The sequence below is a fragment of the Candidatus Pelagibacter communis genome (genome assembly GCF_001179945.1).
Lineage (GTDB): Bacteria > Pseudomonadota > Alphaproteobacteria > Pelagibacterales > Pelagibacteraceae > Pelagilacustribacter > Pelagilacustribacter ubique_A.
Genome location: NZ_CVSG01000068.1, coordinates 1 through 57,671, shown reverse-complemented (window position 1 = coordinate 57,671; position 57,671 = coordinate 1). Strand labels below are relative to the sequence as shown.

The 57,671-nt window shown below is 28.4% G+C and carries 63 protein-coding genes, 1 tRNA gene and 1 pseudogene (1 of these 65 running past the window's edge); 18 read left to right on the top strand and 47 right to left on the bottom strand.

Translation table 11 applies throughout. The features are described from left to right. From galE to AMN78_RS02335, 7 genes are all read right to left on the bottom strand, one after another. Nucleotides 1-86: the start of a UDP-glucose 4-epimerase GalE gene (galE, locus tag AMN78_RS02355; RefSeq protein WP_075533991.1), read on the bottom strand. Its footprint begins 886 nt before the window's first position; only the first 86 of its 972 coding nucleotides appear in the window; it begins with the start codon at nt 84-86; its stop codon lies beyond the left edge, outside the window. 12 nt (nt 87-98) lie between these two features. Further along, a tRNA-Arg gene (locus AMN78_RS02350) sits at nt 99-175 on the bottom strand. 17 nt (nt 176-192) lie between these two features. Beyond that, nucleotides 193-1,263: an ABC transporter ATP-binding protein gene (locus AMN78_RS02345; protein ID WP_075533990.1), complete on the bottom strand. Its 1,071-nt coding sequence runs from the start codon at nt 1,261-1,263 to the stop codon at nt 193-195. Nucleotides 1,264-1,275: 12 nt separating this feature from the next. Continuing rightward, nucleotides 1,276-2,892, bottom strand: a complete 1,617-nt coding sequence (locus AMN78_RS02340; RefSeq protein WP_075533989.1) for an ABC transporter permease — start codon at nt 2,890-2,892, stop codon at nt 1,276-1,278. Nucleotides 2,893-2,988: 96 nt separating this feature from the next. Then, complete coding sequence (locus tag AMN78_RS04200; RefSeq protein ID WP_179850603.1) at nt 2,989-3,162, bottom strand: hypothetical protein; 174 nt, start codon at nt 3,160-3,162, stop codon at nt 2,989-2,991. Nucleotides 3,163-3,176: 14 nt separating this feature from the next. Beyond that, nucleotides 3,177-3,368, bottom strand: a complete 192-nt coding sequence (locus tag AMN78_RS04250) for a hypothetical protein (protein WP_256997698.1) — start codon at nt 3,366-3,368, stop codon at nt 3,177-3,179. Nucleotides 3,369-3,375: 7 nt separating this feature from the next. Then, entirely contained in the window at nt 3,376-4,197 is an 822-nt protein-coding gene (locus AMN78_RS02335) for an extracellular solute-binding protein (RefSeq protein WP_256997697.1), read from the bottom strand. 126 nt (nt 4,198-4,323) lie between these two features. Here AMN78_RS02335 and AMN78_RS02330 point away from each other — a divergent pair, with 126 nt between their 5' ends. After that, nucleotides 4,324-4,539 (top strand): hypothetical protein, encoded by a 216-nt coding sequence (locus AMN78_RS02330; RefSeq protein ID WP_075533988.1) that lies wholly within the window; start codon nt 4,324-4,326, stop codon nt 4,537-4,539. On the opposite strand, the gene AMN78_RS02325 is transcribed toward AMN78_RS02330, so the two are convergent. Then, the gene (locus AMN78_RS02325) at nt 4,532-5,308 is read right to left on the bottom strand and encodes a fumarylacetoacetate hydrolase (protein WP_075533987.1); all 777 of its coding nucleotides are present in this window, start codon (nt 5,306-5,308) and stop codon (nt 4,532-4,534) included. The genes AMN78_RS02330 and AMN78_RS02325 overlap by 8 nt on opposite strands. Next, on the bottom strand, nt 5,308-6,396 hold the full coding sequence (locus AMN78_RS02320) for an ATP-dependent 6-phosphofructokinase (RefSeq protein ID WP_075533986.1): 1,089 nt from the start codon (nt 6,394-6,396) through the stop codon (nt 5,308-5,310). The genes AMN78_RS02325 and AMN78_RS02320 overlap by 1 nt, the downstream gene beginning before the upstream one ends. A gap of 64 nt (nt 6,397-6,460) precedes the next feature. On the opposite strand from AMN78_RS02320, the gene pyk reads away from it, so the two are divergent. After that, nucleotides 6,461-7,873 (top strand): pyruvate kinase, encoded by a 1,413-nt coding sequence (gene pyk, locus AMN78_RS02315; protein ID WP_075533985.1) that lies wholly within the window; start codon nt 6,461-6,463, stop codon nt 7,871-7,873. Then, nucleotides 7,873-8,043: a hypothetical protein gene (locus AMN78_RS04195; RefSeq protein ID WP_179850602.1), complete on the top strand. Its 171-nt coding sequence runs from the start codon at nt 7,873-7,875 to the stop codon at nt 8,041-8,043. The genes pyk and AMN78_RS04195 overlap by 1 nt, the downstream gene beginning before the upstream one ends. Here AMN78_RS04195 and gap read toward each other — a convergent pair. Genes gap through AMN78_RS02285 form a run of 6 tightly spaced genes read right to left on the bottom strand, consistent with a single transcriptional unit; the run spans nt 8,040 to nt 13,714 of the window. Then, nucleotides 8,040-9,044, bottom strand: coding sequence for a type I glyceraldehyde-3-phosphate dehydrogenase (gene gap, locus AMN78_RS02310; protein WP_075533984.1), 1,005 nt, complete (start codon nt 9,042-9,044; stop codon nt 8,040-8,042). The two genes, AMN78_RS04195 and gap, sit on opposite strands and share 4 nt — an antisense overlap. Nucleotides 9,045-9,103: 59 nt before the next feature. After that, on the bottom strand, nt 9,104-9,988 hold the full coding sequence (locus tag AMN78_RS02305; protein WP_143323159.1) for a hypothetical protein: 885 nt from the start codon (nt 9,986-9,988) through the stop codon (nt 9,104-9,106). Between the two features lie 35 nt (nt 9,989-10,023). After that, entirely contained in the window at nt 10,024-10,587 is a 564-nt protein-coding gene (locus AMN78_RS02300; protein WP_075533982.1) for a hypothetical protein, read from the bottom strand. Between the two features lies 1 nt (nt 10,588). Next, nucleotides 10,589-11,800 (bottom strand): aminotransferase class I/II-fold pyridoxal phosphate-dependent enzyme, encoded by a 1,212-nt coding sequence (locus AMN78_RS02295; protein WP_075533981.1) that lies wholly within the window; start codon nt 11,798-11,800, stop codon nt 10,589-10,591. 5 nt (nt 11,801-11,805) lie between these two features. Next, nucleotides 11,806-12,069 (bottom strand): hypothetical protein, encoded by a 264-nt coding sequence (locus AMN78_RS02290; RefSeq protein WP_075534052.1) that lies wholly within the window; start codon nt 12,067-12,069, stop codon nt 11,806-11,808. Between the two features lies 1 nt (nt 12,070). Then, the gene (locus AMN78_RS02285; protein WP_075533980.1) at nt 12,071-13,714 is read right to left on the bottom strand and encodes a glycosyltransferase family 39 protein; all 1,644 of its coding nucleotides are present in this window, start codon (nt 13,712-13,714) and stop codon (nt 12,071-12,073) included. Between the two features lie 46 nt (nt 13,715-13,760). Between AMN78_RS02285 and AMN78_RS02280 the strand changes: the two genes are divergently transcribed. Both AMN78_RS02280 and AMN78_RS02275 read left to right on the top strand, forming a co-directional pair. Further along, a complete protein-coding gene (locus AMN78_RS02280) occupies nt 13,761-14,471 on the top strand; it encodes a glycosyltransferase (protein ID WP_075533979.1) in 711 nt (236 codons plus the stop codon). Then, a complete protein-coding gene (locus tag AMN78_RS02275) occupies nt 14,455-15,225 on the top strand; it encodes a class I SAM-dependent methyltransferase (protein WP_075533978.1) in 771 nt (256 codons plus the stop codon). Before AMN78_RS02280 ends, AMN78_RS02275 begins: the two co-directional genes overlap by 17 nt. A gap of 1 nt (nt 15,226) precedes the next feature. Here the strand turns inward: AMN78_RS02275 and AMN78_RS02270 are convergent, their stop codons facing one another. From AMN78_RS02270 to AMN78_RS02215, 12 genes are all read right to left on the bottom strand, one after another. Continuing rightward, nucleotides 15,227-15,544: a DUF2160 domain-containing protein gene (locus AMN78_RS02270; RefSeq protein WP_075534051.1), complete on the bottom strand. Its 318-nt coding sequence runs from the start codon at nt 15,542-15,544 to the stop codon at nt 15,227-15,229. Nucleotides 15,545-15,582: 38 nt separating this feature from the next. Further along, nucleotides 15,583-16,383 carry a carbohydrate ABC transporter permease gene (locus AMN78_RS02265; protein ID WP_075533977.1) on the bottom strand — a complete coding sequence of 267 codons (801 nt, stop codon included), beginning with the start codon at nt 16,381-16,383 and terminating at the stop codon, nt 15,583-15,585. Further along, complete coding sequence (locus AMN78_RS02260) at nt 16,380-17,246, bottom strand: carbohydrate ABC transporter permease (protein ID WP_075533976.1); 867 nt, start codon at nt 17,244-17,246, stop codon at nt 16,380-16,382. The genes AMN78_RS02265 and AMN78_RS02260 overlap by 4 nt, the downstream gene beginning before the upstream one ends. Next, nucleotides 17,243-18,307 (bottom strand): ABC transporter ATP-binding protein, encoded by a 1,065-nt coding sequence (locus AMN78_RS02255; protein WP_075533975.1) that lies wholly within the window; start codon nt 18,305-18,307, stop codon nt 17,243-17,245. Before AMN78_RS02255 ends, AMN78_RS02260 begins: the two co-directional genes overlap by 4 nt. Further along, nucleotides 18,300-19,364, bottom strand: coding sequence for an ABC transporter ATP-binding protein (locus AMN78_RS02250; protein WP_075533974.1), 1,065 nt, complete (start codon nt 19,362-19,364; stop codon nt 18,300-18,302). Before AMN78_RS02250 ends, AMN78_RS02255 begins: the two co-directional genes overlap by 8 nt. 68 nt (nt 19,365-19,432) lie before the next feature. Then, the gene (locus tag AMN78_RS02245) at nt 19,433-21,166 is read right to left on the bottom strand and encodes an ABC transporter substrate-binding protein (RefSeq protein ID WP_179850601.1); all 1,734 of its coding nucleotides are present in this window, start codon (nt 21,164-21,166) and stop codon (nt 19,433-19,435) included. 105 nt (nt 21,167-21,271) lie between these two features. Continuing rightward, nucleotides 21,272-22,753 (bottom strand): glycerol kinase GlpK, encoded by a 1,482-nt coding sequence (glpK, locus tag AMN78_RS02240; protein WP_075533973.1) that lies wholly within the window; start codon nt 22,751-22,753, stop codon nt 21,272-21,274. Beyond that, nucleotides 22,750-23,796 (bottom strand): glycerol-3-phosphate dehydrogenase, encoded by a 1,047-nt coding sequence (locus AMN78_RS02235; RefSeq protein WP_075533972.1) that lies wholly within the window; start codon nt 23,794-23,796, stop codon nt 22,750-22,752. Before AMN78_RS02235 ends, glpK begins: the two co-directional genes overlap by 4 nt. Next, complete coding sequence (locus AMN78_RS02230) at nt 23,797-25,089, bottom strand: potassium transporter TrkG (protein WP_179850600.1); 1,293 nt, start codon at nt 25,087-25,089, stop codon at nt 23,797-23,799. Between the two features lie 125 nt (nt 25,090-25,214). Next, nucleotides 25,215-26,588: a Trk system potassium transporter TrkA gene (gene trkA / locus AMN78_RS02225; RefSeq protein ID WP_075533970.1), complete on the bottom strand. Its 1,374-nt coding sequence runs from the start codon at nt 26,586-26,588 to the stop codon at nt 25,215-25,217. A 1-nt stretch (nt 26,589) separates the two neighbouring features. Continuing rightward, on the bottom strand, nt 26,590-27,957 hold the full coding sequence (locus tag AMN78_RS02220) for a sigma-54-dependent transcriptional regulator (RefSeq protein WP_075533969.1): 1,368 nt from the start codon (nt 27,955-27,957) through the stop codon (nt 26,590-26,592). After that, nucleotides 27,950-29,731 (bottom strand): HAMP domain-containing histidine kinase, encoded by a 1,782-nt coding sequence (locus AMN78_RS02215; protein ID WP_075533968.1) that lies wholly within the window; start codon nt 29,729-29,731, stop codon nt 27,950-27,952. The genes AMN78_RS02220 and AMN78_RS02215 overlap by 8 nt, the downstream gene beginning before the upstream one ends. A gap of 48 nt (nt 29,732-29,779) precedes the next feature. Between AMN78_RS02215 and AMN78_RS02210 the strand changes: the two genes are divergently transcribed. Genes AMN78_RS02210 through AMN78_RS02200 form a run of 4 tightly spaced genes read left to right on the top strand, consistent with a single transcriptional unit; the run spans nt 29,780 to nt 31,898 of the window. Beyond that, a complete protein-coding gene (locus tag AMN78_RS02210) occupies nt 29,780-30,526 on the top strand; it encodes a 2-C-methyl-D-erythritol 4-phosphate cytidylyltransferase (protein ID WP_256997695.1) in 747 nt (248 codons plus the stop codon). Then, a complete protein-coding gene (ispF, locus tag AMN78_RS04245; RefSeq protein WP_306452609.1) occupies nt 30,522-30,926 on the top strand; it encodes a 2-C-methyl-D-erythritol 2,4-cyclodiphosphate synthase in 405 nt (134 codons plus the stop codon). Before AMN78_RS02210 ends, ispF begins: the two co-directional genes overlap by 5 nt. After that, on the top strand, nt 30,919-31,422 hold the full coding sequence (locus AMN78_RS02205; RefSeq protein WP_075533967.1) for a phosphatidylglycerophosphatase A family protein: 504 nt from the start codon (nt 30,919-30,921) through the stop codon (nt 31,420-31,422). The genes ispF and AMN78_RS02205 overlap by 8 nt, the downstream gene beginning before the upstream one ends. Continuing rightward, nucleotides 31,422-31,898, top strand: a complete 477-nt coding sequence (locus tag AMN78_RS02200; RefSeq protein ID WP_075533966.1) for a CinA family protein — start codon at nt 31,422-31,424, stop codon at nt 31,896-31,898. Before AMN78_RS02205 ends, AMN78_RS02200 begins: the two co-directional genes overlap by 1 nt. Nucleotides 31,899-31,900: 2 nt before the next feature. On the opposite strand, the gene AMN78_RS02195 is transcribed toward AMN78_RS02200, so the two are convergent. From AMN78_RS02195 to AMN78_RS02155, 9 genes are read right to left on the bottom strand one after another with little or no spacing between them, the layout of a single operon-like run. Beyond that, nucleotides 31,901-32,212 carry a hypothetical protein gene (locus tag AMN78_RS02195; RefSeq protein ID WP_075533965.1) on the bottom strand — a complete coding sequence of 104 codons (312 nt, stop codon included), beginning with the start codon at nt 32,210-32,212 and terminating at the stop codon, nt 31,901-31,903. After that, nucleotides 32,212-32,655 (bottom strand): type II toxin-antitoxin system RatA family toxin, encoded by a 444-nt coding sequence (locus AMN78_RS02190; protein WP_075533964.1) that lies wholly within the window; start codon nt 32,653-32,655, stop codon nt 32,212-32,214. Before AMN78_RS02190 ends, AMN78_RS02195 begins: the two co-directional genes overlap by 1 nt. Then, on the bottom strand, nt 32,637-33,581 hold the full coding sequence (gene lipA / locus AMN78_RS02185) for a lipoyl synthase (RefSeq protein WP_075533963.1): 945 nt from the start codon (nt 33,579-33,581) through the stop codon (nt 32,637-32,639). The genes AMN78_RS02190 and lipA overlap by 19 nt, the downstream gene beginning before the upstream one ends. Continuing rightward, nucleotides 33,578-33,871, bottom strand: coding sequence for an FtsB family cell division protein (locus tag AMN78_RS02180; protein ID WP_075533962.1), 294 nt, complete (start codon nt 33,869-33,871; stop codon nt 33,578-33,580). Before AMN78_RS02180 ends, lipA begins: the two co-directional genes overlap by 4 nt. Nucleotide 33,872: 1 nt before the next feature. After that, a complete protein-coding gene (gene eno / locus AMN78_RS02175; protein ID WP_075533961.1) occupies nt 33,873-35,129 on the bottom strand; it encodes a phosphopyruvate hydratase in 1,257 nt (418 codons plus the stop codon). A 1-nt stretch (nt 35,130) separates the two neighbouring features. Further along, on the bottom strand, nt 35,131-35,952 hold the full coding sequence (gene kdsA, locus AMN78_RS02170) for a 3-deoxy-8-phosphooctulonate synthase (protein ID WP_075533960.1): 822 nt from the start codon (nt 35,950-35,952) through the stop codon (nt 35,131-35,133). Next, on the bottom strand, nt 35,949-37,571 hold the full coding sequence (locus AMN78_RS02165; RefSeq protein WP_075533959.1) for a CTP synthase: 1,623 nt from the start codon (nt 37,569-37,571) through the stop codon (nt 35,949-35,951). The genes kdsA and AMN78_RS02165 overlap by 4 nt, the downstream gene beginning before the upstream one ends. A 44-nt stretch (nt 37,572-37,615) precedes the next feature. Next, on the bottom strand, nt 37,616-37,915 hold the full coding sequence (gene secG / locus AMN78_RS02160) for a preprotein translocase subunit SecG (RefSeq protein WP_075533958.1): 300 nt from the start codon (nt 37,913-37,915) through the stop codon (nt 37,616-37,618). A 5-nt stretch (nt 37,916-37,920) separates the two neighbouring features. Beyond that, nucleotides 37,921-38,664: a triose-phosphate isomerase gene (locus tag AMN78_RS02155; protein WP_075533957.1), complete on the bottom strand. Its 744-nt coding sequence runs from the start codon at nt 38,662-38,664 to the stop codon at nt 37,921-37,923. Between the two features lie 64 nt (nt 38,665-38,728). Here AMN78_RS02155 and AMN78_RS02150 point away from each other — a divergent pair, with 64 nt between their 5' ends. From AMN78_RS02150 to AMN78_RS02115, 8 genes are all read left to right on the top strand, one after another. Further along, on the top strand, nt 38,729-40,183 hold the full coding sequence (locus tag AMN78_RS02150) for a SurA N-terminal domain-containing protein (protein ID WP_075533956.1): 1,455 nt from the start codon (nt 38,729-38,731) through the stop codon (nt 40,181-40,183). Further along, nucleotides 40,183-41,640, top strand: coding sequence for an anthranilate synthase component I (trpE, locus tag AMN78_RS02145; protein WP_075533955.1), 1,458 nt, complete (start codon nt 40,183-40,185; stop codon nt 41,638-41,640). The genes AMN78_RS02150 and trpE overlap by 1 nt, the downstream gene beginning before the upstream one ends. Continuing rightward, a complete protein-coding gene (locus AMN78_RS02140; RefSeq protein ID WP_075533954.1) occupies nt 41,641-42,207 on the top strand; it encodes an anthranilate synthase component II in 567 nt (188 codons plus the stop codon). Further along, nucleotides 42,208-43,203, top strand: coding sequence for an anthranilate phosphoribosyltransferase (gene trpD, locus AMN78_RS02135; RefSeq protein ID WP_075533953.1), 996 nt, complete (start codon nt 42,208-42,210; stop codon nt 43,201-43,203). Next, nucleotides 43,203-43,994 carry an indole-3-glycerol phosphate synthase TrpC gene (gene trpC, locus AMN78_RS02130; protein WP_075533952.1) on the top strand — a complete coding sequence of 264 codons (792 nt, stop codon included), beginning with the start codon at nt 43,203-43,205 and terminating at the stop codon, nt 43,992-43,994. The genes trpD and trpC overlap by 1 nt, the downstream gene beginning before the upstream one ends. 70 nt (nt 43,995-44,064) lie before the next feature. Next, nucleotides 44,065-44,739 (top strand): transcriptional repressor LexA, encoded by a 675-nt coding sequence (lexA, locus tag AMN78_RS02125; protein ID WP_075533951.1) that lies wholly within the window; start codon nt 44,065-44,067, stop codon nt 44,737-44,739. A gap of 19 nt (nt 44,740-44,758) precedes the next feature. Further along, nucleotides 44,759-46,147, top strand: a complete 1,389-nt coding sequence (gltX, locus tag AMN78_RS02120) for a glutamate--tRNA ligase (RefSeq protein WP_075533950.1) — start codon at nt 44,759-44,761, stop codon at nt 46,145-46,147. Further along, nucleotides 46,148-46,915: a PD-(D/E)XK nuclease family protein gene (locus AMN78_RS02115; RefSeq protein WP_075533949.1), complete on the top strand. Its 768-nt coding sequence runs from the start codon at nt 46,148-46,150 to the stop codon at nt 46,913-46,915. A gap of 1 nt (nt 46,916) precedes the next feature. Here the strand turns inward: AMN78_RS02115 and AMN78_RS04190 are convergent, their stop codons facing one another. Together AMN78_RS04190 and AMN78_RS02105 are read right to left on the bottom strand one after the other, a co-directional pair. Beyond that, nucleotides 46,917-47,546: a hypothetical protein gene (locus tag AMN78_RS04190; RefSeq protein WP_075533948.1), complete on the bottom strand. Its 630-nt coding sequence runs from the start codon at nt 47,544-47,546 to the stop codon at nt 46,917-46,919. Nucleotides 47,547-47,786: 240 nt separating this feature from the next. After that, a complete protein-coding gene (locus AMN78_RS02105) occupies nt 47,787-48,716 on the bottom strand; it encodes a histone deacetylase family protein (RefSeq protein ID WP_075533947.1) in 930 nt (309 codons plus the stop codon). A gap of 82 nt (nt 48,717-48,798) precedes the next feature. On the opposite strand from AMN78_RS02105, the gene AMN78_RS02100 reads away from it, so the two are divergent. Continuing rightward, on the top strand, nt 48,799-49,203 hold the full coding sequence (locus AMN78_RS02100; protein ID WP_179850599.1) for a gamma-glutamylcyclotransferase family protein: 405 nt from the start codon (nt 48,799-48,801) through the stop codon (nt 49,201-49,203). Here the strand turns inward: AMN78_RS02100 and lpxB are convergent. The 9 genes and pseudogenes from lpxB to AMN78_RS02055 form a co-directional block, all read right to left on the bottom strand. Then, a complete protein-coding gene (lpxB, locus tag AMN78_RS02095; RefSeq protein WP_075533946.1) occupies nt 49,175-50,305 on the bottom strand; it encodes a lipid-A-disaccharide synthase in 1,131 nt (376 codons plus the stop codon). The genes AMN78_RS02100 and lpxB overlap by 29 nt on opposite strands. After that, nucleotides 50,302-51,357 (bottom strand): PQQ-dependent sugar dehydrogenase, encoded by a 1,056-nt coding sequence (locus tag AMN78_RS02090; protein WP_075533945.1) that lies wholly within the window; start codon nt 51,355-51,357, stop codon nt 50,302-50,304. Before AMN78_RS02090 ends, lpxB begins: the two co-directional genes overlap by 4 nt. After that, nucleotides 51,354-52,145 (bottom strand): LpxI family protein, encoded by a 792-nt coding sequence (locus AMN78_RS02085; protein WP_075534048.1) that lies wholly within the window; start codon nt 52,143-52,145, stop codon nt 51,354-51,356. Before AMN78_RS02085 ends, AMN78_RS02090 begins: the two co-directional genes overlap by 4 nt. 7 nt (nt 52,146-52,152) lie before the next feature. After that, complete coding sequence (gene lpxA / locus AMN78_RS02080; RefSeq protein ID WP_075533944.1) at nt 52,153-52,932, bottom strand: acyl-ACP--UDP-N-acetylglucosamine O-acyltransferase; 780 nt, start codon at nt 52,930-52,932, stop codon at nt 52,153-52,155. After that, nucleotides 52,932-53,384, bottom strand: a complete 453-nt coding sequence (gene fabZ / locus AMN78_RS02075; protein WP_075533943.1) for a 3-hydroxyacyl-ACP dehydratase FabZ — start codon at nt 53,382-53,384, stop codon at nt 52,932-52,934. The genes lpxA and fabZ overlap by 1 nt, the downstream gene beginning before the upstream one ends. Continuing rightward, nucleotides 53,381-54,343 carry a UDP-3-O-(3-hydroxymyristoyl)glucosamine N-acyltransferase gene (gene lpxD, locus AMN78_RS02070; protein ID WP_075533942.1) on the bottom strand — a complete coding sequence of 321 codons (963 nt, stop codon included), beginning with the start codon at nt 54,341-54,343 and terminating at the stop codon, nt 53,381-53,383. The genes fabZ and lpxD overlap by 4 nt, the downstream gene beginning before the upstream one ends. A gap of 6 nt (nt 54,344-54,349) precedes the next feature. Beyond that, nucleotides 54,350-54,871: an OmpH/Skp family outer membrane protein gene (locus AMN78_RS02065; protein WP_075533941.1), complete on the bottom strand. Its 522-nt coding sequence runs from the start codon at nt 54,869-54,871 to the stop codon at nt 54,350-54,352. Between the two features lie 2 nt (nt 54,872-54,873). Then, nucleotides 54,874-57,102, bottom strand: a complete 2,229-nt coding sequence (gene bamA, locus AMN78_RS02060) for an outer membrane protein assembly factor BamA (RefSeq protein WP_075533940.1) — start codon at nt 57,100-57,102, stop codon at nt 54,874-54,876. After that, nucleotides 57,095-57,671, bottom strand: a pseudogene (locus tag AMN78_RS02055) (1-deoxy-D-xylulose-5-phosphate reductoisomerase); the annotation flags it as partial. The gene bamA and the pseudogene AMN78_RS02055, both read right to left, overlap by 8 nt.

Sequence of the window (57,671 nt, the reverse complement as noted above, 5' to 3'; positions counted from 1 at the left end):
ATTTTTTTTTTATTCTTTACTAATATTTCAGAAATATGTGATCCTATATAACCTGCTCCACCAGTAATAAGAATATTTTTGATCATAGTTTAATTGATTGGCGCGCCCTGAAGGATTCGAACCTACGACCCTCGGTTTAGAAAACCGATGCTCTATCCAGCTGAGCTAAGGGCGCTAAATTAATATATTTACTTAAAAACATACTAAGTGGTCAATATAAATCGGAGATTTGACACCGAATTGTTCTGATTTTTCATGTTGGTGTATATGGTGAGAATGAACAAATACAGGTAAATGCTCACCTTTTTTTGTCTTTAATGTGTAAATGAAATTTGTGCCTCTAAACTTTCTATCTACTACTTCAAGTTTTAATTTACTTTGATCGTCATGGATTAGGTCTTCGGGTTGCAAAAGAAGTTTAACTTTAGATCCTGATGGAAAACTATTAGATAATTTTCCTCTTATCTCGCCTAGTTCCTCATGTCTTAATCTATGAACTGCACACTCACTGTCAACTACTTGAACGTCTATAAATATTCCTTTGTTCAAAAAATTGGCAACATCAATTGAATTTGGTTCGTGATGAACATTATATGGCACATCAAATTGTTTTAATTCCTGGTCTAATATTATTCCACATTTGTCCGCCATCGAGAATGCTTCGTAAGAGTCATGAGTGACAATAATCGTTGTCAGGTTTATTCTTTTTAATAATTTTTTTACAGAAACTTGAATTTCTTCCTTTAAGCTTTGATCAATATTAGAAAAAGGCTCATCTAATAATAATAAATCAGGTTTAGACATTAAAGATCTCGCTAAAGAGACTCTTTGTGCCTCTCCAGCACTTATTTGATGAGGAAATTTTTCTAATATTGGTTCAATTCTTAATAGTTTAATTATTTCTTTAACGTCTATTTTAGAGTTGTTACCGTTTAATCTTTTTTCTCCAAAATTAATGTTATCAATTACCTTATAGTTTGGGAATAATGAATTATCTTGGAATGAAAGAGCAATATTTCTATTTTCTGGTTCAATATTAATTTCATCTGAAGCTAAGATTGTATCTCTAAGTTTTATTTTTCCAGCACTGAGTTTTTGTAATCCAGCTATTGTTCTTAAAATTGTAGTTTTTCCTATTCCTGAAGGACCTAACAAAGAAACTATTTCACCTTGTTTTTTAATTGTAAAATTTACGTTATTAACTTTATTTGTTTCACTTGCAGTGAAATACCCGTTTTGAATTTCAAAAAAATTCTTACTCATTTTTAGATTATATTAATTTTTTTTTGAAAGTATATATCTAGATGACAATAGAATTAAAATAGTCGCCCAAAAAATTAGAAAAAGAGATGGCAAAGCAGCTGCTTCAAGCAAATCTTGAGATGCATAAATATATGCTTGAGTAGCGAAAGTTTCAAAATTAAAAGGTCTTAAAATCATCGTCATAGGCAATTCTTTAATCACCTCTAAAGAAATTAATAAAACGATCAATATAACATTTGTACTTAAGTATGGGACGTGTATCTTAAAAAAAGTATTAAATTTAGAGTAACCAAGAAGATATGCACTTTCATCTATCGAGTTATTTATTTTCTCATAGCTAGATCTAATTCCATTAAAAGATAAAGAAAAAAATCTTATAAAATAAGCTAAAATAAGTCCAAAGATAGACCCTATGAATAAACCTTTAATACTTTTAAAATTAAAAAAGTGAGATAAAAAATCGCTCAAATTAGAAAAAAAAGTAATAAAAGCAACTGCTAAAATTACTCCAGGTATTGCGTATCCTGAAATAGAAAAATTGGTTAAATAGTCCAGAATTTTACTTTTCGATATTCTGCTCCCATAATTAATAAATAATGAAATAATCACAATAAATGCACTGGCTATTCCAACTAAAATTAAAGTATTTAAATTAATTTTGATTATATCAATATCTTGGATATATTTTGGAAATTTAATGGTCCAATAAATCATTTGAGAAACTGGAAAAATAAAACTTAATAGAAAAATCAATGAGCAAATAAAAATTGGAATTATAGACTTTTTTCCAGTTAACTTAATTTTAGTAATTGGCTTAAATCCTCTACCTGGTTGATGATACCTTGCTTCTTTCCTTGAATAAATTTCTATCGAAAACAGTAAGAGAATAAAAATTAGTAAAATAAAAGATATCTGATTAGCGGTGTTTAAATCATCAAAAGAAAGCCATGAGTTATAAATTCCAGTAGTCAATGTATTAACACTAAAAAATGATACAGTGCCAAAATCTGACAAACATTCCATTGATACTAAAGCTAATCCCGCAATTATTGCTGGTCTTGCAGAAGGTAAAATTATTCTAAAAAAAGTTTCTCTAGATGAAAGACCTAGATTTTTTCCTACTTCAATATAATTATTCGATTGATAATAAAATGATGCTCTTGTCAAAACATAAACATATGGAAATAGGGAAAATGATATAGATAATATAGCTCCGATTAACCCATCTATTTTAGGTATAATTGGATTATAATTATTTTCACCAAGAAAAAATGTTAATAATGAAAAGGCTGTACCGTAATTTTCAAAAAAAGCTATTATTGAAAATGCATAAATATATCCAGGAACTGCGAAAGATAAGATTAACGCCCAACTAAAAAATTTAGATAGAGGAAAATCATAAAAAGATACAAAATATGCGGAAAAAATTCCGAGAATTAAAGTTAAAAGCACAACAAAAAATAAGACTGTTATAGAATTAAAAATATAATCAATTAAAAAAGTTTCTTTTAATATGAAAATATAACTGCTTGTTTCGGTAAAAAAACTTGAAAAAACGGTAATAATTGGCATAGCTACAACTGCGGCTACAATCAGTGATCCAAAAAACCATATATTATATTTTGTCATTAATAAGTTTTGTTATCACATAAAGTTTTCTGGCTAAAGCGGCTTGAGTGTGAAATTTAGCTAGCATTTAAAGCCAGAGATATTAACGTCAAACTCTTAATACTTTTTATCAAACATTGAGGAAATAATATTTTTAACCTCCTCAATTTTGATTTCAGAAACTTTCCTATGTGAAATTTTTTTTTCCATTTTTTTAGCTTCTGACATACAAGGCGAACAACCTGTATTTAACTTATTCAAGTTAATTTTTTTTTTTATTGTTCGCTCCATATATTTATTTATAACTATTTCCAACCCGCTGCTGTCATTACTGCTAAAGCATCTGCTTGTCTTTTTCCGTAATTAACAACTTTTGTTTTTAGATCTTGTTTAAAATCTAATCCCATATTTACAACAAGTGGATGTGGAGATACACCTTTTATCATTGGATACTCAAAAGTATTATTTACAATATGATTTTGAGCTTCCTCACTCAATAAAAACTCAACTAATTTTATTGCATTTTTTTTTGTTAGGTGCTCCTTTAACAAGACCTGCGCCACTAATGTTCATATGAGTTCCTCTTCCATCTTGATTTGGAAAGAAAGGTTTTACTTTTTTAGCAGCTGCTTGCTGTTCTGCACCTTTTTTTCCTGAAAGCATTAATGCTAAATAGTAAGTATTAGCTACTGCTATATCTGCTTCTCCTGCAGCTACAGCAAGGATTTGTGCCCTATCGTTACCTTTTGGAGATCTTGCCATATTAGCAACCATACCTTTTGACCAATCTGCTACTTTGCCTTTTCCGTTATTTTTGATAAGTGAAGCTACGAGTGATTGATTGTAGATATTATTAGAAGCTCTAATTACTAATCTGCCTTTCCATTTAGGGTCAGCTAAACTCTCATAAGTTAAGCCAGCTAATTCTGCACCACTCACTCTTTCTGGAGCAAAATATACAATTCTTGCTCTTTTTGCTATTCCAGTCCATTTCGATGTTCTGAAATTACTAGGTACAGCTGATTTAATAGCTGCACTTGTAAGACCACCTTGAAGATTGGCTTCGAAAGCGCCTAATCTTCCAGCATCTGCTGTGATGTAAAGATCCGCTTTGCTGTCTTCACCCTCTTCGATTATTCTTTTTTCTAAAGCACCAGATTTTCCAGAAACAACATTTACTTTAATTCCTGTTTTAGCAGTAAATTTTTCATAAAGCTGTACATCAGAGTCGTAATGCCTTGCACTAAATATATTTACTTCATTTGCAAATAAACTGCCTGCAAATGAAAGTAAAAATAAATAAGTAACTATTGTTATTATTCTCATTTTCCCCCTTTATTGATAATGATTATCATTTACAATAATTTGATAATGATTATCATTTGCAATATTGACGCACCTAGATGTTGTATAAACTGTTGATAACTTAATAAAAATGAAGTTAATAGAACTATGCTACAAATTAATCCTAAAAAATTTAAGAGTATACAAAACAAAACAATTCCCTCTCCTTTAAGACCAAAATTTAGAAATAAATCTGAAACAAATATTTATTTTTTATCGAAAAGAAAATTTCAAGGTGAGAAAAAAGCATCTTTAATAAAAAACCTAAAATTTTTTATTTCTATTTTAGTAATTGTTATTATCGGTTATTATTTATCTAACTAATTTTAGCCTTAACTGAACCTAATTTATCAATTTTACCCTTATAGGTTCCCTTTCCCAGGATCGGCACAACTCCAACTGAAGACCCAGTAAAAACATAAAAATCTTTATTATGTTTTATTTTGTCTTTTTGAAGTTTTTTTAAAACAAATAATAATGAATTCATAGGATTAATATAAACAGTATTTGTGTTTCCATTAACAGATTGCTTAATCTTAAAATTTGAAATATTTGTTTTCAAGTTTTTTACATTATTGTTTTTGAATTTCTTTCTTGGCCCTATGATGAATTTCACATTAGCTCCAAAATCAGAACATAAGTCTCCAAAGCTCTTTATCCCGTTTTTTCTCTGTCTATATCCAACTACTTCAATACATGGAGCAATTTTATCAATAAATTTTTTCATATTATTTTTTGAAATTTTTTGTTTAAAATCGAAAAAACTTTTTTTCAAAAAGTAACATACTTCTAATTCTATACCCAATGTATATTTATTTATTTTAATAGATTTATTATTTTTTAATACGTTGTGTTTGTACACAGAGGCATAGAAAGGTTCTTTTTCCTTTAGTTTTTTAATAACAGGAATACCAGTCCCTGCCGCCTTAAATCCTATAATTGGTTTTTTTATTTTACTTTCACACAATTTTCTAAGTTCTTGAGCATTTGAAAGCTTTTTTGTATATATGTTCGGAATTGGACTTATTATTTTATTTTTTAAAAAAGCATTTACAAGTCTATTTGCAATTAAATTTAGATTCTTGTTCCTCATTAAATATCATCTCCTAAATAAATCCCTAAAGATAGAGCTGTTTCAACTAATGAGTCTTTTCTTTCAACATTTTTATATGTTTTAATTCCTTCATCAATAGGTACATCTACTACTCTTCTGTCTCTCCAAGCAACCATTCGATCAAATTTTTTTTGATTTAATAAGTCAACAGCATAAACTCCAAATGCACTCGCTAATATTCTATCACTTGCTGTTGGAGGTGCACCTCTTTGAACATGGCCAAGCGATGTTACTCTACATTCAACATCTGTTTGTCTCATTAATTCTTGAGCTATGTAATCTCCAATACCGCCAAGTCTTTGTTCTCCGTCCATATACTTGTGAACTACTCTAGATCCATCCTCTTTTTTTACTGCCTCTGCAACTATAATTAATGAATGTTGAATATCATTTTTTTTCATAAGATTAAGTTTATTAATTATCCCTCTGATTGAATATTTTATTTCTGGTATTAAGATAATATCTGCGCCCCCTGCAATGCCAGCATTTAAAGCTATGTGTCCAGCATCTCGTCCCATCACTTCGAGTATCATAGACCTTCTGTGGCTAGCAGCAGTTGATTGTAGGTTATCTAATGCTTGAGTAGCAACATCTACTGCAGTATGAAAACCTATTGAACTTTCTGTAGCTCCAACATCATTGTCAATTGTTTTTGGAATAGCTACTATTTTCATATTGCCATCTTTTGCTAATTTTTTTAGTATTTGCATACTCCCGTCTCCACCTATTATTATTAAACCGTCAAGTTTCATTGAGTGATACCCTTCAATTATTTCTTTTGATTTATCAACATGTTTTCCATCTCCAGTTGGAATTTTAAAAGGATTTCCTTTGTTTGTAGATCCTAGGAAAGTTCCACCTTGCCTTAACAAGTACCCTCCAAAAGTCTTATGATTTAGTTGAATTGCATCCACTGGTCGTTTAATTAATCCCGCTGTACCATCTCTTATTCCGAATACCTGCATATCGTATTTATTTTTTGCTCTATAAAAAATTGATCTAATAGCAGCATTTAAACCACCGCAATCTCCTCCACTTGTTAAAATTCCAATCTTTTTATTACTCATTAAATTAATTCTTCTTTAATATTTTTTTTTAAGGGAAGAGGTGTTATAACATAAAAAACTCTTAATGGAAAAAAAAGCAAAAATTTTAGCTACTCTTGGTCCATCAATTTATAGTGAATCTAAGTTAAATAAGCTGGTAGAACTAGGAGTTGATGCATTTAGGATAAACTTTAGTCATGACACTAGTGGAATAAAGAAAATTATATCTAAAATAAGAAAAATTGAGAAAAGAAAAGGTAAAAAGATTTCTCTTATAGCTGATTTACAAGGAATAAAGTTAAGAATCGGAAAAGTAAAAAATGGAAATCAAAAAATAAAATATAATCAAAAATTTATTTTAGATAACCAAGTAAAAACAGGTAATGATTTTAGAGTTAGCTTTCCATATTCTAAAATACTTAAAAAATTAAGAAAAGGTAACAAAATTTTAATTGATGATGGGAAGTTTTTATTTTCTGTAATTGGAAAATCTAAAAATTCTGTAATTATAAAATGCAAAAGCCACAATTGTATTTTACGAAGCAATAAAGGTATTCATATACCTAATTTAAATATGTCATTTAATAATCTTACGGCAAAGGATAAAAAAGATATCAAAACTGCAACTAAACTTGGTTGTAATTGGATTGCATTATCTTTTTTACAAAATGAAAAACTTATTCTTGAAGCAAGAAAATTAATTAAAAAAGATATTGGAATTATTTCAAAAATTGAAAACAAATCTGCATTAAAAAATATCGATAAAATTATAAAAGCTACAGACGCTATCATGGTAGCAAGAGGTGATTTAGCAATTGACATTGGACATAGTGAAGTTCCAAAAGTTCAATTAAGTTTAATTAAAAAATGCTCTGAAAACTCTAAATCAGTTATTGTTGCAACTCAAATGCTTGAAAGTATGATTGAAAATAATACTGCAACTAGAGCAGAAATTAATGATATTGCTACAGCTATTTTTCAAGGTGCTGATACAGTTATGCTATCTGCTGAAGCAGCTGTTGGTAAATTTCCATTACAGGCTGTGTCTACAATGTCTAAAACAATTATATCTACTGAAAAATACAAAAGAGATCACATTGAAGATTTCAAAAATTCAATTATTACAAATAAGGATCCTGTTAAATCAATTCTTCTCTCTGTTAAGGACATAGCTTATAATCCAGATGTAAAGGCTATAATTGTTTTTTCTAACTCGGGTAAGTCAGCAAAGCTTGTTTCTTCAATGCGTCCAGCTGCGAAAATAGTAACTATTTCACCTAATATTAATGTGAGTAGACAAGTATCATTGCTTTGGGGTGTTCAATCAATAAATAGTAGAGATGCAAAAGGATGGAAAGATATGATGTCTATTTCTAAAGAAATTATTAAAAAACTTAAGTTTATAAAAAATAACGATTTTGTTGTTATAACTGCTGGTTTACCCTTCGGTAAAGCAGGCATGACTAATATGGTCAGGCTATATAAAGTTGGATCTTAATGGAAGAAAACTTTAGTATAGAAGAGATATTATCAGCTGTTAGTGACCTTCAAAATTTGAAAAAAAAGAAGGACAAATTTTCAAACGTTTCTAAATCTAAATTCGATAATTCAGATATCCCAAAAAATACTCTTAAGTTAATTGAAGAAGCCGAAAAATCTAAAAATTAAACTAAATCAGCAATCTGAATAGCTGTATCACACATTCTATTTGAGAAACCCCATTCATTATCATACCAAGAAAGTACTCTAATAAATTTTCCTTTAATTACTTGTGTTTGGGTGACATCAAATATTGAACTGTGTGGATTATGATTGAAATCTTTTGATACTAAGGGTTTTTGATTTACATCTAATATTCCCTTTAATTCACCATTTGCAGCCTCTGTCATGGCTTGATTAATTTCTTCAGGTGTTACATTTTTTTCAGTTACCAGAGTGAAATCAATTAAGGAAACATTTGGTGTTGGAACCCTTATAGCTGTACCGTCTAATTTACCTTTAAGACTAGGTAAAACTAAACTCATAGCTTTAGCTGCGCCAGTTGAGGTAGGTATCATTGCACCCTCTGTAGATCTAGCTCTCCTTAAATCTTTATGTAATGTATCTAAAAGTTTTTGATCACCTGTATAGCTGTGTATTGTGGTCATATAACCATAACTTATCCCAAAACTCTTTTCTAAAACCATAGCGACCGGAGCTAAACAATTCGTAGTGCAAGAACCATTAGAAATAATATTATGATTTTTTTTTAACTCTTTGCTATTGACACCTTGAACTATTGTAAAATCTACTTCTTTACCTGGAGCTGAGATTATTACTTTTTTTGCTCCCGCTTTAATATGTTTCTCTGCAGATGATTTATCCAAAAAAATACCTGTACATTCTAATACAACATCTGCACCTATTTTTCCCCAAGGTATATTGATTGGATCTCTCTCAGCAAATACTTTTATATTTTGTTCACCTACTTTAAAACCGTCTTTTAAAGTAGTAATTTCATCTTTCATAATGCCATGAGTACTGTCGTATTTAATTAAATGTGCATTAGTTTCTATAGAGCCTAAATCATTGATAGCAACTACATTTATTTTGTTTCTGTAGTTTTCCAGAATAGCTCTAAGAATTAGTCTGCCTATTCTTCCGAAACCGTTAATACCTATGTTTATCATTTAATTAAATTTTAATATCTAATATTCTATTTTATCGATATAAGCAAATAAAATCTATGTCAGCAGTTTGAACTAATATCAAAAATTAAATCTTGAATCACTGGACCTGGAACATATTTTTTTACTGTGCCAGTACAAAAAATATTAATTTTTTTTGATTTTTTAAAAATAAATTTTCTCACAGGTATATTATTAATTCTTAAATTCGCTATATGATTAGATAGAAAAAATCTAAGTCTATTATCATCCATTTTCATCAATTCTTTACATGAAATTTTTATGTTTTGAATTTTTGAGGAAAATTTTTGTAGTATTAAGCTTGATTTTATTAGTCTATAATTTTTAGATTTTTTCAAAAAAAGTTTTTCAAAAATATAAAAAAGAGGCATGGGTATATAAAAATTTTTTTTTTTATCTATTAAAAAATTTAAAACATATGTACAATCTCCATCCTCGAAAGAAATTATATCATTTGAATTTATAATTTCAGATTTATACAAAAGTTTTATCAAATTAAGATTTCCAATACAAAGGGTCAATTTATTAGTAGAATATTTTTTTTTATTAGATATAAGTTCTATCAATCTTTTTTTAATAATAATTTTGTTAATCTTGTTAAACAAAACTTTTTTTTTTAAATATTGCCTCTTAACTCTAAAAATATCTTTATTTTGATCAACGAGACTATAAGTGTTTGTAAAATAAGATTTTTCACTAAATATTTTTTTTGTTTGAAATAATTTTTTTTGAAATAATTCATTATAATTTTTATTTTTTAAAAATTTTTTATGTCTATCAAAATTTATGTAACCACCCCAAATGTTACTATTTCCACCAAAGGCTTGGTACTCATAGAAATTTTTACTTTTTAAAATTTTTTTTTCATCTCCAGTTATTACTTTTAATTTTTCATTTTTTAAATTGAAATACACTATAGAACTCATGCCAGAACCTAACAAAATATTCTTATAATATGTCATTAAAGATATCTCTTTTTTAGATATATAAAGTTTTTAATTTTATAAAAAAAATTAAATTTATTTCTTTTATAATAGCTTTGTGCTTTTTTATTTTTTTCGTCAAAACAAAGAAATAATACTTTTGAACTGTGTTTCTTAAGTATTTTTTTATAAAAATTGTTTAAAATACTATCTTTTCTTTTAATTGAAATATCAGTAAATTTTTTTTTTATTATTATTAAATGTAATAAATGAAGATAATCTTCATTAATTTTAATTAAAGATTTTTTTGACGTTGAGCCTAGTATTGAAATAAAATTAATCAAAATTTTTAATGGATGTTGAATAAAATATTTTATAATTTTTTTATTCATTGAAATATAATTTTTATAATCAATTACAGTAATTATAGCTGAAATATCATTGTTTTTTTCAATAGTATAGACATGAATTATTTTATTTGTAGTCATATAAATAAAAAAACTTAGTCCTAATTTTTTAAAAATACTATCTGGGAGTTTTTCTTCTATTATGCTGAAAATTTTAACTAAATTTTTATTATTTTTTTTTAACTTAAAAGACATTTTAAACAAAACTATTTATTATAGAAGAAATCTTATGAATATCTTTTTCACTAATATTATTATGCAATGGGAGACAAAATATTTTATTTTCAACTAAATAAGTGTCATTAAAGTTTTCATTTTTTTCGTTTTTTTCTTTTGAATAATTATTAATGTACCATGTATGCCTAATATCGTAACCTTCTTCCATAAGCTTTACATGTGCTTTTTGATTATCTATATTTTTTAAAATAATTGTATATTCTAATAAAGCATTATCATTTGAAAAACGATCGTATTTGATTGCTACTTGATTATTGATTAGTTTTGAATAAATCATTGCTTTATTTCGTCTTTCATGAAAATCTTTTTCAATTTTTTTTAAATTATAAATCCCTACATCATTCATTATCCAATTAAAATCATAAGAATAAGTTTTTGGAATTTCCTCCTCATAATTATGGAAAAGGATCGGATATATTTTTTTTAAGATAAAATTGATTTTTTTTTTATAAACTATTACTAAAAAATAATGAAATAATTGATAAATTGTATTATTAAAAAATAATTTTAAAATTATTATTGTAATAAGTAGGTTGATAGTATTTAGAGCGGGAAATTTATCGTGTTTTTTTTTAGTAACATATTCATGAAATGTTTGATTATCTTTTATGTATATTGCTCCCCCATTTAAAGTATTCAAATTTTTAACAATATTAAAGCTAAAAAAACCATAATCAGCCAAAGTTCCAAGATATTTATCATTAGATTTGGCTCCAAAATTAATTGCAGCATCCTCTATGATTGATATTTTATTTTTGAATCTCTCTAAAAATTTCTCTATGTGAATCGAGCTTGAATATAAATGAGTAATTATTACTCCTGCAGAGTTTTTGTCTATTTTTGTTTCTAATTTGTCTTCATCTATTAAGCCAGTAGATTTATCTAGATCAATATAAACAACTTCACCTCCTGCATATTTAATCGCATGTATTACAGCTGGAATAGTGTAAGGAGCTATAAAAAATATTCTTTTATTTTTTTTCTTAATTATGATTTTTATAATTTCATACAGGGCAGATCTTCCTTGGGATGTTAATGAAATATTATTAGTCCCTAAGTAATTTTGTAGTTCATTCTGAAAATTTTTTTTTCTTAAAAAAAAAGATTTAATAATGTGAAAAAAATTCAATAAATTAAAATTTGTGTATAGCCTTGTCCGTTTTGAAAACATAAAAATTATTTTTTTTTATTTAACTCTTTAGAAATTTTTTCTAAAAATTGATTAATTAGAAGAGTGTCTTCATCTGATAAAATTTGATCTTTTTCTATACCCGCTTTTATTTCAGATCTTATTTTTTCTTTGATAAAATTTATTTTATCTTTTGAAAAAGTATTGTATATCTTAGCTTCGTAACTTCTAGCTATGTAGCCAATAGTTAAGTGAAAAAGAATAAATATTAATAGACAAGTAAATAAAGATTTATAAACAAATAATTTCATATTATATTTTTTTATATATTGAATATATTCTTGTACCATCAATTATTAATGTTTTATATATGGAAAAATTTTTAGGTATTTTATATTTTTCGTTATAAGTGGTATTTACCTCATAATAAAAATTTGAATATATAAAGTCAGCTTTATCAAATTCTGTCCCCACAAAATTAAGCCTATTCCAATCATTTTTTGATATTAAAGAGCGAGCATCTTCTAGTGGTGTCCATGATGCTGTAGCGATATTAAGAATTCCGTCCTCTTTTAATAACTCTTGAACTGCATGAACTCGAGATAATGATTGCGTATCTACCTCAAAATTTTTTTTCATCTTGTTTGAAATTAAATTATTAAAATAAACACTTTGAAACGGATGGTATTTGTAAATATCATAAACAGTAGAACAGCTCATAATAAACAATATAATTATAAATATTATTTTATATTTTGTTTTTCTAAAGTTTAAAAAAATATTATTTACGCAATAACATGCATAATAAACTATAAAAAAGTTTAAAAAATAAAAATGTCGCCATCCACTTAATAATGCTGGATTTAACGCAAAATATGTAATGATAACTAATAGAAAATTTATAAATAAAAATAAATCAAAGTTTTCATTTTTAGAACTCCACATATCAGTAAAAAAATTTGAATTTTTTTCATTAATATTAATGAACCTATTAAATACTCTTTTAAAATGCTTAAAATAACCAATTAAAAAAAAAAGAAATATATAAACTGGTGTGCTTATCGCTATCCAAATAGGAAGATAAGAAGCAGGTAGGTATTTAGATTGATAAAACTCACCATTGAAATAAACTATTGGATTCATAACAGAGAAAAATGGATCAAAAAAGTTTATTATTTGACTTAAGTCTAAAGTCCACAAGTAAGGCCAATGAACAAATAATGCTATTAAATATGTGATTAAAAAAATAAAAATTTTTTTGAGAATTTCTTTTTTGCTTTTATTGGATAAAAATTCAAAAAAAATTAAAAATATAAAGGAAATAGGTATTAATAGTCCTATGATTCTTGATGAGGTTGAAAATGCACAAAAAATAGAAAAAAAAATTAAATTTAAATTGTTATCTTTTTTTAAATATTTGAAATAGAAAAACATATTTATAGTTATCATTGAAAGATAAAATATATCTTTATTATCAAAAAAAATATTCCCGTATATTCTTGGAGAGAAAATATAAATTAAAAATCCAAATAAGGCTAAAAACGTATTTTTATACCTAAGTTCGATAATTTTATAAAAACAATATGCGCTAGTTAAAAAAAAGAAAAAAATAGAAATATGCCTTAGTAAAAAATATTTTTTAGGTTCATTAATGTGAAAAAAAGTTTCTACAAATGCTAGTGGTAAATCAAACAAAACTCCATAATAGCCAAATTTTTCTATTGGAAATAATCTAGGAGTAAAAGTTTTTATTTCGTCTAATTTTAAATCTACAACTTTTTTTAAATTTTCAAATTCACCTAAACTTAAAATATAATTTAGCCAGTAAAATCCGGACTTTCTATGAAAGTGCTCCTCTATCCCTATCCCATAATGTTTATAAGTGAATAAACCTATTAATGAAATAAAAAATAATAATATGTATATATAATTGTTTTTTGAATAGAATTTTTTCATTAAATATATGATATAATATAATGAATTATTAAGTACTGCAAATTAAATGAAGTTTTCAATTGTAATTCCAATTTATAAAGAAAAAAAAAACTTATCTAAATTAATTTCGTCTTTAAAAAAAGCTCTTGTTGATTATAAAAATAAATATGAAATCATTTTTGTTGATGATGACTCAAATGATGGTTCTGATAAAATTTTTAAAAATATTAAAAGTAAAAAAATTAGATTATTGATCAGAAAAGAAAAACCAAGAGATTTATCAAAATCTGTTGTTTATGGTTTCAATAGATCTAAAAATGATAATTTGATAGTAATGGATGGGGATTTACAACACAATCCGAGAGATTTACGTAAGCTAATAGCTAAGTTTAAAAAGACGAACTGTGATATTGTGATTGGTTCAAGAAAGCTTATCAATTATAAGGAAGCTAATTTGAATCCTATAAGGTTTGTTTTTTCAAAACTTTTAAATCATTTATTTAATTTATTATTTAGAAAAGAAATTAAAGACCCTATGTCAGGATTTTTTCTAATTAAAAAAAAGGTGTTCAAATCTGTTGAAAAAAAACTAATACTCTTAGGATATAAAATTCTAATAGATATAGTATTAAGTTCTACTAAAAAATTAGACATAAAAGAAGTCTTCATTAATTTTAGAATTAGAGATAAAGGTTACAGTAAGATGAGGTTAAAAATTTTAATTCAACTAGTTTTGTTTTTAATAATTAAATATTTTAGATATGAAAAAAAATTATAATTTAAATATCAAAACAGAAAATACATTAATATTTCAAAAAAAAATTTTTTTAAAAAATGGTGGGATAGCTAAATGCATTGAATATGAAAATAGACTTTTTTTTAATTCTGTGAATCTAAACGGGAAAGATTTGATAGAATTTGGATGTGGTGTTTTCCCATCGTGTATAGGTTTAAATAATGAATTAATGCCAAAGAGTTATATAGCAACTGATACATCAAAAAAAATACTTAATGCAGCAAAAAAAAATGACAACAGACCAATTTATAAAATTATAGATTTAGAAAAAAAAATTGTAGGTAAAAAAAAATATGATATTATTGTTTTAAAAGGTGTTTTGCATCATACAAAAAACCCTGAAAAAATTCTTCTAAAATTAAAAGATATATTAAGACCAAACGGTATTATAATAATAAGTGAACCAAATTTATCGAGTTTAATTGGAAATTTTTTGAAATGGTTTTTAGAATTTTTTTTCAAAAAAAATTTAGAAGATTCGCCTTATGGACAATATAATTTTAGTAAAATTTCAAAGTCAGTTAAAAAAGCTAATTTAAAGATACATCGTAAATGGTATACTTCTTTAATTTTAATAATTTTTACAGGTGATTATGGTAGAGTGAAGTTTTTGCCTGATAGTCGATTATTATTTGGTATTCTAATATTATTTGAAAATATTTTTTACAAAATTTTTAGTTTTTTAAAAATTGATAAATTTTTAAATTTTAAACTTAATTTAATAATCAAACCTTAGTTTAAACATATCTGAAAACAAAAATTGCATAAAAAACACAAAAAATTGTAGCTAGCCATAGAACTGTTCCAATCAATGCTAACCAGAATAAGTGAATAAAAGCACTGCCAAGTAATGATATAAATAGTCTATCGCCTCTTGTAGTGTCTAGACCTAAAATTCCTTTTCTTGGGCCGCCACCAGGTGATTTTTTTTCCCAAATGATCATAGCTGTTAAACATAATACGATAAAAATAAAAAATGCTGCAGTTTGCCATGTCCATGCCATCCAAGTAATAAATTCAAAATCAAAGAAACCCTTTTCTTTTTTTTTAGCCATATCACCCCATGTGGCGGCGTTTAACATATTAAACATCATCATACCCTTCCTAAAGCAAATCCTTTCGCTATATAGTTTCTTACAAAGTAAATTACTATTGCACCAGGTATAATTGTCAAACTTCCTGCGGCTGCAAGTAGTCCTAATTCATATCCTGATGTACTGGCGGTTCTTGTCATTGTTGCGGCTATAGGTTTGGCTGCTACAGCTGTAAGTGTTTTAGCTAATAATAATTCTACCCAAGAGAACATAAAACAGAAAAACATAGTAATACCTATGCCTGCAGTAATAGTGGGTATGAATATTTTAAAGAAAAATCTCCAAAACGAATAACCGTCAACATAAGCTGTTTCATCTAACTCTTTTGGCACAGAAGACATAAATCCCTCTAAAATCCAAACTGCTAAAGGAATATTAAACAAACAATGTGATAAAGCTACAGCCACATGTGTATCAAACAAGTTTACTGATGAATAAAATTGAAAAAATGGCAAGGCAAATACTGCTGGAGGGGCCATTCTGTTAGTCAATAACCAAAAAAATAAATGTTTATCCCCTAAAAATTTATATCTAGAAAAAGCGTAAGCTGCAGGTAGTGCAGCTGCCACTGAGATCACGGTGTTCATCACTACGTAATAAATAGAATTAAGATACCCAGTATACCAAGTACTGTCGGTAAAAATTTTCTTATAATTATCTAATGTAAATTCTTGAGGCCATAATGTGTAAGTGTTTATAATTTCAGTTGTTGTTTTAAATGACATGTTAAGCAACCAATAAATTGGAAGCATCAAGAAGATAATATAAATTGTAGGAACTACCCACTTAGCTTTCTTCATGATTTCTCCTCATTTCTCATCATTAATGTGTAGAATACCCAACAAACTAAAAGTACTATAAAGAAATATATCAACGACATTGCTGCAGCTGGTCCTAAATCAAACTGTCCTAATGCCATTTTAACTAAGTCTATAGATAAAAATGCAGTAGCATTGCCTGGACCGCCTCCAGTTAAAACAAATGGCTCTGTATAAATCATGAAACTGTCCATAAATCTTAAAAGTATTGCTATCGTTAATACTTTTTTCATTTTAGGTAATTCAATTTTCGTAAAAATTGCCCAACGACTAGCCCCATCAATTTCTGCTGCTTGATAGTAAGCAGGTTGGATAGATCTTAACCCTGCATAAGACAGTAAAACCACTAACGATGTCCAATGCCATACATCCATTAGTATAGTTGTGAACCAAGCATCACCAATTTGTTGAGTAAAGTTATAATCAAATCCCAATGCATTAAGTGAATGACCTAAGAAACCAATATCTGGTAACGCAAAAATATTCCACATAGCTCCTACAACGTTCCATGGAATTAAAAGTGGCATGGACATTAAAACTAAACAAACGGGAACTCCTATTCCCTCTTTAGGCATAGTAAGAGCAATAGCTATTCCTAATGGAATTTGAATAAATAAAATAATAAATGTAAATAAAAATTGTCTGCCAAGTGATGCGTGAAATCTTTCAGATAACATGATTTGTTTAAACCATCTTGTGCCTTCCCACATAAAAACATTATTCCCAAAAGTTTCTTGGAAAGCATAGTTTACTACTGTCATAAGTGGGATAATGGCATTGAAAGCTACCAGTACAAATACTGGTATTACAAAGAACCATGCTTTTTGATTTACTGTTTTATTCATTCAATTATCCAACTATCTCCATATGTGTAAGTATATTCTTTTTTAAATTTTAAAAATGCAGATCCTGAAGGTATATCTTCATTAGATTTTGCAATAATTTTAATTTTTCCGGTTTCACTTTCAGTATCTACAATTTTATGCCTTCCAGTATTGCTTACCGATAAAACTTTAACTGGAATTCCTTCATTACTAAAAGATATAAATTCAGGTCTCACACCAACCTCTGTCTTGTTAAAATTACTTTTTTTAATTTGTTGGTGAGTTTCTATTTTTTTTCCATTAACGATCACATCATTTCCTTTAATTTGACAAGGTAAAACATTCATGCCTGGTGAACCAATAAAATATCCAACAAATGTATGCTTTGGTTTTTCAAACAAATCTACTGGTGTTCCTGTTTGAACAATTTGACCTTCATGCATTACAACTACCTGATCAGCAAATGTTAAAGCCTCTGTTTGATCGTGTGTAACATAAATCATTGTTCTATTAATCTTTTGATGAAGTTCTTTAAGTTTAGATCTTAAAATCCATTTCAAATGTGGATCGATTACTGTTAATGGTTCATCAAACATAATAGCATTTACATCTGATCTTACCAATCCACGCCCTAGTGAAATTTTTTGTTTACCATCTGCAGTAAGACCAGAAGCTCTATTATTTAATGTTGAAGATAATTCTAACATTTCAGCTATCTCATGAACTTTTACTTTGATTTCTTCCTCTGGAATTTTTCTATTTCTTAAAGGAAAAGCTAAATTATCATACACTGTCATCGTGTCATAAATAACCGGGAATTGAAAAATCTGTGCAATATTTCTCTCTACAGGATTCAGCCCTGAAATAACTTTATCATCAAATAATATATCGCCTTTGGTTGGTGTAATTAATCCAGAAATAATATTTAACAATGTTGTCTTTCCACAACCTGAAGGGCCTAATAAAGCGTAAGCGCCACCATCATTCCAATCAATGTCTACTCCTCTGATTGCCCAGTCAGCATCTGAAGACTGAGTTTTTAAATAACTATGGCTTAAACCTTTCAATGTAACTTTAGCCATTAGATACTAACCTCTCATTTTGATCAAAATAAACAAACTCATCTGTATTCATGTACAAATTCATCTCATCGCCAACGTTTTTTTGAAAAACTCCGTTAGATAAAGAAACCCAATTCAAATTTCCGTTTGTAAAGTGGATTAAGCTCTCAGAGCCACTAATTTCAGAAATTAAAACTTTACCTTTTATCTCAAGTGTATTCTTGCCCTCTTTATACGTGGTAATATTGTGGGGTCGAATACCTACTTTATACTCACCATCTTTGATATTTAATCTAGTTTTCCATTGAATGTCATTTTGTAAAAATGAGCACTGGTCTCCTGATTTTTTTATTTTAGCAATATTCATTGGTGGATCACTAAAGACCTGGGCTGAAACTAAAGAGTTAGGTTTATTATAAGTATCTAAAGTTTTTCCATATTGAATAATCTTACCTTCCTGTAACGTTGCAGTATTACCGCCTAAGAGTAGAGCTTCTGAGGGTTCTGTGGTTGCGTAAACTACAATACAATCTCTATTTTCAAATAATTTTGGTAATTCTTCTCTTAATTCTTCTCTTAATTTAAAATCTAAGTTTGCAAGTGGTTCATCTAAAAGAATTAAGTCTGAGTCTTTTACAAGTGCTCTTGCTAAAGCAGTTCTTTGTTGTTGTCCTCCGGAAAGCTCATTTGGTTTTTTATTCAACATTCCAGATAATTTTAATAATTCTGCAACTTTCCCAACTCTTTGTTTTATCTCATCTGAGCTTACTCCAGTAATTTTGAGAGGAGATGCAATGTTGTCATAAACCGTGAAATTGGGATAATTAATAAATTGCTGATAAACCATTGATACATTTCTTTTTTGTACTTTCATTCCAGTAACATTTTTATTATTAAACCAAATTTCGCCTGATGTTGGTTTATCTAAGCCTGCCATAATCTGCATCAAAGTGGTTTTTCCGGCTAAAGTAGAACCTAAAAGAATATTAATTGTATTTTTTTCTAATTTTAAATTTGTTGAATAAATATGAGTATCTAATCCTATTTTTTTTTCTACATTTTTTAATTCTAAGCTCATATTTTTTTGAATTCCGTTTTAAAAAAAGGGGGCCGTTAAGCCCCCTTTAAATTTAGATTAAACCTAAATTACTTCCAAGCTCTTTCGAATGGAACTGTTTTGCCTTTAGGTTTCTCATCACGTTTAGCTTTTGGTGATCCTGGTTGTTTCAACCAATAATCAGCGCCTTTCGGCTTAGCTAATCTTGGACCACATCCACCGTATGTATTGTTTGCTTTATCAGCAGCTTCCATACGAGACATAACTAAGTTCATCTCTTCTGCAAGACGATCCATAGCTTGTTGTGGAGTAAACGCACCCGAGTTTACATCTCCAATTTGTTGCCACCAGATTTGTGCAAGTTTCGGGTAGTCCGGAACATTGATACCTGTCGGTGACCACAATACTCTGTTTTTAGATCTGTAGAATTCTACAAGTCCACCGAGTTTTGGAGCTCTCTTAGTAAAGTGTTTGTGATTAATTGTACTATCTCTAATGATAGTTAAACCAACGTCACTTTTCTTAAGATCAACAGTTTTTGATACTACAAACTGAGCGTATAACCATGCAGCTTTTCTTCTATCAACTGGAGTAGACTTAAATAAAGTCCATGATCCAGCATCTTGATAACCAAGCTTCATACCTTCATCCCAGTAAGGACCTTTTGGTGATGGTCCCATTCTCCATAAAGGATTGCCGTTATCATCAACTGTTTTGTTTCCAGTACTCTTTGGAGCAACCATTGATGCCGTGAATGCTGTATACCAGAAAATTTGCTGTGCAACGTTTCCTGATGATAAAGCTGGCAGAGACTGATAGAAGTCCATCGCTGCAGCACCTGGAGGTGCATAAGCTCTTAACCACTCGTCCCATTTTCTGATTGCATATACGGCAGCAGGACCATTTGCAGCCCCACCTCTTGCTACGTCAGCACCAACTGGGTTACAAGAACCTTTTTCCATTCTTATTCCCCACTCATCTACTGGTACCCCGTTAGGTTTACCAACTGAACCTGCGCCAGCCATAGATAACCACGCATCAGTCATTCTCCATCCTAAGTCTGGAGCTCTCTTACCGTAGTCCATGTGACCGTATACTCTAACACCGTCAATATTCTTTACGTCTTTAGTAAAGTATTCAGCGATATCTTCGTAAGCAGACCAGTTTACTGGCACACCTAGATCGTATCCGTATTTAGCTTTGAAACCTTTTTTGATTTCAGGTCTGTCAAACCAATCTTTTCGAAACCAGTAAAGGTTAGCAAATTGTTGGTCAGGTAATTGATATAAATCACCATCTGGACCTGTAGTAAATGATTTACCGATGAAATCATCGATATCTAATGTTGGTAAAGTTACATCTTTACCTTCACCTTTCATCCACTTTGTTAAGTTTACTGCTAACTGAAGTCTTGAGTGCGTACCGATCAAATCTGAGTCATTGATGTATGCATCATACAAGTTTCTCCCAGTTTGCATTTGAGTTTGTACAGCTTGTACCACTTCTCCTTCTCCAAGTAACTGGTGATTAACTTTGATTCCAGTTATCTCTTCAAAAGCTTTTGTTAAAACTTTTGACTCATATTCGTGAGTTGGAATTGTTTCTGATAATACATTTATTTCCATTCCTTTGAATGGCTTTGCAGCATCATGGAACCAATTAAGTTCTTTCTCTCTTTCTTTTGCAGAAATTGTTGAAAGACTAAACTCACCATTTGACCATTTCTTAATTGCAGCTCCGTGTCCGTCAGCTACAGCGTTTGAAATAGTTAATAGAGAAATTGAAACAGCAACAGCTAAAATACTTTTCAATGTTTTAAACATAGATTATTTCCCTCGTTGTTGTTGTTTAAGTAGTTATATTGAACCAAAATAAGACTGGAAAGTACAGCCTAGAAAAATTTTAAAATTACAACTCTTAGGTGTGTATTAATTTATTAAGGCTCTCTTGACGGCCTTCTCCCAGCCGTTAATTAGAATTGTTCTAGATTTGCTTTTCATTTTTGGGGAAAATCTTTTATCTAAGTTCCAATTTTTAGAGATATCTTTTAATGATTTGTATATCCCTAAGTGTAAACCAGCCATGAAAGCTGCGCCTAGAGCAGTAGTTTCTTGAACTTTAGGTCTTAATACTTTTACATTCACTATGTCAGATAAAAATTGTGAAAACCAATTATTCATTACCATCCCACCATCAACTTTTACAATTTTAGGTCTTAAACCGTCATGTTTCATAGCTTCAAAAAGATCGTAAGTTTGATAAGCAACTGCTTCGATTGTAGCTCTGACTATTTCTTTAGGACTTGTATCTCTAGTAATGCCGCTTAAAACTCCTCTAGCGTTAGCGTCCCAGTACGGAGCTCCTAATCCAGTGAATGCTGGAACTAAATAAATATCATTGTTGTTTTGAAGTGATTTAACTATTCTTTCTGTTTCAGGTGCTTTCTTAAAAAATTTCATTCGATCTCTTAACCATTGAACACCGGCGCCAGCTATAAAAATAGATCCCTCCATTGCGTATGTTGTCTTTCCATTAATTCTGTAAGCAATAGTTGTTAATAGTCTATTTTTTGAGTAAATTTTTTTAGAACCTGTATTTAATAATACAAAAGCTCCAGTTCCGTAAGTGCTTTTTAATGAGCCAGGTTCAAAACAACATTGGCCAATGGTTGCTGATTGTTGATCACCTACTACTCCATTGATTGGAATTGGTTTGCCAGTTACAGAAGGATGGGTTTGGCCATAATCATCAGCACAATCTTTCACTTCTGGTAAAATATGCTTTTTAATTTTAAGGAGATTTAATATTGTATCATCCCATTTATTTGAAGAAATATTATATATCATTGTTCTACTTGCATTTGTTGCATCTGTTGCATGAACCTTTCCCTTTGTAAGTCTCCAAATTAAAAAGCTGTCAATTGTTCCAAATAACAACTCTTTCTTACTCATTAACTGCCGTGCATTAGGGACATTGTCTAAAATCCATTTAATTTTTGTTCCAGAAAAATAAGAGTCAATCAAAAGGCCAGTTTTATTAAAAATCATCGTATCCTTGTTTTGCTTTCTCAGCTTTTTACAAAATTCTTCGGTCCTTCTGTCTTGCCAAACAATAGCTTTATAAACAGGTTTTCCTGTTTTTTTATCCCATAGAACAGTAGTTTCTCTTTGGTTGGTGATTCCGATGCTTAAAATTTTACCTTTTAAGCGTTTAGCTTTTTGTATTACATCTTTTAAAGTTTTTATTGTCGTTTTCCAAATTTCATCTGGATTATGCTCAACCCATCCACTTTTTGGAAAATATTGTGTAAATTCTTTTTGCGAAGAAAAAATTGGTTTTCCTTTTAAATCAAATAAAATTGATCTATTGGACGTTGTCCCAGCATCAATTGAAATGATAAATTTTTTCATCTAAAAGCCTCCCAATTTAATTCAAGTTTTTTGTCTTCAACAATAGCATTAATCATACCCAGCATTAAAGGTAATTGTTTTTCATTAAAATCTTCATTTACTTTCTTTGCGATCTCTTTAGCTAAGTCAGCACCCTCAACAGTAACTTTTTCCATTTTTGTTTTTTTTGCTTCAGTAAATGTTAGTCCCTCTCCGATATAGGCTCCCATTTTTGCATTTCTTCCTCCACCTGAGCTCACGTACAAGTCACCTAACCCTGCAAGTCCTTTTACAGTCTCTTTTTTTCCTTTAAGATGTTCCACAAAAATCTCCATTTCAAAAATTGATTGTTTAATAAGTGCTGAGGCTGTATTTAAATAATTCTTTTCTCTAACTTCATCAGAAATATTTTTGCTACATAAACCTTTAGCCGCGCCTACAGCCATAGAAAAAATATTTTTTATCGCAGCTGATACCTCTACACCATTTAAATCATCTGAATATGAAGTGTGATAATAATTAGTATTTAGCATGTTAGCTATTTTTTTTGCGGTATTAATATCTTTGTTTGCTATAACAACGCTACTATGAACTCTATTAGCTAAGCCAGCTGCTAAACAAGGTCCACCTACTGCTGAGATATTAGTTTTTGTAATTCCCTTATCAACTAACAATCTTTCTAGTTTATCAACTAATAATTCATAGTTATTTTTATGAATACTTAAACCTTTAGTTAACATTAATAAATTTGGCAAATTTTTTCCCTTAAAAAGCCTACTTAATTGATCAGCAACCCACTCGATACCTTTTGAACTAATTCCTAATACTATTAAATCTATATTAGAATTTAAAAGTTCGTCAAATTTTTCAAATTTGAAAATCTTTATTTGATCTGGAATCTCTGTATTTAAACCTGGATGTATATTTTTATTCTTTTTAAATTTTTCTATAAAACCGTCTTCTAGATGAGTTCCAACTATATTAATATCGTGATTATTATCATGACATGGTAAGGCAAAAGCTGTTCCCATTGCGCCTGCCCCAATAATAACTATTTTTGACATTTAATCCTTAAATAAAATTTTTTTGCAAATCAAAAAAACTGATATTAGCTCAATTTTTCCTATAATCATAAAAATAATTAAAGCTATTTTAGAGGATATTAACAAATCTGCAAAATTAAGATTTTGCAAATTGTACATTTCAGAATTTACAGTATTAGTCAATGCAAGAATGGCGATTTTAAATGACTTTTCAAAACCTATGTCATCAAAAACTAAAAAAGTAGATAAAATAAACAAGCTTATAAAAAAAGAAATAAATATCAAAAATGAAAACTTAATATTTTCATCTGTGATTTTATTATTAGAATTAAAAATGGTTTTTTTAATTACACTATTAGGACTTATTAATTTAATTATTTCACCTGAGGTTATTTTTAATAATATATAAAATCTACTTAATTTAATTCCCGATGAATTTGAAATTAATGAGCCGCCAACAATAGTAATAAGCAGAAAATATAAGCTTAAATTATTATCAGATTTTATTAGAGAAATTCCTGAATTAGCTAAACTACTTATTATACTTATAATTATATCTAAACCATTTAAATTATATAAATAAATCAATAATATAAAAACTATTGCAATGGCTAATAAATAAAAATCTTCTTTATGTTCTCTAAATAAAATTCTTTTATTTAAAAGATTAAATAAGAAATAAAAATTCAACATTGATAGAGTTAAGGTTAATATTATAACTAACTTTTGTGAATTAGTAGAAATTATTTCGGATAGGTTATTAGATGGTAAAAAACCTCCTCCAGAAACTAAAGTCATTGAAAGATTTAGGGAATTAAAAAGTCTTACACCTGAAATATTCAATAATGTGAGATAGATGAGGCTTAATACCGAATAATAAATAAATATTTTTAAAATATTATCTCTAATATTTTGTTCAGATTTTAGAATATTTTCACCTGTATAAGTTAGATTCGTCATTTTAAAGTTGAACGATTTATTTGAAAAAATCAGGATTAGAAAAAATAAAAAAAATAGTCCGCCTATCCACTGAGAAGATGATCTCCACAAAATTAAAGTTGGATCTAAATATTTTATATTATCAAAAGTTGAAAAGCCTGTACCTGTTAAACCAGAAATTGATTCAAAATAAGCACTCATAAATGTTACTTTAGAATTACTCAAATAAAAGGGAGTAGAAATTAACAATCCTACAATTAAATATACAAGTATTATTAAAATTAATTGATCGATAAAATCTATCTTTTTATTAGATTTTTTTCCAAAAAAATAAAATCCACTGCCTAACAAAGTTGAAAATACTAGTGTTAACAAATACGATTCTATGTTGAGAAAATAATCGAAATAAGATGAATATAAAATATTTATGAAGGCTAATAAGCTTATTGGAAAGCAAAATAAACTTAAGTAAAAACTTATGCTTTTAAAATTCATTTTTACTAAATAGAACTAACGCTAAAAATACTCTCAACATCTTTTAATTGTTCTCTTTTTGCAAGAAATACAACTAAATCGTCTTTTTCGAAAATAAAATTAGATCTTGGGATTACTACTTTATCTTTTCTTACAATCGCACCAATTCTTATATCTTCAGGAAGATTTGAGTCTCTTATTTTTTTGTTTAATAATTCAGAATTATCTAAGATTTTGGCTTCCATAAATTCGTATTCACCATCCAGCAGTGAATAAACTGAACCAATAGTTCCTCTATGCACATGTTCCATAATTCTAGATACAGTTGTCAACCTTGGATCAACCAGATCGTCTATATTAAGCGAGTCTTGTAACAAATTATAATTTGATTTGTTAACTATTGCTATAGTTCTTTTTTTCATCCCACTTTTTTCAGCTAAAACGCAGGCCATCATATTGTTCTCATCATCATTAGTTAAAGCTAAAACAGTTTCTGAACCTTCAAGATTTGCTTCCTTGAGGATTTCCTCATCTAATGCATCACCATTAATTACAATAGATGATGAGAGTTCATTAGCTATCTCTTCTGCTCTTTTTTTATCCTTTTCAATTATTTTTACTCTTAAATCCTCAAAATTTTCCTCTAACATTTTAGCTAGGTTTAATCCTATATTGCCTCCACCTATGATTAGTACATTTTTAGAGATTTTTTCGTCATGGCCAAATGATTTTAAAATTTGATTAAGTTGATCACTATTTACAACAACATAGACATTATCATCTTCTAACATTTGATCGTTCTTTTTAAGATATATAAATTTATCTTTTCTTAAAGCTCCGATTATATTTGCTTTAAAATCTGGAAATTTTTCTGTTAGTTTTTTTAATGGTATATTTTTTATAGGACAATTTTTTTCTATAGAAATCTCTAACATTTTTACTTTACCGTTTCCAAAAGGAACATTATCTAATGCACCTGGCGCCTCAAGTCTCCTATATAAAGATTTAGCTACCTCTAATTCTGGTGAAATAATTACATCTATTGGTATATTTGATTTATTGTAAAGCTTTCCCCATTTACCCTCTAAAAAATCTTTAGTTCTGATTCTCGCAATTTTTTTTGATACATTAAATAATGAGCTAGCAAGCTGACATACAATCATATTTGTTTCGTCATTTCTTGTAACAGCTATAATCATATCTGCTTTTTCAGCCCCTGCGTTTTCCAAAACACTTGGTAATGAAGCTCTTCCGACAATACCCTTGACATCTTGTGTTTCATTAATTTTTTTTATGTCATCAGAAGATTGATCTATTACTGTTACTGAATGTCCTTGAGCGGATAATTGTTTACTTATTGAAAAGCCGACTTTGCCAGCTCCACATATTATAATATTCATTTTAGTTTATTCCTTTAATCCCTAGTTCTTTAAGTTTTCTGTGGAGAGCTGATCTTTCCATTCCAATAAAGTCAGCAGTTTTAGAGATATTTCCATGATTTTTCTTTAACTGAGTTGTTAAGTATTCTTTTTCAAAACTTCTTCGCGCTTCTTTTAATGAGTAAGTGAAAGATTTTTCTAAAATATCTTTACTAGAATAATTTGAAGAAGCTGGGTTTAAAATATCGTTAATTAATTGATTGATATTTGATTGAGGTTCATTAGCTGATAAAATTGTTATTCTCTCAATTAGATTTCTAAGTTCTCTTACATTCCCTGGCCAGTTGTAAGTATATAAATTGTCATTATTAATTTCTAAATTATGCACCTGAACACCATTAATTTCTGAAAGTTTTTTTTTAAAATAATTTATCAATAATGGTATGTCTTCTGTTCTAGAATTGAGTGAGTTGAGTTCAATAGGAATCACATTCAATCGATGATAAAGGTCTTCTCTAAATTTGTTTATTTTTACTAAATCATTTAAGTTTTTAGAAGTTGAAGATATAAGCCTTATATTAACATTTACGTCTTTAGAACCATTTAATCTTTTAAACTTTTGATCAATAAGAACCCTAAGTATATTTGCCTGAGTCTGGTAAGGTATTTCAGAAACTTCATCAATTAACAAAGTTCCTTTATTAGCTCTCTCGAGTGCCCCAAAAGATATACTACCGTCTTCGAATTCCTCACCAAATAATTCTTTCTCATAGGTGGTTTCTTTAAGAAGGGCAGCATTTAATATTACAAATGGTTCTTGAGATCTAATGGAATTTTTGTGTATTTTTCTTGCAACTAATTCTTTGCCTGTTCCAGTTGGCCCTGAAATCAATACTCTGCTTTCGGAAGTTGATAGTTTTTCAATAATTTTTTTTACTTTCATTATTGACGGACTTTTTCCAATTAGTTCAAACGAATGGAAAAGTTTATTTTCTATTATATTTTTTTCTTTTTTAAGCTCATATGACTCTAGCGCTCTATTTACATAATTGAGAATTTTCTCTTTGGAAAAAGGTTTTTCAATGAATTCATATGCCCCGAGTCGAGTTGCTTCAACTGCCATTTGAACCGTCGCGTGACCGGAAATCATAATTACTGGTATTAATTTATCTTTAGTTGTAACTAACTTTAATAAATCAATACCGTCCTTTTCAATCTTATCAAGTTTAATATCTATAACAGCAAGATCTGGAAGTTTTTTATTAATTTCAAAAACTGCTTGATCATAATTTGCAGCTGTTCGTACTACATAATTCTGTTCAATCAAAATATTGCTTACAATAGAACGAATATCTGGATTATCATCAATTACTAAAATTTCTTTATGCATTGGATTTTGGCAAAGAAAGATTAATTATAGTGCCTCTTCCTTTTTTTTTGTTTTTTATTGAAAAGACTCCAGAGTGTTCATTTATAATTTTGGTTACAATTGGTAAACCAAGTCCAGTGCCTTTTTTCTTTGTTGTAAAATAGGGTGTCATAGCTTTTTTAGCGTCTGTAATACCTGGTCCATTATCTGTCAACCTACAAGTTATATAATCATTATTACTGTTGATTTCTATGTCAATATTACCTTGAAATTTAGGGTCTTTTTTTGATATTTCTTCAAAAGCTTCCTCGGAATTCTTCATTAAATTTATAAACACTCTGTTAAGTTGATCCTCATCTCCATTTATAAATGCCTTTTTTTCTTTTAAATTCAAATTCACTGATGTTTTTGATGTCATTTTCATAAAATCTAGTGAGTTATTAATTACTTTTGAAAAATCAATTTTTTTTAAAATAGGTCTTGGCATTCTTGCAAAATTCGAAAATTCATTAACTAATTTTTCAATATCTTTTATTTGTCTATTAATCGTTTCTAAATATTTTTCGAATTCATAACTGTTATTACTTAATTTATTTTTATATTTTTCTCTCAAACTATCGATTGATAGTTGAATGGGAGTTAAAGGATTTTTAATTTCATGAGCCAACTTTCTAGCTACAGTTTCCCAAGCCTCGTATCTCTCTGTTATTAGAAGTTTATTTTGTTGTTCTTTCAATCTTTCTATCATCAAATTAAAATTTTCATTTAATTGTTTAAATTCCTCATCAGTATCTAAATCGGGAACTTGAACATCTAAAGCGCCTTTACTGATTGAGTCAGACGCGCTAATTAAATTTACTATCGGTTTTGTTAATCTTGATGCAAAAGTAATTGCTATTGATGTAGATAAAAAAAGAAGTAACGTAACTACAATGATATAAATTATTGCAAAGGTAACTTTTATACCTGTTTGACTATTTTCTACAGAATAATAAAAGCTTACAGCCTCTTCTGTCTCGTTTAGATACCTAAGTATTTCAGGATCAATATTTCTTGAAATATACAAATAAGTGTCTACCAAAGAATTTAATTTAGTCATAACTGTAGTTTTATTTTCTAAATTGTTAGAGACAAACACTGGCTTTCCCTCTAAAACTAAATCGTAATCTTCATCGGAGGGAATTACAAATTCCTCAGTTATATCTCTTACATCTGAAATTAATATATTTCCCAAACTGTCAATTAAATAAACATCATCAATTTTTCTTAAAAATTTTTCAGATCTTAGTATTTTTTTGAAATTTGAGGGGTTGGAGTAATATAAATTTGATGCTCTATTTAATCCGACACTCATTAAAATTACATCGGATAAAACATTTTCTTTACTTTCATCTAAATAATTTTTTGCAACATCATAAGAGTTATTTACTGCATTGGTAATTTGTTTATCAAAATAATTTTGAACTCCAAAATTAAAAATAAATAATGAAAAAATAGCAACAATTAAAGATGGTATTACTGTGAAAAGTGAAAAAACAGATATATATTTTAAATTAGTTTGTGAACCTTTTTTATTTTTTTTACCGGCATAATAAAATCTGTAAAAATTTTTAAAAATAAGGCTGAAAAAAATTACAAGTAAAAAAATATCTATTATTAATAATGTCTGTAGATTTTTGTCTGTTAAAGGGACGAAGCCTTCATTTATAAAGGTCAAGAAGGTAACAATACCCATAAAAATGCACAAAAATGAGGAAAAAATAATCCAGTTGAAATTTTTAATAATTTTAAACATCTTAAATAACCATTAAATATTTATATAAATATATTATAAGCTTATACCATGAGTTTCTGTTTAATTATTCTTGCTGGAGGAAATAGTCATAGATTTAGGTCTAAAATTGGTAAACCATACCAAAAAATAGGCGGCAAATCATTAATTGAAATTAACCTCCTCAAAGCTCGTCAATTTAAAGAAATTAAAAAGATAATTTTAGTTTACAACATAAAAGACTCTAAAAGAGTCAAATCGCTAAAACTTAAAAATGTGAAATTAATAGTAGGGGGGAAAAATAGACAAAAATCTACTTTAAATGCTTTAAAGTATTTAATTAGTCAGAATGGTATAACCAAAGTTTTAATCCATGATGTGGCAAGACCAAATTTCACAATAAAACTCTTAAGCTCTGTATTGCGAAATATGAAAAATGCTAGAGCGGTTGTGCCAAAAATAAAAATACAGGATGCAGTAAAACAAATTATAGACTCTAGTAATGAAGAGTACGTTGTGGGGAGAAAAAGAGATAATTTATTTTTGACACAAACACCTCAGGCTTTCAATTTAAAAGAAATATATCACTTACATAAAACTATCTCTGATAAATATAAAGATGATGATATCTCCTTATATATGGATCTAAATAAAGTTAAGTTTATTGATGGAGAGAAAAATAATTTAAAAATTACAGATCAATCAGATTTTGAAAATCTAAAAAACATTTTTAAATCAAAGCAAAGTGTTGGAATAGGTTTCGATGTTCATAGATTAGCTCCAAAGAGAAAACTTTACTTGGCAGGTTTAAAAAATTAAATCTAAGCTAGGAACATTAGGTCATTCTGATGGAGATCCTGTTCTCCACTCAATAACAGATGCAATTTTAGGGGCTTGTAATTTGGGAGATATTGGTCAAATGTTTTCTGATAAAAGTAAAAGATTTAAAAATATTAGATCTACAATTTTACTTAAACAAGTAGTAGAAAAAATTAAATCTAGAGGCTTTTTTATAAATAATATTGATCTAAATATTATTACCCAAACTCCAAAAATTAAAAATTTAAAAAATAAAATGATAGATAATATTGCTAAACTCTGTGATGTTTCTAAGACTCAAATTAATATTAAAGGAAAAACAACTGAAAAATTAGGTATTATAGGAAAAGAAAAAGCAATAGCGTGCGAAGTTATATGTTCAGTCATTAAATATGATTAAAACCATAAATTATTTATTTGTTACATGTTTTGGCATTGGATCTTTTAGATTTGCTCCAGGTACTATAACTTCTTTATTTACAACAATTTTTTTATATAGCTTATTTCATATAGTTAATCTATCTAGCAGTATTATATTACTAATTTTATTTTTAGTTTTTATTTATTCATTTTATGCAGTATCCGAATATATAAGATATAACGAAAACAAAGACCCTAAAGAAGTTGTTGTAGATGAGTTTATTGGCCAATCTATTCCAATTTATCTTTATGAAATCGCACATGGAACTATGAAAGACCCTCAGGAATCAATTTTATATTATTTATATATTTTTATTTTATTTAGATTTTTTGATATCAAAAAACCGTTTCCAGTCAGTTTTTTTGATAGAAAATTTAAAAATAGTTTTGGTGTAATTATAGACGATGTAGTTGCAGGTCTATATGTTGTCCTTACGCTGATAATCTTTATGGTAATTAAATCAAAGTTTTTCTAATGAAATTAAATAAAAAGATAATTTTATTAATTAAAAAAAAAAAGATGAAACTTGCAATTGCGGAGTCTTGCACCGGAGGAATGTTGTCTAGCGCTATTACCTCTGTGAGCGGTTCATCAAAAGTATTTACTATGGGATTAGTTACCTACTCAAATCAAGCTAAAACAGTCATTTTAAAAGTTCCTCAAAAGATAATAAATAAATATGGCGCTGTAAGTGTTCAATGTTGTTTGGCTATGGTTAATAACTTAAGTAAAATTAGTAAATCAAAAATTTGTGTTTCAATAACAGGAATAGCTGGTCCAAAAGGTGGATCTAAACAAAAACCAGTAGGCTTGGTTTACATCGGAATTAGAGTTGGAAAAAAAGTTATAGTTAATAAATGTAATTTTAAAGATAAATCTAGAGTTTATATTCAAAGACAAACAGTAAAAAAATCACTCAATTTATTATCTAAGTTGATTAGTGCTAATTAATTTTAAACCGGATAGCTGAACTCTGGATTAACAATTACATCTAAAAGATGTGCAGTAAAACTGTTAAGCAATAAAAAGATTCCAAAAGCAATTAAATAAAGTATAAAAACTAAAAAATTTCTAGCCCTTTTTTTTTGCAATAACTGTTTGTCTTCGGGTACCCATTCTTTACTTTTAGACTTAAAATCATAGGAAAACATCCAATAAGTTAGGTCAGTTTCGTTAGGATCACCTGTTCTTATTGTTTTAATATATGAAGATAAGAATTTAAAACTTAAAATAAATAAGATTAATAAAAATGATATTGTAAACATTATTTATATAATTTAATTGCCCTTTCTTCAAAAGCTTCGGCTATTTTATTTAAACCAAGCTCAAAAGATTTTTTCATTATCCCATTCAAAATTGGATTTTTCAATTCAAAATCTATAAAAAATTTTAATTGTGTTGAGTTATTTATTTCTTTAAATTCCCATTCGTTTTTAAGGTGTTTTAATGGACCATCAAGATTAGTTACGATTATTTTATCTTTTTCTTTATAATAAGTTACATGGCTTGAAAAAGTTTCATTTAAAATACTTTTCCCAACTTTTAAATCACCATTAAAAGTAATTAAATCTGTACTCTCAGTTTTATCATAAATTTTCCCCTCAATACACCAAGGAACAAACTCTGGGTATTTTTCGATATCAAGAACCATTTCGACTAATTGTTCTTTTTTACAAGGAATAATCTTTTTTATTGAGGCTGATGACATTCAAGCTGTTTATTTCTTGCATCCTGTAATTTCCTAAAATCTTCGTCAGCATGATAAGAAGATCTTGTTAAAGGTGATGAAGAAACAAGTAAAAACCCTTTTGTCTTTGCGATTTGCTCGAACTCTTTAAACTCATCAGGATGATAATAACGATTAAGCGGGTGATGCTTAGGAGATGGCTGCAAATATTGGCCTATTGTAATAAAATCTACTTCCGCAGATCTTAGATCATCCATTACTTGAATTATCTCCTCTTTATTTTCACCTAATCCAACCATTATTCCAGATTTTGTAAATATTTTTTTGTTAGATTTTTTTGCATTTTTTAAAAGTTCTAAAGAAGCGAAATAACGTGCTCCTGGCCTTACAGTTGTATAAAGCCTCGGTACAGTCTCTATATTATGGTTAAAAACGTCTAAATCAGCTTTTAAAATTTTTTTGTAAGCATCCCCTTTTCTTAAAAAGTCAGGAGTTAAAACTTCTATAGATGTTTCTGGATTTTTTTCTCTTGTAGCTTTAACAACTTTGTAGAAATGTTCCGATCCACCATCAACTAAGTCATCTCTGTCTACAGATGTAATTACCACGTGTTTCAAATTTAAATTTTGAACTGCTTTTGCAATTTTAGTAGGCTCAAAAATATCTAAGTCTGAAGGTTTTCCAGTTTTAACATCACAAAATGCACATGCTCTTGTACAAGTATCCCCCATGATCATAAATGTTGCATGCTTTTTGCTCCAACATTCTGTTATATTTGGACAATTAGCTTCCTGGCACACAGTTACTAAATTATTTTGATTAACAACTTGTTTGGTTTGAAAAAAAATTTTTGAATCAACTATTTTTGACCTAATCCACTCTGGTTTTTTTTTGATAGGACTGAAGGGTTTATTAATTTTTTCTGGATGTCTTGGTTTCTGGCTCATTTTAATTTAATAATAATTTCATCTTTTGTTCCATATCTAAATTTTTCCCTATAAATCATGTCTAAATAGTCCGGATCGTTTTTTTTTACTAAAGATATTTTGTGATCTAATTCTTCTAATTTTAATGATAATATTTTTTCTTTATTCATAAGTTCTTCATAAATTTTTTTTTTATCAAAATAGGATATTAAACCCCTCTCACCACCTATAAGATTTATTCCAATATAAAGTGTAAAAAAAATATTAAATAATATAAATTTTTTTTTTTTAAAACTCTCAATAAGTCGCATACTAGATTCTAGCCATTTTAGCCTGATTTCCAAGTTCTTCCTCGATACGCAATAATCTGTTGTATTTAGCCACTCTTTCTGATCTAGCTAAAGATCCCGTTTTAATTTGAGATGACATAGTCGCCGAAGCCAAATCAGCAATAAATGTGTCTTCAGTATCTCCTGATCTATGTGAGATTATAGTGTTTAAATTAGCATCTTTAGCCATAGATATAACCTCTAAAGTCTCAGTCAAGGTACCTATTTGGTTCGGTTTGACTAAAATACAGTTTGCAGACTTTTCTTTTATTCCTTTACTTAGTCGTTTCGAGTTAGTCACAAATAAATCGTCACCAACAATTTGGACATTGTTACCTATCTCGTTAGTTATTTTTTTCCATGAATTCCAATCTTCCTCTGCAAAAGGATCTTCTATAGATTTAATTGGATAATTTGAAATTAATTTTTTATAGTAATCAATATTATCTTCTACCGATGTAAAATTTTTGGATTGTATTGCATAATCGCCATTTTCATTAATTAATTCATTTGCAGCCACGTCTAAACAAATAGTTATATCTTTACCTGGCTCTAATTTTGATTGTTCGATAGCTTTAACAATAAAATCTAAAGCTTGTTCATTTGTATTGATAGACGGGGCAAATCCTCCTTCATCTCCAACATTGGTAAGCATTTTTTTTGATTTTAATAGTTTTTTTAAATTTTGAATAACTACAAAGCATTTTTCAATTGCATCTAAAAATGTCTTGGCAGAATCAGGTCTGATCATAAACTCTTGAATATTTAAGTCATTATCTGCATGAGCTCCCCCATTAATAATATTCATTAATGGAATTGGTAACGTGAAGCTATTTCCTAAGTGTCTAAATAAAGATTTTTTATTTGATAAAGCTGAACATTTTGAATTAGCAAGAGAAACTGCAAGTGTAGCATTTGCACCTAAATTTGATTTATTTTCACTTCCATCCAAATTTATTAAAACTTTATCAATATTTTTTTGATCTTCTGACTCCAGACCTTTTAATTTATTTGAAATTTTTTTATTAATATTTTCTACCGCAATATTTACACTCTTTCCTAGAAATTTATTTTTATCCTGATCTCTTAGTTCATGCGCCTCAAATGCACCTGTGGATGCTCCAGATGGAGAGATAGCAGTAGCAGAAATATTATTTTCTAAAAAAACTTCTGCTTCTACTGTTGGATTTCCTCTACTGTCAAAGACTTGTCTGCCTTTTATGCTTTGAATTTTTGCCATTTTATTTAACTATTTTGTCTATCTCAGTTAGTTTTTTTAACAAAGTTTTTACTTCACTTAACGGAACCATATTAGGTCCATCAGATGGAGCATTATCTGGATCCTCATGAGTTTCCATAAAGATTGCTCCCACACCAACTGCTATTGCTGCACGAGCCAGATAAGGCACAAACTCTCTTTGTCCACCACTTTTCTCCCCCATTCCGCCTGGTTGTTGAACTGAATGAGTTGCGTCAAAGACTATTGGAAATCCAAATTTAGACATTATAGGTAAAGCTCTCATGTCTGAAACTAGAGTATTATAACCAAAACTTGCTCCTCTTTCTGTAATTAAAATATTTTTATTACCAGATTCTTCAATTTTTTTTATTACATTTGCCATATCCCAAGGAGCTAAAAATTGTCCTTTCTTTACATTTATAATTTTACCTGTTTTAGCTGCAGCAATTAATAAGTCGGTTTGTCTGCACAAGAAAGCAGGTATTTGTAATACGTCTACATGATTAGCAACAATTGAGCATTGTTCTGCTGTGTGAACGTCGGTTAAGACTGGTACCGCAATCTCTTTTCTTATTTTATCAAAAATTGGAAGTGATTTTTCTAACCCTAAACCTCTTTGCCCTTTTAAACTCGTTCTATTAGCTTTATCGAAGGATGTTTTATAAATAAGATTAATTCCTAAGTCGCTAGTTATCTTCTTCAACTCTAATGACATTTTCATAGCATGCTCTTCATTTTCAAGCTGGCATGGTCCAGCTATTAAAGTAAATGGCTTGTCATTAGCAATCTCAAAATTAGAACATTTTACTTTAAGGTTATTCATTTTTTAGAATTGATTTTTGCGGCTTTAATAAATGAGGAGAATAAAGGATGTGGTGCTAAAGGTCTAGATTTAAATTCAGGATGAAATTGAACTCCAATAAACCAAGGATGATCATTTAGCTCTACAGTTTCCGGCAATTTGTGGTCCGGGGAAAAGCCTGAAAAAATCATTCCTTTTTTTTCAAAATCCTCTCTATAATTAATGTTAACTTCATATCTGTGACGATGTCTTTCATTTATTCTCTGTGATTTGTATATATTGCTTATTTTTGTGTCTTTTTTAAGTCTAGCTTCATAACTGCCTAAACGCATTGTTCCACCTAAATCTTTATCAGTACCTTTCATTAATTTACCATCTTTTGTCCATTCACTCATTAGTCCAACAACTGAAGCTTTTGACGGTCCAAATTCACTTGAAGTTGCATTTTTTATACTTAATTTATTTCTAGCAAATTCAATTACTGCCATTTGCATACCAAAGCAGATTCCAAAAAATGGGATCTTATTAGTTCTTGCATAATTTATTGCTGCGATTTTTCCCTCTGTTCCTCTTTTACCAAATCCGCCAGGTATCAAAATTCCAGAAACGTCTCTAAGTCTGGTTTTTATTTCACTTGGTTTCAAAAATTCTGATTCTATTCTTATCAAATTTACCTTCAAATTGTTTGCGATGCCTCCATGTGTAAGAGCCTCATCCAATGATTTATATGCATCTTTAAGTTCAACATACTTACCGATGATAGCAATATTAACTTTCTTTTTTGTATTAAGAACTAATTGTGTAATTTTTTTCCAAGGTAGTAGATTAACTTTTTTTCTAGACTTTATATTGAAAAATTTTAAAACTCTTTCGTCTAATTTCTCTTTATTAAAGCTAATAGGAGCCTCATATATTGTTTTTACATCCACTGTTTCTATTACATCTTCAATCGAGACGTTACAAAATAAAGAAATTTTCTTTCTTTGGTCTAGTGGAATAGTCCTTTCTGACCTGCAAATGATAATATCAGGCTGAATACCTATGCTTCTAAGTTCTTTAACTGAATGTTGAGTTGGTTTTGTTTTTATCTCATCAGAAGCTTTCATATATGGGACTAAAGTGAGATGGATAAACAAAGTATTTTTTTTTCCAACCTCATTGGAGTATTGTCTAATAGCTTCTAAAAAAGGCAAGCTTTCAATGTCTCCAACTGTGCCTCCTATTTCACAAATTACAAAATCTTCTTTATTTGCATCATTTTTTATAAATTCTTTAATTCTATTTGTAATGTGAGGAATTACTTGAACAGTTTTACCTAGATATTTACCTTGTCGTTCTCTTTTTAAAACGTCATTATAAATTTTACCTGTAGTAATGTTGTCCGATTTTTTTGCTGAAATTCCTGAAAATCTTTCATAGTGCCCTAGATCTAAGTCGGTTTCTGCACCATCATCTGTTACGAAAACCTCACCATGTTGAAAAGGACTCATTGTTCCAGGATCAACATTTAAGTAAGGGTCTAATTTTCTTATTCTTACTTTATAACCTCGAGATTGAAGCAAGTAAGCCAAAGATGCAGATGATAATCCTTTTCCTAAAGAAGAGACCACGCCGCCAGTAACGAAAATGTATCGCGCCATGGAAGTATGTTATACTTCATTAATTTATAATTACAAAGCCTTAATTACTTTGATTGGGGTATTTGTGGAAGGTTCGAATTTTCCTCTTCTTCTTTCTCTAAAACTGATTGTGTTTCACGAAACTCATCTCTAGAGATAGCAACAATTGCAATACTACAAATTATAAATAAAGTGGCAATTATAGAGGTAAATTTTGTAAGAAAGTTTCCTACTGACCTTGCAGACGTGAAATTATCTTGTGAAACACCTAAACCTAGTGCTCCACCTTCAGACCTCTGTAAAAGAATCGCAATAATTAAAATAATTGCAAGTAAGACGTTTATTAAAACAAGCAAGCTTTCCATAATGTTTATCTATAGTAATTCTTTATTATATCAATGAATTTTTTTGAGGATTTTGAAGCACCGCCTATTAAAAATCCATCAATTTCTCTTATATCTTTGAATATTTTAACACTGTTCCCATCTACAGAACCTCCATAAAGAACTGCAGGGCTTTTTTTTTTATAAATTTGTTTTAATATTTTTTTTATACGAAGGATTGTTTTTTTAAGCTCATTTTTTGTTGGAATTTTACCTGTTCCAATAGACCAAATTGGTTCATATGCTACTATAATATTATCTTTGTTAAATTTTTTTTCTAAAACTTTTATTATTTGATTTTTTAAAACACTGAAAGTTTTTTTACTTCTTTTTTCAATTTTATTTTCGCCAATACAAAAAATAACTTTTAAATTATTTTTTAGAGCAAAAATTACTTTATTTTTAAGCATCTCATTTGTGTCACCTTCACTTCTGTTGTCTGAATGACCGACTAACGTATATTTTGCTCCAACACTTTTAATCATATAAGCGCTTACTGCAGCTGTATTAGATGAAAAGTGATCCTTTTGATAACAATTCTGGGAACCAACCAAAATCTTCTTGTTTTTAAAGTACTTAGAAAAAGTCTCTAATAAGGTATATGGTGGAGTTATAATTATTTTATATTTATTACGATTTCTATCTTTCAGGTGAAAAAAATTAATTTTTTTGAGTATATTTATAGATTTTGGGACACCAAACATTTTCCAATTTCCAATAAAATATTTCATTATTTGCCTTAATCTAAAATTTAATTTATAGGTGTATAATTTTAAAACTTAATAAATTATTATAATGTTGACTTCAATAGGAAAATTTTCTAAGTCGTTTTTTATTAAACTTTTGGTTGGAATAATTATTCTTCCATTTGTTTTTTGGGGAATGGGCGATGTATTTAGAGGTGGAAGCCAAAATGTAATTGCTTCAATAGACTCGGAAAAAATAAGCACGCAAGAGTTTGTTAAATACCTACAAAGACTTAATCTTAACAAAGAACAAATTAAAAATTTACCAAATACGAATCTTATTGAAAAAATTTTATCTGAATATATTGGGAAAAAAGTTATGTCTTTAGAAATTGAAAGACTAGGGATAGTTGTTAATGATGATTCTTTGAGAGATATAATTAAAAATGATAAATCTTTTTTTAAAGATGAAAAATTCTCCAGAACTGAATACGAAAAATTCTTACTAACAAGCGGTGTTACCGCTCCGTTGTTTGAGGCAAATATAGCAGAGCAAGAAAAAAGAAGGCAATTTTTAAGTTCTATTTCAGGTGGCACGGTCGTTCCTGAAATATTGATCATCAATGAATTTAAAAAAGAAAATCAAATCAAATCAATCCAATATATCGACTTAGAAAAATACCATTCCAAAGATAAACCCACAGAAAAAAGTAAACGTGAACTTTATGAGAGAAATAAAAACGTTTTTTTTACTGAATTTAAAAGTCTTAAGTATGCTGAGATTACACCTGAAAAATTCGGCGGTAATAAAGAATACGATGAAATTTTTTTTAAAAAATTAGACGCTCTTGAAAATAATATTTTAGATGGTCAATCTTTCAATGAAGCTGCACAAAATTCTAATCTTGATGTTATTTTAATTAATAAAGTTACAGCTAATAAAGAGGATAAAAATAAAAAAAAAATTGAAAATATCTCAGATACTCTTTTCAAAAAAATATATAGTATGAACAATTCTCAAACACCTGAAATTATTAATTTAGGTAATAAATATTACCTAGCCGAGGTATTAAATATTGAAAAAGAAAATAGATCAATTAATGATCCTGAAGTTCAGAGGGCATTAAATGCACAATTAAGTTTCGAAAAAAAAATCGAAAATAATAATTCAATAATTAAAGAAATCAGTATGGGAGCCTTTGATAAATCAAGTTTTGTTAAATTTGCATCAGTAAATAAATTGGAAATCAAAGATTATAAAATAAATAATTTGAAACAAAATGAAATTTTTTCTGAAGACGTATTGAAACAAATATTCAAACAAAAAGATGGAGAAATTAATCTAATTACTAATAATACTTTAACTAAAAGCTTTTTAGTCTTGGCATCTAAGACTAAATACAAAAATCTAAAAAAAGGAAGTAATGAATATGAGCAGTATGAAGCAAAAGCTCGATTAAATTTAGTTAATAAAATTTACCAATCTCATGATAATAATCTTAATGAAAAATATAAAGTAAAATTTAACCAAAGAACAATAGAACGAGTTAAAAATTCATTTTGATGCGATTGAATACAAGTTTAAACAAATTTAAAAAAAACCATTTAAGAAAAAAAAATCAAGTAATATTTAGATCTCTCGATTGCAAAAACTATTACAAAGTTGAAAATCTTTATAAGTTTCTTTTAGCAGAAAAAAATAGTTTTATTTTTGAGTCTGTGGAAAAAGGAACTACGAGAGGAAGGTATACAATTATAGGTCTCAACCCAGATAAGATCTGGGATATCCGTAATAACGTAGTAAATTTAGATAATAATGGAAAAATAAATAAGATAAAAACTAATCCTTTAAAATATCTAAACAAACTTATTAATGAATTTAAAATAGAAATTCCAAGAAAACTTCCATCTATGGCTTCAATGCTAGTTGGCTACTTTTCTTACGATATAATTCGATATATTGAGAAAATTCCAAATAAATGCAAGGATGATTTAAAAATTCCAGACGTAAGACTTTCTCGACCAAAGAATTTAGTCATTTATGACAACTTAAAGAAAAAAATTTATTATATCGAAAATGTTTATGCTGACACAAAAATTAAAGATTATAATAAAACATATAATGAGATACTTAAAAAATTTGAACTTTATGAAAGTTTTGAAAATATAAAACTTCCTAATCAATTTACTTTTAAATCTAATAAAAATGTTATCAAATCAAATACCTCTAAAAATAAATTTAAATTTCTTGTTCGGAAAGCTAAGTCCTACATAAAAAAAGGTGATATTTTTCAGGTAGTTCTTAGTCAAAGATTTGAGCGAAAAATAAATAAAAGACCTATTGAAATCTATAATTATTTAAGAAAATCAAACCCATCTCCTTTTATGTTTTATTTTAATTATAAAGATTTTAATGTTCTTGGAAGTAGTCCAGAGATATTAGTAAGACTGAGAAAAGGTGAGGTTACTGTTAGGCCTATTGCAGGGACCAGACCTAGAGGCAGAACAATAAAAGAAGATAAGAAGCACGTTTCTGATCTTCTTAAAGACAAAAAGGAGTTAGCAGAACATCTTATGCTTCTAGATCTTGGAAGAAATGATGTTGGAAAAGTTTCAAAAATAAATACTGTAAAAGTAACTGAGAGATTTAAAGTAGAGAAATATTCCCATGTTATGCATATTGTGTCGAATGTAGTTGGAAAGTTTAATAATCAATCTTCAATTTTTGAAACGTTGCTCTCAGGTTTTCCCGCAGGAACAGTAAGTGGAGCGCCAAAAATTAGAGCGATGGAAATTATCGACGAACTTGAAAAAAATAAAAGAAAATTATACGCTGGTGGTATTGGCTATTTTACACCAAATAATGAATTTGACACTTGTATTGCTCTAAGAACAGCTCTTATTAAAGATAATAAATTTTATGTTCAAGCTGGGGCGGGAATTGTTGCTGATAGTAAGCCAGATAAAGAGTATGCAGAAACAGTAAATAAAGCTAAAGCTTTAATGAAAGCGGTAGATTAAATGAAAATTTTGTTAATAGATAATTATGATAGCTTTACGTATAATTTATTTCATTATATTTCCAAAATAAAAAAAAATGTTGAGGTAATAAGAAATGACAAGATTGATGGAAAAACGGTTTTAAGAAAAAAATATGATAAAATTGTAATATCCCCTGGACCTGGAAATCCTAATCAAGCTGGAAATTGCCTTAAAATTGTAAAAGAAGTTTATAAAAAAATCCCTATTCTTGGAGTTTGTTTAGGGCATCAAATTATTGGTCAAGTTTTTGGTGGAAGAATTGTCAATGCAAATAATCTAATGCACGGTAAAACAAGTAAAATCAAGCATATAAAAAAGGGTTTATTTAAGAATATTCATAATAACTTTGAAGCAACTAGGTATCACAGTCTAGTAGTCGATCGTAATAAATTCCCAAAAAAACTAATAATTACAGCTGAAACTAAAAATAAGACAATAATGGGATTAATGCATAAAGATTATGATATTCATGGATTTCAATTTCATCCTGAGAGTATAAGTACTAAGGTAGGTATGAAATTAATTAAAAACTTTATAACTTATTAAATGTCTAATTTTGTAGAAAGTTTAAAAAAAGGCCAAAATTTATCTTTTGAAGAAAGCAAAGCTCTATTTAACGAACTTATGGAGGGAAAATACGATGAACGTTCGATTATAGAAATTTTAGAGACTCTTGCAAAAAAAGGTGAAACTAAAGATGAGCTAGCTGGAGGAATTTTTGTTTTAAGGGAAAAAGCCACTAAAGTTAAAACTGATCAAAATACTATAGATACATGCGGAACAGGAGGAGACGGGCAAAACTCTTTAAATATTTCTACTGCATCAGCTATAGTTTTAGCAAGTATGAAAGTAAAAGTTGCTAAGCATGGCAATAAAGCAGTTTCTTCAAACTGTGGATCTGCAGACGTATTAGAAGCTTTAAAAATTAATATTAATCTAAAACCAAATGAAGTTGAAGAAAGTATAAAAAACTTTAATTTCGCTTTTATGTTTGCACCTAACTATCATTCAGCAATGAAATATGTGGGACCTGCTAGAAAAAAAATGGGTAAGAAAACAATCTTTAATCTGATCGGCCCTTTAAGTAGTCCTGCGCAAGTAAAAAGACAAGTAATAGGATTATTTGATAAGAAATGGATGAAACCTTTCGCTGAAGCACTTAAAGAAAATGGAGTTGTTCACGCTTTTATTGTTCATAGTGAAGATGGGATGGATGAAATATCACCATTCGCAAAAACAAATGTAGTAGAACTTAAAGATAATATTATTAAAGAGTTTAAAATTGATCCAAAAACTTTAGGAATTACCTGCTCAAATAAGGAGAATTTAAAAGGAAAAAATGCCAAATATAATGCGGAAAAAATAATAGAAATATTTAAAGGACAAAAAAATGAGTTCTCTCAATCCGTCGCTCTTAATGTTGCAGCAGGATTGATTGTTTCAGGAAAAGAAAATGATTTTAAATTGTCTTTTGAAAAGGCTACAGAACATTTAAATTCAGGAAATGTGTTTCAACATTTAATAAAAATTCAATCAAATTAATGAAAAACATTTTGGAAAAAATTATTACGGATAAAAAAAGCTCTTTAGAATTTATTAAAAAAGAAAAAACTTTAGACGCTTTAGAAAAAAGTATTAAAGAACAAATTTTTTTAAATTTTAAAGAAGTTATCCAGCACAATGATAATGTATCTTTGATAGCGGAAATAAAAAAAGCTAGCCCATCTGCTGGGGTTCTTGTAAATAATTTTGATCATTTAAAAATTGCAAAAATGTATGTTGATAATGGTGCTGTTTGCCTTTCAGTATTGACTGAAGAAAAACATTTTTTAGGAAAATTAGATTATATTCAAGATATAAAAAAACACTTTAAAATACCAATTCTAGCTAAAGATTTTTTTATAGATCCTTATCAAATCGCTTTATCTAAAAGCTATGGCTGTGATTGTGTTTTGATAATAATTGCAGCACTTAATGGAACTCAAGCAGATGAGATTTATTCTGAGGCATTAAAACATAATCTATCAGTCATAGTTGAAGTGCATAATCAAGAAGAGGCTGAAATGGCCCTAAAATTCGATCAAGCAATAATTGGAATAAATAATAGGAATTTGAAAACACTTGAGGTTTCTTTAAATAATACTATTTCAATTTTTGAGGTTATTAAAACACATAAAGGCCCTATTATTTCTGAAAGCGGAATTAAAACTGCAAATGACGCAAAATATATTTATGAAAAAACCGGAATTAAAAATTTTCTCATTGGAGAATCACTTTTGAAATCCGACAATCCTAATGAATTAATGAAAAAAATAATTCAAATTACTCAATAAACTAGCCGTTTATTTGAAGTTGTAATTCAAAAAGAACTTTTATAGAACATAGATGTACGAGGTTTGTTCTATGCTTACAAAAAAACAAAAAAACTTATTAATATTTATCAATAAGAAGATAAGATCTTCAGGTATTTCTCCGTCTTACGAAGAAATGAAAAATTCTCTCAACCTTAAGTCGAAATCAGGAATACATAGATTAATTTCTGCGTTAGAAGAAAGAGGTTTTGTTAAGAGATTAGCACATAAAGCAAGAGCGTTAGAAGTTGTGAAATTACCAGAAAACGCTAGCGCAAATGACATATTTAATACATTTACACCAAGCGTTATCAAAGGTGGATTAGATAAAAATGATAATAAATCTACTGATGTTTCAGTATTAGGAAGTATTGCTGCTGGTACACCAATTGAAGCTATTCAACAAGAAGTTGATAGAGTTGCTTTACCAGAAGATCTTCAAAATAATGGCGAGCACTATGGCCTTAAAGTAAAAGGTGACTCAATGATAGAAGCAGGTATTGCTGACGGTGATACAGTTATTATAAAAAAAGTTTCAAATGTAGATAATGGTCAAATTGCAGTAGTCTTAATAGACGACCAAGAAGCTACTTTAAAAAGAGTAAGAAAAAAAGGGAACACTATCGCTCTTGAAGCAGCAAATCGAAATTACGGAACTAAAATTTACGCTGCAAATAGAATAAAAATTCAAGGTAAACTTGTTTCTTTATATAGAAACTTTCATTAAAATAGTCTAATTAATATTAATGTCTTTTAATTGTAGGTTTGCGCCCTCTCCTACTGGGCCTCTTCATATTGGCGGAGTTCGAACAGCCTTGTTTAATTGGCTTTTAGCTAAAAAAAATAAGGGTAAATACTTTCTTAGGATAGAGGATACTGATAAAGAAAGATCAAAAGACGAATTCAAAAAACAGATTATTACATCTTTAGCTTGGCTTGGAATTGAACATGATGGGAATGAATATATTCAATCTAAAAATATATCTAAACACGTTGCGGTTGCAGAAGAACTTTTAAAAAAAGGTTTTGCATATAAATGTTATTGCTCTGAAGAAGAAATTACTGAACAAAAAGAAAAATGCAAAAAACAAGGGATACCATATTTTTATAATAGAAAATGGAGAGATGCCAAAGATTTAAAAATTCCAGAGGGAGTAAAACCAGTATTAAGATTTAAAAGTAAAATATCAGGAAATACAATTATTAAAGATTTAGTTCAAGGTGATAGAAATATTTCAAATTCAACTATTGAGGATTTTGTAATATTAAGAAAAGATAATTCCCCGACATACCAGCTCTCGGCCACGGTTGATGATCATGAAATGAAAATAACCCATGTTATTAGAGGGGATGATCACATGATTAATTCTTTTAAACAGAGACAAATTTATGAAGCAATGGGTTGGGAAGTCCCAAACTTTGCACACATACCTCTAATTCACAGTGAACATGGAAAAAAATTATCAAAAAGAGATAATGCTTCCACCCTTGAAGATTACATTAAAATTGGAGTTATATCAGACGCTTTAAGGAATTATTTATTAAGATTGGGATGGTCCTACAAAGATAAAGAAATTTTTACTAAGCAAGAAAGCATTGATTTATTTGATTTAAGTGGTGTGGGTAAATCTCCTTCAAAATTAGATATTAATAGAATTTATTCAATTAATGAAACGTATATAAAATCTATTGATGAAAAAGATCTTTTTGAATTTTTTAAGGAATATGTTTCAAAATACAAAAAAACTATGGATCAATCAAAAGAAAATATACTTTTAAAATCAATGAGCTTCTTAAAGAATAAAGCAAAAACTCTAGAGGATATTTGGAATAATGCCCAATATATTATTAATGATAAAATCGAGATTGGCACAGATGACAAAAAACTTATTGATGATTTATCTAAGAAAGTAATTAAAGACTTTACTAATGAGTATGAAAAACTATCCACTTTATCTAGAGAGGCCTTAGAGCCGATAATTAAATCTTTAATTGATAAACATAAGACTAATTTTAAAGGTGTGGGACAACCTATAAGAATAGCATTAGTGGGATCAAGATTTGGGCCAGGTATATATGATGTTATTTTGTCTTTAGATAAATCAGAAGTAATTAAAAGACTTAAACAAATTTAAATGAAAGACGCTGTATCTTTCAGAACAAGAAAATCTTCTATTTACGATAAAAAATCGAATTCTCCTTTTAAAATAAGTAGATCAAAGTTTTTTAACTTTCTAAGTTGTAAAAGATGCTTCTATTTAGACCGTGTTAAAGGCTTGAAGGAGCCTTCGATGCCAGGCTGGGCTTTAAACGTTGCTGTAGATGAACTTTTAAAAAAAGAATTTGATTTATATAGAAAAGAGCAAAAGCCTCATCCCATTATGGTTAAACACAAGCTCAACTTTGTTCCTTATAAGCATAAAGATTTTGATATGTGGAGAAATTCTTTAAAAGGTGGCATTTCATATTTGGATGAAAATACAAACCTTATTATTCATGGAGGAGTCGATGATATTTGGTTCGATTTAACCGAAAAAAAATTAGTTGTTGTAGATTACAAAGCTCAATCTTCATTTTATCCAGTAACTGTATCATCTTATCTCGATACTGAGTGGCATCTTAGTTATAAATTGCAAATGGACATATATGTTCATATCTTAAGAAAAATGAATTTTAAAGTTTCAGACCGAACTTTTTTTTATGTATGTAATGGAGAGAAAACAAATAATAAATTTGATAATAAAATAGATTTTAAAACTACACTAATTCCATACCGAGTAAATACAGATTGGATAGAGAAAAAATTAATTGAAATGAAAGATGTTCTAAACTTAGATGAACCACCTAAAATTGAAAAAACTTGCGAAAAGTGTGCTTATCTTGAAGGTGGAAAAAAATTTTAGTTTATCTGTTATTATTTTCATCATCATTATTAGATGATTGATCTGTATTTTCTGGTTGAGTATCTTCTTGAGTAGTTTCTGTTGGTGTTTCCTCTTGAACTGGTTGCTCTGGTTCTGGCTGAGGTTCAGGAGTTGGTTCCTGTGATTGAGATCTTGCAATATCTGCTGCACTTTGTGGAGCTGGCTCTCTTCTCATGAAGAAATATATTCCAGCAGCAATAACTGCAATAGCACCTAGAATATACAACATGATATTTACAATACTTAATCCTTCTTTTTCTTCCTCAATAGGTGTTTCTTCTGTAACTGGTTTCACTTCCTCATCTTCAGGTTTAGCATCTTGCTCCTGGTTAGCTTCAGCGTTAACTTGTTCTTTTGGCTCTTCAGTTTGAGGAGCTGGCTCTGGTTCTGGCTCTGGTTCTGGCTCTGGTTCTGGTTCTGGTTCTTTAGCTGGTTCTGGCTCCGGCTCAGGTTCTGGTTCGGGTTCTGGTTCCTTTTTAGGCTCAGGCGCAGGCGTTGAAACTTCCGTTTTAGGTGCTTGAGCAATATCTTCTCTATCTTGTGTTTGAGGATTTATTGCACCTGTTACAACAAGTATTATGCCAGCAGCTATAACTATAAAAGGATCCATGAGTCGGATTCTAAACTTTTGATTTATTAAATCACCTTTATATGTGAACGATTTGGGCGTTGTGTGAATAAAAAAAATACATAAATATTGATATTTTTAATGGAAATTGTTCCTAAATATTTGATATCATAAACTATGAATTCAATATTTCTTTTTTTTATAACGGCATATATCATTTATTACCTCTTCAAGCCTGTTACAAAAAAAGAAATAGAGAAATTTGAAAATCCTGATAACTGGTCAAATATGGGTCTTTAAAGCTTTAAGGTGTTCAATTATACTTTCAGATAAAGCTTGTAAATCGTAACCACCTTCTAGAAAAGATATTACCCTTCCTTTTGAATGAATATTAGCGATATCAACAATTTTTTTTGTGATTAAAAGAAAATCATTAGATTCAAGATTAATGTTAGCTAAAGGATCTCTTTTATGTGCATCAAAACCAGCAGAAATCAAAATTACTTCCGGTTTAAACTTTTCAATAGGTGATAAAACTTTTTTTTCGAAAATTTCATGAAATTCTTTACTTTTTATACCTGCTTTCAAAGTTGCGTTAAAAATGTTTCCAACTCCAGTTTCATTTTCAGTTCCCGTCCCTGGAAATAATGGAAATTCATGGGATGAAGCATAAGCAACTGAGCCATCTTTATAAAAAATTTCTTGAGTACCATTACCATGGTGAACATCGAAATCTATTATTGCAATTTTATTGATTTTATATTTTGTTTGTAAATATTTAGCTGCTACTGCAACATTATTGATATAACAAAAACCATTTGCTCTAATTGTCTCAGCGTGATGACCGGGTGGTCTAATTGCACAAAAAACTCTTTCATTTTTATTCATTAAATCATCACAGGCAGCAATACCTGAACCGCAGGATCTTAAAATTGCATTTTTGCTATTTGGACACAGCATTGTGTCCGCATATGGCTCTTTTTCAACTCCTATAATTCCCTCTTTTGGTATTTTTTCAAATATTTGTTCAATATATTTTTTTGGATGCACCAAAGATATAGTTTCTATATCTGCTATTGGCGCATCTTTAAAATTTATATTAAGGTCAGATGACTTAATTGAATTCATTATACTATCTATTCTCTCTTTTCTTTCTGGGTGATTTTTTCCATTGTATTTTAGGAGACAATCTGTATGAGAGTAAACAATCATAATAGTAATTAAATCATTTGATAAGAATTGTTTAAATAAATAATATATATTAATATTATCTTATTTAAATTAAAAAATAAAAGTGAATATTTATTATTTCGCATATGGTACTAACCTAAATAAAAAAATATTTTTAAAGAAATTTAAAGAAGCAAAATTAATTAAAAAATACAACTTAAAAAACTTTAAAGTTGTTTTTAGAACTAAATACAAAATTCCAGATTTACAAAAAAAAATTAAATCTAAGGTTCCTGGAGTGATTTACAGAATAAACAGAGATATTGAAAAAAAACTTGATAAGTATGAAGAGTATCCAAAAGTATACATTAAAAGATATTTTAAAAATAAAAATAGTAAAATTATGTTTTATTTTATGAAAAAAAAATCACCAGAAGTAAAGCCAAACGGTTATTACTTTAAAATTATGATGCAGGGTTATCGGCAAAATAATTTTAAGTTTATAAATACTTTTTCAAAACATCTCTAGCTTGATCTGCAGAGGAGATCGTGCTTTTGAATTCATTTAAAATTGATTGAGTTTTTTCAACTTGATTTTTAATTTTACTAGGTTCATCAATGTATAAGCTTACAGTTTTAAATATATTATCAGGATTACATTTCGTTTGAATCAATTCTGGAATTATTTCTTCCTTTGCCGCAAAATTTATTATATTAGCATATTTTATTTTAACTAGTGATTTTACTATTAAGTAATTAATAAAATTCATTTTATAAATAATTACGGATGGAATTTTAAATTTACAAATTTCTAGAGACACAGTTCCTGATTTTGCTACGGCAAAAACTGATTTTTTTAAAGTATGTGATTTTATTTTTTCATCGCTAATAACCTCGCAATTAGAAATATTTTCGTCCTTTACATAAGAATTTATTAGTTGAGACAGTTCTTGAGTTGAATGAAAAATATATAAAAAATCTTTATACTTTTTATTCATCATTACAATGAATTTTATTAAGATTGGCATAAGTATTTCTACTTCAGACTTTCTGCTTCCAGGAAAGACCGAAATTATTGCTTTATTCTTATCTATAATTTGATTTATATCAATTTTACTTTCGGTTGTTTCATCTAGAAGCGGATGACCTACAAAGTCGTTATTAATATTTTCTTTATCAAAATAAGGTTTTTCAAAACTAAATAATAAAAGGATATGATCTATAAATTTTTTAATCTTTTTTACTCTACCTTCTCTCCATACCCATACTTGTGGCGCAACATAGTGGATAGTTTTTATTGAGGGATTTTTTTTTTTTACTTTTTCGGCTACTCTTAGAGTAAAATCTGGGCTATCTACTGTAAATAGTATATCTGGATTAAAATCTATTATGGCTTTAACGGTTTCATTTATCTTTTTATTTATCTTAAATATATTAGAAATTACATTTGTAAATCCGATATATGTAATCTCTTTTAAATTATAAATTGATTTAATTCCCAAAGCTTTCAAGCTTTCGCCACCAACACTTAAATAATCAATATCTAAATTATCTTTTTTTAATTTACTAATAACTTTTGATGCTAATTTATCTCCTGATGCCTCACCTGTTAAAATGAATATTTTTTTCATTTATGCATTCTCCAAAGTACACCCTTATCGGTTAAAAGATAAAGATCACCAGTCTCATGTATCTTGATATCCCTTATTCTCCCAATGTCGCCCTTAAACACTATTTTCTCACTAATAAACCTCTTTTTATCAAACTTTAATATTCTTAAAGATTGATCCTTAAGTGAGGTTATTATAGCGTTACCGTTCCACTCTTTAAATGTTTCCCCTTGATAAATTACCATTGCACTTACCGCTATCGAGGGCACCCAATATTTGATAGGCTTTGTGTATCCTGGTTTCCATTTTGGACCAATTTTAGTACCTGAATAATTCGTACCTCCCCATCCTAAAATTTTCCAACCGTAATTTTCTCCAAAGTTAGCTGTGCCAAACCAGTCGCCTCCCCTAGCGCCATGATTAGTTAAATAAATCTTGTTATCGAAAGGTGAAAGTGACATGCCTTGCGGGTTTCTTACACCGATTTGGTAGATTTCTGGAAGCCATTCTTTTTTATTAAGAAATTTAGGATTATCTTTTGGTATAGATCCATCTAAATTTATTCTGATTATACTTCCAGGATGTTTGGTATGATCTTGAGCAATCATACCTTGGCCTCTCTCTCCGGCTGTAATATATAAGTGTTTATCTTTTATTACTAATCGAGAGCCGAAATGATATCCTGAATTAATTGGAGGCTCTGCTCTAAAAATATTTTTAAAGTCCATTTTATATTCATTAAAATTTGCTCTTGCGACCGAAGTGCTTGAATTTCCATTTAATCTATTTTCTGAATAAGAAATATAAACAACTTCATTTTTATATAATACATCTAACAATCCCCCTTGGCCGTCCTCTAAAACATCGAGATTGTGATTTATACTATTTACCTTTTCTTCAAATATATTTATTATCTTTAAAGTTCCAGGTTTTTCCGTAACAAGTATATTTTTATTATCAATAAATGATAAACTCCATGGGCGTTCGAGACCATTAATAATTCTTTCCAATTTAAATTCATTTGCATGAAGTTTTGTACATAGAAATAGGATTATAATTAAAACTTTTTTCATTTAACTAAAATAAACATTTTATTTTTTTTTGCGAATTGAATACTTTTCATTTTATTTAAAAAAATGTTCAAATTATGCTTTAAAACTATACCTTTCAGACCTGCTTTTTTACATTGCTTAAAAGTTTCTAGACCTATTGTTGGAAGATCAATTCTTTTGTCTTGTTTTTTTTTTGGAAATTTTATTAAAACTCCGCTTTGAATTTTATTAATCTTTTTAACACTAAGTATCATAGACTTTGTTCCACTTCTGCCCTCTAAAGCTATAACTTTATTATTTCTACAAACTACACCTTGTACGAAAGAAAAATTTCCAGATTTTTTAAGAGCTTTCTCACCACATCTTATATCTTTTTTATCTTTAAAATTTGGTTTTATTGATGAGTAAATACCTTTTGATAAACTTATTTCTGGAGTATACTTATTCGAACTTACAGTTCGAATATTCTCGTGTCTTAAAATTTTAATTATCTTTTTTAATATAGCTGCGTCTCCTAATTTCGAACTTTTAATAATTTTTGGCAGATAATAAATACCTTTTAAGTCTAATTTTACTGATTTAAAGTTTGGTTTTGATACTTTTCCAGCAAATAATACTTTTTTGCAATTGTTTGATTTTAAGATAGAAATTATCTTGCCGAATTGGCCGATTGATACAGAATAAGAATTTTTATCTTTTTTGAAAATTTTTTTTTTAGTTAAATCAATAATAATATAATTGTGTTTTTTTTTGACTTCTTTTAAAATATATTTTGGAAATTCAGTTTCCCCAAAAATTAACCCAATCATAAATTTCTTAGTTTTGTGGTGAACAAATTGGTCTTTTTTTATCTTTTTCAATAAATTTTATAACTTCAGAAACAAGCTCGTTATCTTTAAACGCACCATTAATTTTGCTTAAATTATCATGTAAATTTTTAGATGCGAATATGTCCTTATATGCCTTATCAAGTCCAATTATTTTTTGATTATCATATTTATGTCTTCTTAGACCAATTAAATTTAAACCTTGCAAATAATTTCTGTTTCCTATTGACAATCCGAAAGGAATTACATCTTTAAGAACACCTGTCATTCCACCTATCATTGCTAGTCTTCCTATTCTTGTAAATTGTTGTACAGCTGAATTACCTCCTATCACCACCGAATCTTCGATAGTTACATGTCCTCCCAGTGGAACATTATTTGCTATAATTACATTGTTTCCAATTTTACAGTCGTGCGCTACATGGGATGAAATCATAAACAAACAATTATTGCCAATTTCTGTTTTTGATCCCCCTCCTTCAGTACCAGGATTTATTGTTACATATTCTCTTATTAAATTATTCTCTCCAATTGTTAGACTATTTTCTTCTCCTTTATATTTTAAATCCTGAGGCTGGGTTCCTATACTTGCAAATGGAAAAATTTTAGTTCCGCTGCCAACCCTTGTTTCTCCTTCAATATGCACATTTGAAATAAGCTCTACATTTTCATTTAGTTCTACTCCTGGACCGACATAACAAAAAGGTCCAATTTTTACATTTTTTGAAATCTTTGCTTTTTTATCAATTTCACTTGTTTTATGTATCATTATTTTCTTTCAACTATTGTTGCTGACCACTCGGCATCAGCCATTCTTTTACCATTAACTTTGGCTGTTCCTTTATATTTCCAAACTCTTCCATGAGATCTAATAGCTTCAATATCTAAATGTAATTCACAATCTGGTATAACAGGATTTCTAAATCTCGCTTTATCTACTCCCATCAAAAATACTAATTTATTTTCATATTCTTTTTTATCAATTCCGTGGGCTGTGAGTGCAGCAGCAGCTTGACCAAAAGCTTCAACAATTAAAACTCCGGGCATTACTGGTTGATTGGGGAAATGACCTTGAACATAAAAACTATTTTTTTTTACGTACATGATCGCAGTTGCAGATTTCAAAGGGACTATATTTATTAATTTATCTATTAATAACATTGGCTCTCTGTGAGGCAATAAACTTTCAATCGTTTTTTTATCTATTTCAGTCTTGCTCATTTTTTATTTTTTAAAAAGTCTCTAAAAGGGACAGCGGGATATCCCATTACTATTTGATTGTCTTCAATATCCTTAACTACACCACTTCCACCACCAATTTTAACATTATTACCAATTTTTAAATGACCAGAAACACCAGCTTGACCACCAATAGAAACGTTGTTTCCTATTTTTGAGCTTCCCGCAAAACCAACCTGCCCAGCAATCATACAATCAGATCCAATTTTTACATTATGAGCAATATGAACTTGATTATCTAAATAAGTATTTTTTCCAATTTCTGTATCATCAATAGATCCACGATCGATCGTGCAAGAGGTAGCCATTTCAACATCATCGCTTATAACTACTTTACCAATATGCGGAAATTTAATATTACGTTTATTTACCGGGATGAATCCAAATCCTTTTTGCCCGATTTTGCAATTATCTTGCACTATCACTCTATCACCTATTAATGAATTTTTAATTATTACACCTGATCCAATCACACAATCTTTTCCTATCATTACATTTTTTTCAATTATCGAATTAGATCCAACGATTGAATTTTTACCTATTTTAACATTTTGACCAATTAAAACATTATTACCAAATTTAACAAACTTATATTTATTTACTTTAGGAGCTTTTAAACTTAAATCAGGGTAGTCTATATCAGAAAAAGGATAGATTTTTTTTAAAACAATTGCTAGCTCATAAAGTACATTTTTAACAATAAGGCTTGGTAAGTTGTTTGGTAGATATTTTTTGAGCCGTTCAGTTGTGATGCATAAACCTCCTTGTGTTGATAATGCGTCGTGCTTGTATTTAATAGAGTCGAAAAAAGTTATATCCTTTTTTTTAGCTAAGTGTAAAGGTTTAATAGAGTTAATATAAAAATCTTTATTTATTTTAATTTTTGGAAATAATTTTTTTACTTTAAATTTTTTTTTTTTGAAGAATAAATTTGAATCCATCCAAATTTAATTGAGATTAATTGATTTAAGCTTTTTATTAAGTAGTGCCATTATATCTTTTGTGATGTCTAAAGTCTCATCAGCTAACAATATATTTTTTTTATCTATTACCATTCTAATTTTTTTTTCATTCATGTAATTTTTTATTATTGGGTTTAAATTATTAAGTATTTCTTTCCTTGCTTTGGCTCTTTGTTTTGCAACATTTTCTAATAATTTACCTCTCTCTTTTTGGATTTCTGATACTTTATTTCTTAGTTCAGAAACTTTTTTTTTATACTCCTCGGCTGAAATAATTTTTTTTTGTTGGATAATTTTTTTTTCATCTTCTTGAAAGCTTTTTTCTTTTTTTTTTATATTTTCTATCCCACTTTCTAATTTTTTTTTTAAAAAATTTTGAGCTTTTTTCCCAGCATCACTCTCATTTAAAATTAATTTGAAATCTAGATAGTGTGGAGCCTCAGCATATAGTGAGAAATTTAGAGAAAAAAAGAATAAAACAATAATTAATACTTTTTTTATATTCATTATTAAAAAGTAGTTCCTAGATTAAAAGTAAAACTCTCGGTAACATCAGTGTCTGCTTTTGATAGATTTTGTGAAATTACAAAATTTAAAGGTCCGATTGGAGATAGCCAATTCACAGTAACTCCAGTGCTTGATCGTATTTTATTGCTTTCATCAATTGAGCTATCATAGTCTACACCCCAAACATTACCAAAATCTAAAAATAAACCTACATCAGCATTTGAGTTTTCTGGCAAAACATTAGGAAGATTAGTTTCAAAATTTAAAGCTGCAACGTAATTTCCGCCAACATGATCGCTACCATCTACCGGGCCAACCTTATTTTTTTCGAAACCTCTTAATCTCGACGAGCTAATTCCTCTACGTTTACTTATTCTAACATCTTCTCCGCCTAAGCCATTAATACTTGCAATATAAATTTTTGTTGAACCAATGATATTTTCACTTAAAGATTTATAAAAACTTGAGCTGATAGTATTAGTTATAAAAGCTTTATCAGCTGCAATTGGAATTGATTGTCCAAAAGAAAAAATCGATCCACTAGTTGGCATAAAAGCCTTATCTCGTTTATCAAAAGTAAAACCATAATTTCCTGTTAACTCACTGTATGTACCGTTTTGTTTTTTTAATGAAGCTGAGGCACTGTCCTCTGTTTGTAAATCATCATGACTTGCTTGCAATCCTAGACGTACTTTAATATCTTTATATTGCTCAAAAGAAGTTCCAACAGCTGCAGCAATAATTGAGTTTTCAAAACCTAAATCAGGTTTATCGTTTCTTTCGCTTAAAAGAGAGTAAGTAATTGAGTTTCCTAAAAAATTATAGTTTGGATCAGTATAACGAAAATCTCCTATAAGAGACTCCTCGTCTGCTTGAATCTCTAAACCGACTGACTTTCCTTGTCCTAACCAATTATTTTCCTTTATATTAAATGCTATAGTTCCACCCGATGTACCTACACCTGCACCCGCACTTATTTCACCAGTTGGTCTCTCCTCAACATTGATGTCAATTATTTTTAAATTATTTTCACTTCCATCATTAATTTCATAAGTTACATCGTTAAATATATTTCTTGCTTTAATTTTTGCTATTGATTTTTCTAGACTTAGATTAACAAATGGATCACCTTCATCTAAAATAAGTTCTCCCCTAATTACATCTTCATTTGTGACATTGTTGCCGGTAATATTAATTCTCTCAACTAAATTTCTAGGACCTTCGTAAATATTTAAAGTGATATTAATAGAATCGTTATTAATATCTTCTTTAACGTTATGCTCAACAAATTGTAAATTATTAAATTCAATTAGTCTATCTAACTCTTCTAAAAGTTTCTTAATTTTGAAAGGTGAGTAATAATCACCAATATATTTTTTAAATTCTTTATTTAATGGAAAGAACAGGTTTTTGTCAAAAACTTCATCTATATTAGTAGAAATTTTATTAATTGTGTATCTGGTTCCTTCCTCAATAGAGTAGACTAAATCTGCATTACCTGCTTTATTGATTTCAGCAATATTTGAAGTTATTTTTATATCATAGTAACCAAGTGACTTATAATAATTTGTAAGTAATCTTCTATCTAAATTAATTAAATTCTCACTTAAATTTGTGTTATTGGAAAGTACTTTCCAAAATTTATCTTCTGAACTTGCGATGACATCTCGTAATCTTCTAGATCTTATATTTTTATTACCAATAAATTTTATAGAAGAAATTTTAGTTTGTTCTCCTCTTTCAATTTCAATAAGTAAATCTAAATTATCTTTATCAATTTCTTTAATTTTTGCATCTACTTCTGCAAAATTATAACCTAAAGAGGAATAAAGTTTTTTTATTATATCAATATCTTTTGCTAAATTTGCTTTTATAAAAGGCCTTTTAGATTTTATTTGAATTAGTTTTTTTATTTCTTCAACATTACTCTTTTTTGGTTCACCTAAAATAATCAATTGATTTACAAAAGGATATTCTTTTACTACTATTTTAAGAGTTTTATTATTTAAGTTAATTTCAATATTCTCAAAAAAATTAGTTGAGTTTAGATTGCTTAATACTTTATTTAATTCGCTTTCTGTAAAATTTTTATTTAATTCTACCTCTCCATAAATTTTAATTGTTTCATCAGAAATTCTTTTATTACCCTCAATAATAACATTTTCAATCACCTCAGCTTTTAACGCTGAAAAAAATAATAAAAAAAAGGATAAAATAATTTTTTTAGTCATCTATTTTCAATTTTTTTTTAATGTTTTCTCTTGTCCATTTATCAATCTTAGTGATTTCATGAATATTTTTAGGTTTTCTTATAGCATATTTTTTGTAATTTCTATCATTTAGTATCTTCAATATGGTTTTAGAAATGCTCAAAAAAGGTATCTTTTTATCAAGAAACAGTTCAACTAATATTTCATTAGCCGCATTTATTATAATGGATGTTGATGGATATTCATTAGCTCTATTTTTCAAATTGATTACAGGGAATATCCTTTTGTCCACTTTATCAAAAACGAGATTCTCTAATTTATTTTTTTTCTTTTCGGTCTTGTAAAATTCTTTTATATTTAACTTTCCATCAAATATTGCATTAGCTAAAGGAATTATCATTGATGTATCATGATATATAAATGTCGTTAATCCATTTCTTTTTTTAATAATTGCGTGAACAAGAGAATTAGGATGAATTACTATATCCAATTTATTATTAGGTAAATCGAATAGTTTTTGAGCTTCAATTAATTCTAAAATTTTATTCATTAGAGTTGATGAATCAATTGTAATTTTTTTTCCCATTTTC

Bases quoted from the DNA above. Each gene is read 5' to 3' on its own strand.
- AMN78_RS02345 (WP_075533990.1), bottom strand. From the start codon at position 1,263: ATGAGTAAGAATTTTTTTGAAATTCAAAACGGGTATTTCACTGCAAGT.
- AMN78_RS02340 (WP_075533989.1), bottom strand. From the start codon at position 2,892: ATGACAAAATATAATATATGGTTTTTTGGATCACTGATTGTAGCCGCA.
- AMN78_RS04200 (WP_179850603.1), bottom strand. From the start codon at position 3,162: ATGGAGCGAACAATAAAAAAAAAAATTAACTTGAATAAGTTAAATACA.
- AMN78_RS02335 (WP_256997697.1), bottom strand. From the start codon at position 4,197: ATGAGAATAATAACAATAGTTACTTATTTATTTTTACTTTCATTTGCA.
- AMN78_RS02330 (WP_075533988.1), top strand. From the start codon at position 4,324: ATGCTACAAATTAATCCTAAAAAATTTAAGAGTATACAAAACAAAACA.
- AMN78_RS02325 (WP_075533987.1), bottom strand. From the start codon at position 5,308: ATGAGGAACAAGAATCTAAATTTAATTGCAAATAGACTTGTAAATGCT.
- AMN78_RS02320 (WP_075533986.1), bottom strand. From the start codon at position 6,396: ATGAGTAATAAAAAGATTGGAATTTTAACAAGTGGAGGAGATTGCGGT.
- pyk (WP_075533985.1), top strand. From the start codon at position 6,461: ATGGAAAAAAAAGCAAAAATTTTAGCTACTCTTGGTCCATCAATTTAT.
- AMN78_RS04195 (WP_179850602.1), top strand. From the start codon at position 7,873: ATGGAAGAAAACTTTAGTATAGAAGAGATATTATCAGCTGTTAGTGAC.
- gap (WP_075533984.1), bottom strand. From the start codon at position 9,044: ATGATAAACATAGGTATTAACGGTTTCGGAAGAATAGGCAGACTAATT.
- AMN78_RS02305 (WP_143323159.1), bottom strand. From the start codon at position 9,988: ATGAGTTCTATAGTGTATTTCAATTTAAAAAATGAAAAATTAAAAGTA.
- AMN78_RS02300 (WP_075533982.1), bottom strand. From the start codon at position 10,587: ATGTCTTTTAAGTTAAAAAAAAATAATAAAAATTTAGTTAAAATTTTC.
- AMN78_RS02295 (WP_075533981.1), bottom strand. From the start codon at position 11,800: ATGTTTTCAAAACGGACAAGGCTATACACAAATTTTAATTTATTGAAT.
- AMN78_RS02290 (WP_075534052.1), bottom strand. From the start codon at position 12,069: ATGAAATTATTTGTTTATAAATCTTTATTTACTTGTCTATTAATATTT.
- AMN78_RS02285 (WP_075533980.1), bottom strand. From the start codon at position 13,714: ATGAAAAAATTCTATTCAAAAAACAATTATATATACATATTATTATTT.
- AMN78_RS02280 (WP_075533979.1), top strand. From the start codon at position 13,761: ATGAAGTTTTCAATTGTAATTCCAATTTATAAAGAAAAAAAAAACTTA.
- AMN78_RS02275 (WP_075533978.1), top strand. From the start codon at position 14,455: ATGAAAAAAAATTATAATTTAAATATCAAAACAGAAAATACATTAATA.
- AMN78_RS02270 (WP_075534051.1), bottom strand. From the start codon at position 15,544: ATGGCTAAAAAAAAAGAAAAGGGTTTCTTTGATTTTGAATTTATTACT.
- AMN78_RS02265 (WP_075533977.1), bottom strand. From the start codon at position 16,383: ATGAAGAAAGCTAAGTGGGTAGTTCCTACAATTTATATTATCTTCTTG.
- AMN78_RS02260 (WP_075533976.1), bottom strand. From the start codon at position 17,246: ATGAATAAAACAGTAAATCAAAAAGCATGGTTCTTTGTAATACCAGTA.
- AMN78_RS02255 (WP_075533975.1), bottom strand. From the start codon at position 18,307: ATGGCTAAAGTTACATTGAAAGGTTTAAGCCATAGTTATTTAAAAACT.
- AMN78_RS02250 (WP_075533974.1), bottom strand. From the start codon at position 19,364: ATGAGCTTAGAATTAAAAAATGTAGAAAAAAAAATAGGATTAGATACT.
- AMN78_RS02245 (WP_179850601.1), bottom strand. From the start codon at position 21,166: ATGTTTAAAACATTGAAAAGTATTTTAGCTGTTGCTGTTTCAATTTCT.
- glpK (WP_075533973.1), bottom strand. From the start codon at position 22,753: ATGAAAAAATTTATCATTTCAATTGATGCTGGGACAACGTCCAATAGA.
- AMN78_RS02235 (WP_075533972.1), bottom strand. From the start codon at position 23,796: ATGTCAAAAATAGTTATTATTGGGGCAGGCGCAATGGGAACAGCTTTT.
- trkA (WP_075533970.1), bottom strand. From the start codon at position 26,588: ATGAATATTATAATATGTGGAGCTGGCAAAGTCGGCTTTTCAATAAGT.
- AMN78_RS02220 (WP_075533969.1), bottom strand. From the start codon at position 27,957: ATGCATAAAGAAATTTTAGTAATTGATGATAATCCAGATATTCGTTCT.
- AMN78_RS02215 (WP_075533968.1), bottom strand. From the start codon at position 29,731: ATGTTTAAAATTATTAAAAATTTCAACTGGATTATTTTTTCCTCATTT.
- AMN78_RS02210 (WP_256997695.1), top strand. From the start codon at position 29,780: ATGAGTTTCTGTTTAATTATTCTTGCTGGAGGAAATAGTCATAGATTT.
- AMN78_RS02205 (WP_075533967.1), top strand. From the start codon at position 30,919: ATGATTAAAACCATAAATTATTTATTTGTTACATGTTTTGGCATTGGA.
- AMN78_RS02200 (WP_075533966.1), top strand. From the start codon at position 31,422: ATGAAATTAAATAAAAAGATAATTTTATTAATTAAAAAAAAAAAGATG.
- AMN78_RS02195 (WP_075533965.1), bottom strand. From the start codon at position 32,212: ATGTTTACAATATCATTTTTATTAATCTTATTTATTTTAAGTTTTAAA.
- AMN78_RS02190 (WP_075533964.1), bottom strand. From the start codon at position 32,655: ATGTCATCAGCCTCAATAAAAAAGATTATTCCTTGTAAAAAAGAACAA.
- lipA (WP_075533963.1), bottom strand. From the start codon at position 33,581: ATGAGCCAGAAACCAAGACATCCAGAAAAAATTAATAAACCCTTCAGT.
- AMN78_RS02180 (WP_075533962.1), bottom strand. From the start codon at position 33,871: ATGCGACTTATTGAGAGTTTTAAAAAAAAAAAATTTATATTATTTAAT.
- eno (WP_075533961.1), bottom strand. From the start codon at position 35,129: ATGGCAAAAATTCAAAGCATAAAAGGCAGACAAGTCTTTGACAGTAGA.
- kdsA (WP_075533960.1), bottom strand. From the start codon at position 35,952: ATGAATAACCTTAAAGTAAAATGTTCTAATTTTGAGATTGCTAATGAC.
- AMN78_RS02165 (WP_075533959.1), bottom strand. From the start codon at position 37,571: ATGGCGCGATACATTTTCGTTACTGGCGGCGTGGTCTCTTCTTTAGGA.
- secG (WP_075533958.1), bottom strand. From the start codon at position 37,915: ATGGAAAGCTTGCTTGTTTTAATAAACGTCTTACTTGCAATTATTTTA.
- AMN78_RS02155 (WP_075533957.1), bottom strand. From the start codon at position 38,664: ATGAAATATTTTATTGGAAATTGGAAAATGTTTGGTGTCCCAAAATCT.
- AMN78_RS02150 (WP_075533956.1), top strand. From the start codon at position 38,729: ATGTTGACTTCAATAGGAAAATTTTCTAAGTCGTTTTTTATTAAACTT.
- trpE (WP_075533955.1), top strand. From the start codon at position 40,183: ATGCGATTGAATACAAGTTTAAACAAATTTAAAAAAAACCATTTAAGA.
- AMN78_RS02140 (WP_075533954.1), top strand. From the start codon at position 41,641: ATGAAAATTTTGTTAATAGATAATTATGATAGCTTTACGTATAATTTA.
- trpD (WP_075533953.1), top strand. From the start codon at position 42,208: ATGTCTAATTTTGTAGAAAGTTTAAAAAAAGGCCAAAATTTATCTTTT.
- trpC (WP_075533952.1), top strand. From the start codon at position 43,203: ATGAAAAACATTTTGGAAAAAATTATTACGGATAAAAAAAGCTCTTTA.
- lexA (WP_075533951.1), top strand. From the start codon at position 44,065: ATGCTTACAAAAAAACAAAAAAACTTATTAATATTTATCAATAAGAAG.
- gltX (WP_075533950.1), top strand. From the start codon at position 44,759: ATGTCTTTTAATTGTAGGTTTGCGCCCTCTCCTACTGGGCCTCTTCAT.
- AMN78_RS02115 (WP_075533949.1), top strand. From the start codon at position 46,148: ATGAAAGACGCTGTATCTTTCAGAACAAGAAAATCTTCTATTTACGAT.
- AMN78_RS04190 (WP_075533948.1), bottom strand. From the start codon at position 47,546: ATGGATCCTTTTATAGTTATAGCTGCTGGCATAATACTTGTTGTAACA.
- AMN78_RS02105 (WP_075533947.1), bottom strand. From the start codon at position 48,716: ATGATTGTTTACTCTCATACAGATTGTCTCCTAAAATACAATGGAAAA.
- lpxB (WP_075533946.1), bottom strand. From the start codon at position 50,305: ATGAAAAAAATATTCATTTTAACAGGTGAGGCATCAGGAGATAAATTA.
- AMN78_RS02090 (WP_075533945.1), bottom strand. From the start codon at position 51,357: ATGAAAAAAGTTTTAATTATAATCCTATTTCTATGTACAAAACTTCAT.
- AMN78_RS02085 (WP_075534048.1), bottom strand. From the start codon at position 52,145: ATGATTGGGTTAATTTTTGGGGAAACTGAATTTCCAAAATATATTTTA.
- lpxA (WP_075533944.1), bottom strand. From the start codon at position 52,932: ATGATACATAAAACAAGTGAAATTGATAAAAAAGCAAAGATTTCAAAA.
- fabZ (WP_075533943.1), bottom strand. From the start codon at position 53,384: ATGAGCAAGACTGAAATAGATAAAAAAACGATTGAAAGTTTATTGCCT.
- lpxD (WP_075533942.1), bottom strand. From the start codon at position 54,343: ATGGATTCAAATTTATTCTTCAAAAAAAAAAAATTTAAAGTAAAAAAA.
- AMN78_RS02065 (WP_075533941.1), bottom strand. From the start codon at position 54,871: ATGAATATAAAAAAAGTATTAATTATTGTTTTATTCTTTTTTTCTCTA.
- bamA (WP_075533940.1), bottom strand. From the start codon at position 57,102: ATGACTAAAAAAATTATTTTATCCTTTTTTTTATTATTTTTTTCAGCG.